This is a genomic window from Aliidiomarina sp. (genome assembly GCF_022565475.1).
Taxonomy (GTDB): domain Bacteria; phylum Pseudomonadota; class Gammaproteobacteria; order Enterobacterales; family Alteromonadaceae; genus Aliidiomarina.
Genome location: NZ_JAIUMR010000001.1, coordinates 346,028 through 403,698, shown reverse-complemented (window position 1 = coordinate 403,698; position 57,671 = coordinate 346,028). Strand labels below are relative to the sequence as shown.

Below are 57,671 nucleotides of genomic sequence, written 5' to 3'. Positions count from 1 at the left end.
GTAAACACCGAGCAACTGCGCATTTGGCCGTGCAGGATTAATCAGTGGCCCGAGCAGATTGAAGATGGTTCGCGTTTTCAGCTCTTGCCGAACCGGCATCGCATAGCGCACGCCAGGGTGATAATGCGGTGCGAAGAGAAAACAAAAACCAAAGTCATCGAGTAACTGTTTGTTTTCATCGGGTGACAGGTCGAGAGGAATCCCTAAAGACTCGAGCACATCCGCAGAGCCTGAACGCGACGACACACTGCGATTGCCGTGTTTGGCAATTTTCAAACCCATACTGGCGCAGACCAGTGCTGCTGCCGTCGAAATATTGATCGTGTTGCTTCCATCGCCGCCAGTACCGCAGGTATCGGCAACGGCGTAATCCAGTTGAGGAAAGCGCTTACTACCGGCCAACAAGGCTTTTGCGGCACCGGTGATTTCTTCGGATGTTTCACCACGAATTTTTAAGGCGACGAGAATTGCGGTGATTTGATTTTGAGTTAACTGACCACGAATGAGGTACTCAAAGAGTTTTTCAGTTTCCTTAACGGACAGCTTTTCTCGATTAAGTAATTGATGTAACTCACGCATGGGTGGCTCCTTGAGTGCTCGCCGGTGCATTAGATACCGGCGTTGTACGCGAATGGTTCATTAAATAGTGAATACTGTTTTTGAGTAACTCGGTGCCGGCAGTGGTCATGATCGACTCGGGATGAAATTGGAACCCAATCACCCCGTCGCGTTCGTGGGCAATGGCCATTGGAATGTCTTCATAATTTGCGATGATATCGAGCTCGGCAGGTACCCGAGTTGCTTGCAACGAATGATAACGGGCGACAGGCAAAGGTTGGTCGAGTCCCGAGAAAATAGGGTGAGGGCGACAGGATATTAAACTTGCTTTGCCATGCAGGGTTTCACGGCAGCGATCGACTTCACCACCATAAAGCTCAACCATGGCTTGAAAACCCAAGCAAATACCTAGCATGGGTAGCCGTCCGCGAGCATAGTTGATCACTGCAGGCATGCAGCCAGCCTGACTGGGGTGGCCCGGTCCCGGCGACAAACAGAGGATGACCGGTCCTTGTGCGGCGAGTTCTTCCAAGCGCCGAATGACTACGTCTGCAGCGATGGTATTGCGGTACACCTCGAGGGCGAAACCAAGCTGCTTAAATTCGTCGACTAGGTTGTAGGTAAAACTGTCGATGTTATCAATGAATACAATGTGTCCGGATTTCATGCCAGTTCCTCCGCCGCTTGGTTTGCTGTGGTGATTGCATGAATCACGGCACTTGCTTTTTGTTCGGTTTCACGCACTTCGGCTTGGGTGTCAGAGTCATAGACTACACCCGCACCTGCCTGCACAATTGCTTGTTGGTTCTTCACATAAGCTGAGCGAATAACAATACACGTGTCCATGTCACCGGTGCCGGTAAAATAGCCTACCGCACCGCCATAACTGCCGCGTCGCGTTTTCTCGGCGTGGCGGATTAACGAAGCAGCGCTCACTTTTGGTGCGCCGACGAGTGTCCCCATATTCATGCAGGCGCGATAGGCGTCAAGTGCATCAAGATCGGAACGCAAGGTCGCGACGACACGCGACACTAAATGCATAACGTGAGAGTAACGGTCAACTTTCAGCAAGTCGGCAACATAGCGCGAGCCAACTTCGGCGATGCGGGCTAAGTCGTTGCGGGCTAAGTCGACCAACATCATGTGCTCGGATAACTCTTTAGTGTCTTGGCGTAAAGCAAGCTCGATGCGTGAGTCTTGATCGGCCAAGATCTTACCGGCTTGGTCACGTGCTCGTGGCCGCGTTCCTGCGATTGGATACAGTTCCACTTGGCGGTTTTCGGCAGAGAACTTTAATGCCGATTCCGGAGAAGCGCCAAACAATTCAAACTGCTGTGTCTTTAAATAGAACATGTACGGGCTGGGGTTACTCAACTTGAGTGCGGAATAACTATTCAATGCGCTGTGACAGGGTAAATGGAACTCCCGTGCCGGCACGACTTGAAAAATATCGCCAGCGCGAATGTGCTCTTTCATGGTTTCGACAATGGCGGCATAGTCTGCTCGGTTTGGTTGACTCTGTATTTGGCTAAAGTCGACGGCTAGTTTTGCTGGCGTTTGGTTCGCTTGTTGCTGCGCGGGTTGTTGCAGTCGAGCCGTTAATTCACCAATTCGTTGGCAGAGCTTTTGATGACGGTTGGCGAAATCCGCACCACCAGCAACGATGCCAAGAATATCGGTTGATTGTTGTTGGTGATCGATAATCACCAATGTTTCCGCAAGGTAGAATTGATAGTCGGGGCAGTCGTTATTGCCTTCGCTGACGTCCGGTAACTGTTCGAACGTCGCCAGTAGATCATAAGCGAAAACACCAGCGAGAAAAATGGCAAAGGGATGATCGGTTAAGTTTACCAATTGCTGTTGCAAGATCCGTAGGGGTGTCAAGTTGCCCGGTTGTTTCAGCCGCTCATCTTCGGCCAGGGTGTCTGCTGCTGCAGCAAACTCGACGAACAGTTGTTCCTTTGTCCGCTGCACGTCGATCACGGAACTAACTTGCTGGAGCTGCGTGGCAAACCATGGCAGTAAAGTCTGACCGTTTGTTGTCAGGGCACAAATCTCGATACGATTCCCACGGCAGATTAACCGCAAAGAGGGGTCGACCATGAGCAAGCTTTTCAAATTTGTCCGTGAGTTGACCTCGGCGGATTCAAGTAACAGGTGCTCGCCCTGATGATCGGCTAAACAGCGCAGTACTTCGACTGGATCGGCTTGATAGCGTGCATTGAGGGAAACGCTATACATCTGCCCCAGTTGTGGGCTTGAGTCCTGATTTTGCGACATTGACTTCATCCTGCTGTACGTATTTGAAATTAATGATTGTGCTAATTCTTCTGCGGGATGAAAAAACAAACCCGCTAATCAGCGGGTTCGTTGTCTTTCTGGTAAACAAAGCGCGTTTTACGCACACAGAAATCCACCTACCCGCAAGGTAAGTGCCACCACCAACGATGAGTTAATGTCTGTGCTGTTCTAAGCGTGGTCATGCTTCGTTATGCCTTTTTTTTAGAGTTTTTTGAGTTGTTACAAACCTTGTTTATTGTCAGACCCCTTGTTCACCGAGTGGCTCGGGAAGAGGTTTATACAACTTAATAATCTTGTATGTCTTTAATAAACAGTTGCACCTTAAAACGACTCAAGAATACTGTCAATAATAATTTGCCATTTTTGTTTGAAGTTAATGATAAACTAACTCATTGGCGACACTTTTAAGTGCTGTGAAGATGCAGGAAGGGATGTGAGTAGATGCAGAAGCGAATTGATTTACATTGTCATACAACGGCCTCAGATGGTGAATTAACACCCGCTGAGATCGTGTTGCGTGCCAGTGTGATGCAACTCGATGTATTGGCGATCACGGACCATGACTCCATTGCGGGTTGGCAACCCGCGCGTGCAGCGCAAGCGAAAGTCGCGCCGAAATTGCAGCTCATCAGTGGGGTTGAAATCAGCACACGTTGGCACGGATTTGAAATTCACATTTTAGGTTGGAATTTTGACCCCGACCATCCGCAGTTGTTGTCTTTGTTGCAAGCCCAGCAGCAGCGTCGACAAGAACGGGCGCAATTGATTCGCGATAAATTGATTCAGCGTGGTTTGCCTGCAGCGCAGTTACCCGAGGTCGACCTTGATAGCGATCGGGTGTTGACGCGCTTGCATTTCGCCGAAGCGTTGGTCACGCATGGCGCAGCCAAAACAGTTCAAGACGCTTTTGATCGCTATTTAGGTAAAGGGCAGTCTGCCTATGTTGCACCTGCTTGGTGTTCCGTTGACGAAGCGATTAGTGCGATTCAAGCCGCCGGCGGGACCACCTCTATTGCCCATCCGCTTGCTTACCCATTGAGTAATAAATGGCTAAGGCGTTTATTAACAGAATTTAAAGCGAGCGGCGGCGATGGCATCGAGATCAGTATGTCACAGCAGGGACTTCATCAACGGCAATGGCTAACGGAGCTTGCGCTCGAATATGACCTTGCCGGTAGCGTTGGTTCAGACTTTCATCGACCCAGTAAATGGCGTGAACTTGGGCGACATTTAAATTTGCCAGAAAGTGTGCGACCCGTCTGGCAAGCTTGGGTAAATATGTAATAATGGTGTCGTTATTTTTTAGGCAACGCGAGAGGTTTTCGCAATGAGTCAGTTTTTTCAAATTCATCCTGATAATCCGCAGGTACGTTTGCTTCAGCAGGCGGCCGATATTGTGCGGAGTGGTGGGGTGATTGTGTATCCAACCGACTCGGGTTATGCGATTGGTTGTCAGTTGCAGAATAAAGACGCAATTGAGCGAATTCTACAAATTCGGCAACTGGGAAAGGAACACAATTTCACCTTGGTCTGTCGCGACTTATCGGAGCTCTCCATTTATGCCAAGGTGGGGAATCAAGCATTCCGACTGTTGAAAAACAACACGCCCGGACCGTACACCTTTGTGTTACGTGGCACCAAAGAAGTGCCGAAACGGCTGTTGAATCCGAAACGCAAAACGATTGGTTTGCGGGTGCCGGACAATAAAATTGCCCAGGGCCTGCTTAGCGAACTCAATGAACCCATGATGTCGACGACCATGATTTTTCCAGGTGAAGAGTTTGCCGAGCCAGATCCGTACGAAATTCGTCTGCGCTTAGAAAAGGTCGTGGATCTTGTCATCGATGGGGGCCATCTGATGGAGCATCCAACCACGGTGGTCGATATGGTCGACGATGAGATTCAGGTGATTCGTGTGGGTGAGGGCGATCCGGAACCTTTTAGTTGATGATCAAGACTCATGAAAAAGGTCGGTTGATTTGAGTGAAATCGAGCAGTCAGCAACGTCCACATTGATTTCTGCCCAGCAGTCGTTACCGCTGGGCTTTGTCCGTGGTGAGCCGATCTTCGAGCAACCGGAAGACCTTTATATTCCGCCTGAAGCCCTTGAGTTAATGCTGGACTTGTTTTCTGGGCCGATGGACTTGCTGTTGTATCTGATTCGCCGGCAAAAAATGGATATTCTTGATCTGCCGATTCTGAGAATCACCGAACAGTATATGACTTACGTCGATATGATGCGTGAGCTGAAATTAGAACTCGCGGCTGAATATCTACTCATGGCGGCCATGCTGGCTGAGATTAAAAGTCGCATGTTATTGCCGCAAACGCCCGACGACGAAGATGATGAGTCGGATCCGCGAGCGGAGTTAGTGCGACGCTTGCAGGAATACGAAATTGTTCGTGAAGGTGCGCAGCAACTCGATGAGCAACCGCAGCAAGAGCGTGATTACTTTATTGCGACTGCGGAAACTGATGCACGTGAATTGGCTGGGCAAGCCCCCCCGGACGTCAGTTTGGCGGAATTAGGCTTAGCGTTGGCGAAAGTGATGCAGTTAGTTGATGCGCAAGCGCATCATCAGATTAAACGTGAGCACCTGTCGACTCGGGAACGCATGTCGTCGATTTTGAGTCAACTCGAATCGTCTGGGCAATTGCAGTTTCAACAGCTTTTTGTCTTGAAAGAAGGGCGCGCAGGGGTCATTGTCAGTTTTTTGGCCATTTTAGAATTAAATAAAGAAGGCTTAATTGTATTAACCCAGGCGGAGAATTTTTCGCAGTTATATGTCCGCAAAGCGAGCGAAAAGGATTTCGACGTGTATCAGAGGGGCGGCTAAGATGATCTCAGATCAACAATTAAAGCAATTGATTGAAGCGGCTATATTTGCGGCGGAGCAACCCGTCACGGTTGAGCAATTATTAGGTGGTGTGCTCGCCAACTTTTCACTGAATCGACCTCGCGTACGCCAAGTCTTAGAGGCGCTGCAGCATGATTACCAAGACCGTGGCATTGAATTAGTCGAAGTCGCTTCAGGTTATCGATTTCAAACTCGACCTGAACTTGGCCCTGCGCTGGTGCATATGTGGCCAGAGCGCGCACCGCGTTATTCTGCGGCATTATTGGAAACGCTGGCACTAATCGCTTGGCGTCAACCCGTGACTCGCGGTGAAATTGAGGCTGTACGTGGTGTGTCCGTCAGCACTCAGATTATGAAAACATTACAAGAACGTGGCTGGGTGAAAGTGGTTGGCCATAAAGAAGTACCCGGTCGCCCAGCGTTATACGCGACTACGAAAGCATTTTTAGATTATTTTTCATTAACATCCATTAGTGATTTACCGGCGCTGACACAAGAGCGTCCGGCATTAGTTGAGCTCGATACAGTCAACGAGCAAGCTGATTTATTGACAGACACGCGGGAGCGTGACGCAGAAGAGGAAAACGAAGCGTGAAAGACACCGAAAAACTACAGAAAGTGTTGGCACGGTCAGGGCATGGCTCTCGACGTGAAATAGAAAGCATGATTAGCGAGGGACGTATTCGCGTCAATGATCATGTCGCCACACTGGGTGAACGAGTCGCGCCAGACGCAGTGATTCGTGTCGATGGGCACAAAGTTCAATTGCGTGACCCTGAAGAACAGCATTGCCGCGTTTTGCTCTATCACAAGCCGGAAGGTGAATTAGTGACCCGCAAAGACCCAGAAGGTCGTGCAACGGTCTATGAGCGCTTGCCACCGATGAAGAATGCTCGTTGGATTGCAATTGGTCGGCTCGATATCAACACCTCCGGGTTGTTGCTGATGACCACCGATGGTGAGTTAGCGAATCGGATGATGCATCCAAGCTATGAGGTCGAACGCGAATACGCCGTGCGCGTCTTCGGTGAAGTCACGGAAAGTCAGATTCAGAAGCTGTTGCGTGGCGTCGAACTTGAAGACGGTATGGCGCGCTTTAAGAAAATCCGCCGCCGCGGTGGCGAAGGGTTAAACCAATGGTTTCATGTCATTCTGACCGAAGGCCGCAATCGCGAAGTTCGCCGTTTGTGGGCGTCTCAGGGACTGACGGTCAGTCGTTTGATTCGCGTGCGTATGGGCGAGCTGACTTTACCGAAAGGTTTGGTCGCAGGCGGTTGGATGGAACTGCCACTCACTGATGTCAACTATTTGCGTAAGTTGGTGGAATTAGACACGATTGATTCCGCACCGGTGATTTCGCGAGAAGATCAAGAGCGAGCCATTAAACAGGCGCGTCGCGCGCAACGACGCCGTCAACCAGCCAGTAAGTCGCGGACGAGCACTGCTGCGCCGGATCGAAATGCGAAGCAGCCTGCTGAGCGACGTTCACCGAAAACTGCAGGAAAACGGCAGCCAACGGGCAACAAAGGGAAATTAAGAACGACGAAGAAACCGTCACGTGAAGGCAGTGGGCGTTCGCCAGATCAAGGTAAAGGTCAAGGTTCAGGAAAGGATCGCAAGTAATGTACGTGACTGAATGGCAAGAAACAAAAAGTGTTTGGCTACGCTGGCCTAGCCGCGAAGATATTTGGCCTGAGCAAGGGCGCGCAGTGCAAGCTGAACTCTTGGCGCTGATTGCGGCACTGACGACGCGTCAAGTTCCGGTGAATTTGCAATTTGGGGCAGCTGACGAAGCGCGCCTCAAGGATCAGCTCGGTATTGACTCGTCGATCGAACAGCGATTTTTGACTCTTCAGTGTGTCGAATTCGGTGAAGTTTGGTTGCGCGATTGTGCGCCGTTTATCGTTCGTTCTGACGGCGGTCAAGCCGCCGCATACGCTTATGACTTTGATGGTTGGGGCGGTATTGATGATCATGTGGCAGCTGATTTAAGTGCGCGTGACTGGCTCATTCAACAGCTGAACCTGCCCACGATGCAGCGTGACATGGTGTTGGAAGGCGGTGCTGTCCATCATGATGGTGAAGGTACCGCGCTAATCTGCACCGGCAGTATTTTGTATCGGCAGGCGAACCATGGGCTTACTGCAGCAGAACTTGCCACTGAATTGCAAGTAGCGTTGGGAATTGACAAGGTTTTAACCTTGCCGGGACGTCTAAATGCGGATGAAACTGGCGGCCATATCGATAACCTCGCTTGTTTTATTGCACCAGCGACCGTCGTCGTTGCCGCCACGCAAGATCCAAGTCACCCTGATTACGCGACCTGCCGTCGTGTCGTTGACTTTTTGCAACATGCGCGCGATGCCAAAGGTCGAGCGCTGACGGTGCATACGCTACCGTTGCCGCGTTCACCACGATTATCAGCCGCAGAAAGTGCTGCGATTGCACACCGGCCAGGCATTCGTAAACGTATTGCAGGCATGGCATTGATGGCGAGTTACGTGAACTTTTTACGCATCGAACGGCCTGATAAGAAGCTTATTGTATTGCCGAGTTTTGGTTTACCCACGGATGCGCAAGCACAGCATCAAATGCAAACCTTGCTACCGGAACATGAGGTATTACTGATTCCCGCGCGTTCGTTGCTCGTAGGGGGCGGTGCTTGGCATTGTGCCAGTTTCGTAGAACCTGCTTAAGTATTTAATTGCGTGTCGAGCGCAAGAGAGGTTGGTATGAAGTTACGTCTAATCGCAGTAGTTGGTTGTACCCTTCCTTGGTTGTTAGCGTGTCAGCCGGCTGCCGTTAATGAACAAGACTATATCGAAGTGCAGGGGAGCGGCGTCGCCGTTGCCGTACCAGATCGCGTGTCGATGGTGTTTGCCATTGAAGCTGAAGGCCAAGACTTAACCCAGTTGAAACAACGTGTCGACGCGACGACAGTGAACATGCTCGATTTGTTTACGGAAATGAATATACCGCGACAACAAATTCGTTCATGGAATGTGAGTGTGCAGCCGATCTATAACTATCGAGACGGCAACCGCGAATTCCAAGGGTATCAAGTCTCCCGTGATTTACAGGTCACTTTTGACGAGTTGGAACGGTTCGATGAAATCCTCGATAATGCACTGCAGGCTGGAATTGGTAATTTAAGCCGAGTGAATTTCACCGTTGCAGATCCTTCGCCGTACTATGAGCAAGCACGCGCTGCTGCCGTCGAGCATGCGCATGCAAAGGCCAAACAAATGGCTGAGCTGAGCGGTCGCTGGCTAGGAAATGCTATACAGATTAGAGAGCAGGGTGGCCATCAAGAACGTATCTTAGTCACGGGCTCACGAATGATGGCGTCCGATAGCAGTGCAACTGAAGCTGGCGAACAAGAAATCCGCGCCCAAGTGTTTATTCGCTATGCACTTGAGGACTAAAGCTCAGCAATGGCGAAACCCCCGAAAGACCCGAATGACGAACAGGTGATTGAGCAACGCGCAGTGCAGTTGCTCAGCCGCCGTGAACAAAGTGAATTCGAGTTGGTGCAAAAGCTCTGCCAACGTGGCTTTAACCGTCCCGCTGTCCTTCAAGTTGTCGAACGTTTGCAAGCGCGGCGTTGGCAGTCTGACGAACGTTTCGCTGAAATGTTTTATCGCAGTCGCGTCGAACAAGGTTATGGGCCGTTAAAAATTAAAGCCGAAATGCAGCAACGCGGCATCAATTCGGTCTTGATCGAAACCATCTTTACTAACTACGCGACTGACTGGCGCGCGCTCGCTGTGGAGCGCTACCGACGCAAGTACGGTTGTGGTATTCCAGCACACCTGGATGCGAAAGAGCGTAGCAAACGCCAGCGTTTTTTAGCCCAACGCGGCTTTTCGATCGAACAGGTGTATGCGGCTGAACGGGCAGCGCAGGAATCCGATGAGAATGCGGGTTAAGCGTCTGTTTTCTGTTCGTCCCCTATGCTAATCTTAGCCACATGTTTCACGCGCTCGTGCAAGCCGGTATCGCCTTAGTGCTTCTGCACGAGAATCCACTATAGGATTTTCCTTGAAGAATTCGCGACGCGTGCCCATGTATCAGTTTTAATTCATCGTAACGATTGCTAACCGAGCGCAGGATAGAAGCTTTATGAGTATGAGTAGTGCCGAAATTCGCACGGCGTTTTTAAATTTTTTCGCAGAGCGTGGCCATCAAGTGGTACAAAGCTCGTCTTTAATTCCCGGTAACGACGCGACTTTGCTCTTTACAAATGCCGGTATGGTGCCGTTCAAGGATGTCTTCCTCGGCACTGACAAGCGCGACTATACGCGGGCAACTAGTTCGCAGCGCTGTGTGCGCGCGGGTGGTAAGCACAATGACCTCGAGAACGTTGGTTATACCGCCCGTCACCACACTTTTTTCGAAATGCTCGGTAATTTCAGTTTTGGTGATTACTTCAAACGCGAAGCAATTCAATACGCGTGGACATTTTTGACCGACACGTTAGCGTTACCAAAAGAAAAGCTTTGGGTGACTGTTTTTGAAGAAGACGATGAAGCTTATGCAATTTGGGCCAAAGAAATTGGCGTACCGGAAGATCGCATTAGTCGCATCGGCGCAAAAGATAACTTCTGGCAAATGGGTGACACTGGACCTTGCGGCCCATGCTCTGAAATTTTCTATGACCACGGTGAAGAGGTGTGGGGCGGACCGCCGGGTACTCCAGAGGAAGACGGCGACCGTTACATCGAGATTTGGAACTTGGTCTTCATGCAGTACAACCGTCAAGCTGACGGCACCTTGGAACCCTTGCCAAAACCGTCCGTTGATACGGGAATGGGCCTAGAGCGTATCGCCGCTGTTCTGCAACATGTGCACTCGAACTATGAAACGGATACCTTTGTTGCGCTCATCAAAGCCGCTGCGCAAGCTGTCGGAACTGATGATTTGTCAGCACAGTCGTTACGCGTGATTGCCGATCATATTCGTTCTTGCTCATTCTTAATTGCTGACGGCGTTCTGCCGTCGAATGAAGGCCGTGGTTACGTTCTGCGTCGGATTATTCGTCGTGCCGTACGTCATGGCTCGAAATTGGGCGCCGAAGGTCCGTTTTTCCATCAATTGGTGCAAGAGCTCGTCAACTTAATGGGCGAAGCCTACCCAGAGCTAGTCAGCGCACAAAGCCGAATTGAAAAAGCCTTGTTACAGGAAGAGCAGCAATTTGCGCGTACCCTGCAGCGTGGCTTGAGCTTATTAGAAAGTGCCGTGGCCGAACTACCAGAGCAGGGTGTGCTTGCCGGTGATGTCGTGTTTAAGCTCTACGACACTTACGGTTTCCCTTACGACTTAACTGCGGATATTCTTCGTGAACGCGGTTACGGCTTAGATGAAGCTGGCTTTGAGTCAGCGATGGCTGAACAGCGAGCGCGGGCGCAGCAAGCGTCACAATTTGGTGAAGATTATAATGCACGTCTGAGTGCAGAAACGACCAGTTCCTTCTCGGGTTATAGTGACTACGAAGGCCAAGCGACGATTACTGAGATTTTCCGTGACGGCGAGGCGGTGAATGCGTTAGCGCCGGGCGAAGCCGGTATTGTCGTGCTCGATCAAACGCCTTTCTATGCAGAAAGCGGCGGGCAGGTTGGCGACGTTGGGGTGTTTGAAGTCGACGGAGAGCCAGTCTTTACCGTCACTGACACTCAGTACATTGGTAAAGCAATTGCGCACCATGGCGTGAGTGACGTTGAACTTTCCGTCGGCCAGTCGCTGACTGCGGTGGTTGACGATGAGCGCCGCTGGGCGATTCGCCGCAACCATTCAGCCACGCATTTGATTCATGCGGCGTTACGCAACGTCCTTGGTGACCATGTGGCGCAGAAGGGCTCATTGGTCGACGATCAACGTTTGCGTTTCGACTTCGCTCATCCGCAAGCAGTAACGGCGGAAGAGTTACAAGCGATTGAAACGCAAGTGAATGAACAAATTCGCTTGAATACGCCGTTAACCACCGACGTCTTGCCGATTGAAGAAGCAAAAGCGCGTGGCGCGATGGCCTTGTTCGGTGAAAAATATGACGACCAGGTTCGAGTCGTGCAAATGGGCGACTATTCACTTGAGTTGTGTGGTGGAACCCACGTGCAGCGGACCGGTGATATTGGTAGTTTCCGCGTGTCCTCGGAAGCAGGTATCGCATCCGGTGTGCGCCGAATTGAAGCAGTGACAGGAGCAGGTGCGGTCGCCTATACCCAAGCGCAGCAGCAGCAGTTGCAAAAGGTTGCTAGCCTGTTTAAAGCTGACCCAGCCGCAGTCGGTGAGCGTATTGAGCAGCTTATCGGCCGTCAAAAGCAGTTAGAGAAGGAACTGGCAGAACTGCAACGTCAGTTGTCGCAACAAGCGGGTGCTTCGTTGCTGGATAGCGCGAAAGAAATTCACGGCGTTAAAGCAATTATTGCTGAAGTGACGAACACGGAAGCTAAAGCGCTGCGTGAGATGGTCGATGATCTTAAGAATCGATTAGGTTCAGGCATCGTCTTCCTGGGTCTGCGCCAGGGTGACAAGGTGAGTTTAATAGCCGGTGTTACTAAAGACCTGACAGGCCGTGTGAAAGCGGGTGAACTAGTTAATTTTGTTGCTAGTCAAGTCGGTGGCAAGGGCGGCGGACGGCCAGATATGGCTCAGGCCGGTGGTACCGACGGTAGTAAACTCGATGAAGCTTTAGCAAGTGTGTCAAGCTGGCTGGAAGAACAGTTAGCTTAGCGTCAATACAAGGCTGATATGAACCGAAATATCAGCCTTTTTCTTAAGTAAAGAGTCAACAACTAAGAAACAGCACAGTCAGTGAACTTTCTGAGGCGATTAGGCGTTCTTGAGGTGCAAATTGGTTGGAAAACACTATCGCCAATTTTCATTAGTTGATAGACTATCGTGCCCACTTGGAAATGTGGTTGGTATGGATAAGGGACGAATCGTAAGGAGCGGGTAATGCTAATTTTAACAAGACGTGTTGGTGAGACACTTATGATTGGTGACGATGTCACAGTGACGGTGCTTGGTGTTAAAGGTAACCAAGTCCGTATTGGTGTCAACGCTCCGAAAGATGTGTCAGTTCACCGAGAAGAAATTTATATGCGGATTCAAGCCGAGAAAGACAACAAGTCTGACGGTGAAGCATAGGTCGAAGGAACGGTTTTGCCGTAAAAAGCGGCAGAGTGATTAAATAAAACGCATTTAAACCAAGAGTTTTAAAAAAGCGTTTGACATGCTCGCTCAAATCGCTATCATTCGTGCCCATCAAGACGCGGTGAGGTGGCCGAGAGGCTGAAGGCGCTCCCCTGCTAAGGGAGTATAGGGTTTGTAGCCCTATCGAGGGTTCGAATCCCTCCCTCACCGCCAGTTTTTGCAGTCATGTAAAAACAAAAAGTTTAGGTTAACGACGCGCTCGTAGCTCAGCTGGATAGAGTACCTGGCTACGAACCAGGCGGGCGGAGGTTCGAATCCTCCCGAGCGCGCCATTTCTTCTTACCTCTGAAATTCTTCCTTAACCTTGACTTACTATCGCTGTTCAGCGATTCCTTGTGTGCTTATTGCCCTTGCTCAGTTCGAGGCTTGCGCGACACCATCATTGCAATACCGAATTCTTTTCCTTAATCGGACCGATCAGTGGATTAAGCACTGTAAACTAGAAAGCATCTATACCCACTATAAATAAAGCCGATACCCTGATAACTTTCCTTTCCCCCGTAGTTTATTTACAATCATCTAACAATTCTAACTTTACGTACAGGCAAGGAAGGGTATGTCGGACTTATTTTTGCAGGCTGCGGAAATGATGCTTGCTGGTATGGGCGTGGTGTTTGTCTTCCTGATATTACTCACCGGCGCGGTCACCTTGTTAACCAAACTATGTCCTGAGGCGAGCATCGACTCAGAGGCGTCTAATGCGTCATCTTCAGGCGCTGTCAACGAAGACTCGGATGCAAAAAAATTAGCTGCAATTGCTGTCGCCGTGAAGCGCTATCGCGCAAGTAAATCAGACAATCCAGCCTCAGACGCTTAGGGAGTCATTTTATGTCCAAACCATTATTACTGACCGAATTGGTCCTGCGCGACGCACATCAGTCGCTCCTAGCGACTCGTTTGCGCCTCGACGATATGCTGCCGATCGCAGAGAAGCTCGATCAAGCAGGTTTTTGGTCGCTTGAAACCTGGGGTGGGGCAACATTCGATGCCTGTATTCGTTATTTAGGTGAGGATCCGTGGGAACGCCTACGTGAACTAAAAAAGGCGATGCCAAATACTCGCCAGCAAATGCTCCTGCGCGGCCAGAACCTGCTGGGTTACCGTCATTACGCTGATGACGTGGTCAAACGCTTTGTCGAGCGAGCGCGGACAAATGGCGTCGATGTTTTTCGTATTTTTGATGCCATGAATGACGTACGTAATTTAAAGACGGCAATTGAAGCAACGATCGCGAATGATGGCCATGCGCAAGGCACTATGTCGTATACCGTCAGCCCAGTGCACACTCGGGAAAAATGGGTGGCGATGGCGAAAGAGTTAGAAGATATGGGCTGCCATTCGATTTGTATTAAAGACATGGCCGGACTACTGCGCCCCTACGAGGCTGAAGGGCTGATTACTGAACTGAAAGCGAACGTGTCGGTGCCGATTGCGATGCAATGTCATGCAACGACGGGGTTAAGTACGGCTACCTATCAAAAGGCGATAGACGCCGGCATTGATATGCTCGACACCGCGATTTCGTCGATGAGTATGACCTACGGTCACAGTGCCACCGAAACTCTAGTGGCGATGGTCGAAGGAACCGAGCGAGACACCGGACTTAATTTGGCAGAGCTTGAAGAAATTGCTTCCTATTTTCGTCAGGTCCGGAAGAAATACGCCCGATTTGAAGGTTCACTGAAAGGCGTCGATGCTCGCATTCTGTTGGCGCAAGTGCCGGGTGGCATGTTGACCAACATGGAAAATCAGTTACGTGAGCAGAAAGCATTGGATAAATTTGATCAAGTGCTGGAAGAAATTCCACGTGTGCGTGAGGATTTAGGCTTTATTCCATTGGTGACACCAACGTCGCAAATTGTCGGTACCCAAGCGGTACTCAACGTTCTAACCGGTGAACGTTACAAGTCGGTTTCAAAAGAAACGGTCGGTGTCTTAAAAGGTGAATATGGTGCGACCGCAGCCCCTGTGAATGCAGAACTACAGAAGAAAGTGTTGGCTGGCGCTGAGGCAATTACGTGTCGACCTGCGGATCTGATTGACGATGAGTTAGAAGCGCTGACGATAGAGTTACAAGAAAAAGCAAAATCTGACAACATTCGCCTCGCAGAGGCAATTGTCGATGACGTACTCACTTACGCTTTGTTCCCGCAAATTGGTCTTAAATTTTTACAGAATCGTGACAACCCAGACGCGTTCGAGCCGGTGCCGAGTGTTGAAAATGCAACACCAGTTCGTAAAGCCGAGACCGGCGACAATAGTATTGAACGCTATGACGTTTGTATTTCTGGCGAGTGTTTTTCAGTTGAAGTTGGCCCAGATGGTAGCTTAAAGGCGGAGTCGAGTCGTTCCTCGAATACCACAACTGAATCGCAACCGAAACCGGCAGCGGCGCCACAAGCGAGCGCCAATGCGCACGCGTTGCACGCGCCTTTGTCAGGCAACTTATGGAAGTATCAAGTGAAGCCGGGTGACGCTGTGAAGTCAGGTGATGTTGTCGTTATTCTGGAAGCGATGAAAATGGAAACAGAAGTCCGTGCCGACCGCGATGGTGTGATTGTTGAATTGAAGGCTCGTGAAGGCGATAGTGTGATTTCCGGTGACATCTTGTTGACCATTGAAGGGAACGCCTAAGCGCTATGGAAACTTTATTAACATTGTGGAACACCACTGGTTTTGCAGGGCTGTCACTCGGTGCCATCGTCATGATCGGGGTCGGCTTGTTGCTGGTCTATTTAGCCATCGTGCATAAATTCGAACCGTTGTTGTTATTGCCAATTGGTTTCGGTGCCGTGCTCGCGAATATCCCACTCGCTGGCATGAATGAGCCTGGTGGGATTCTCTATTTACTCTATGAACTTGGTATTGCCACGGGGTTATTCCCGCTGCTAATTTTTCTCGGTGTTGGGGCGATGACGGACTTCGGTGCTTTGCTCGCGAATCCGCGTATGCTTTTGCTCGGCGCCGCGGCACAGTTTGGCATATTTGCCACCTTACTGGGTGCGATCGCGCTAAACTGGGTTCCCGGTGTTGAATTTACCCTGCAGCAAGCGGCAGCAATTGCCATTATCGGCGGCGCTGATGGTCCGACAGCGATTTATTTAGCGTCGCAGTTGGCACCTGAACTACTTGGTGCTATTGCTGTTGCGGCATATTCCTATATGGCGCTAGTACCGGTATTACAGCCGCCGGTGATGCGTCTACTCACCACGGAAAAAGAACGAAAAATTCGCATGACACAGTTAAAACCAGTGTCGAAGCGTGCGAAGATCCTGTTTCCCTTGATGGTGTTGGTCATGACTTTACTGCTGTTACCAACAGCTGCGCCGTTAGTCGGGATGTTTTGTCTCGGGAATCTAATGCGCGAAAGCGGCGTGGTGGATCGTCTTAGTAAGACCGCTCAAAATGAATTAATTAACCTCGTCACCATTTTTCTCGGTTTAGCGGTTGGTGCCCAATTAACAGCGGCTTCGTTCTTATCGGCGCAGACTATTGGTATTCTACTGCTTGGTGCTGTGGCCTTTACGATTGGTACTGCGGCTGGCGTTTTGATGGCAAAGCTAATGAATCTTGTCAGTAAGCAAGAAATTAATCCACTGATCGGCGCCGCAGGTGTTTCGGCAGTGCCGATGGCAGCGCGGGTCGTCAATAAAGAGGGATTAAAAGCGGACCAGCATAACTTCTTGTTAATGCACGCTATGGGCCCCAACGTAGCTGGTGTATTGGGCTCTGCGGTTGCCGCAGGGGTTCTGCTCGCGTTAGCGGGTTAACCAGCAGGTTGGATATACACTTGAAAGCCCTGTACAGCGAGTGTAGGGCTTTTTTGATCAGCGTGTAAGCCAGAGCATTAAGCTATAAAAAGCCGCGATGACGGCGCTTACAATCAATATATATAGATAACCCTGCTTACCTTGGCGCAAACTGTAGCCGTTCATTTGCAGGTAAATCGTCCATAACAAACAGAGCAGAAACGGGATTAAAAATAAAAATCGAATCATTGTGAGTTATCCGTTGTTGTTTCATCCGCGAGACTTGTTAAATCTTGAGCCGCCTGTTCAGCATGGTCAAGCAGTCCTTCTAAACCGCTGATTTGGTCTGCCACAGCGCCGACATTGCGCTCGTTGACCGCAGCTTCTAAACCTGCGGCTTTGTCTGCGAGTGCAACGAGACCAAGATTAGCTGCAGCACCTTTTAGCGAGTGGAAATAACGACGCGCTTCTTCATTCTGACCGCGGGTGATGAATTCAGAAACGGTCATCGCTGAACCTCGATAACTCGCGACTAAATGGTTTAATAACTTAATATACAACTCATGATTATGATTCAAGCGTTGCAGTGCTTGCTCCAGCTGAATACCTTTCATTTGTGGATATTTGGGCTTTCCAACCGGCGCCTGTGGTTCACTAGGTTGTTCGAATTCAGTGTTCGCCTGATAGGGGCCAGGTAGTGCCCATTTTTCAATTTGACTGAGCAGCAAGGATTCATCGATTGGCTTAGGAATATGGCCTTGCATGCCGGCAGCAAGAGATTTCTCGGCATCACCGCTCATCGCATTTGCGGTCATGGCAAGAATTGGCAATTGTTGATAACTGTAAAATTGGCGAATGGTTTCGGCCGCTCGATAACCATCCATGACTGGCATTTGGATGTCCATCAGGACCAGCGCGTATTTGTTTTTTTGCACTTTTTCGACGGCAACTTCACCGTTTTCCGCAAGGTCAATACGGAAGCCGTGACCGCTGAGCATTTCTCTCGCGACGTGCTGATTAATTTCATTATCTTCGACCACGAGAATCGGCGCACCAACTAAGCTGGCATTGACGGTACTCGCCTGAACTTCTTGGCCTTGCGGATCTACTTTTTGACCACTCAAAGCGCCGTTCATCGCGCGTGCCAGTGTCGCTGTAGTGTAAGGTTTGGTAATAAAGTCATGAGTGCCGGCAGCGCGAGCTTTTTCAGCTAACTCCTCGGCGTAATAGCCGGTGGCTAAAATCATTTTTGGTCGTTGTTCAGGGCTGAGTTTCTTCTGTAATCGCTCGACCAGCTCTAATCCATCGATGCCCGGTAGACGCCAATCGATAATCAGAATTTGGAACGGCTTACCTTCGGAGATAGCTTGTTTCACCAGTTGTATTGCTTGTTCACCACTGTGGCAGGTATGTGCTTCCATTCCATATGAGCGCAAGGTTTCTTTGAGCATTTCACGGGTACTGGTGTTGTCATCAATGGCCAGTACTTTTGTACCTGCGAGACGACTCATCAAGAGTTGATGATGCGAACTGTCTTGGCTCTCCTGCACCGGCAAGGTTAATTCAATGAAGAAATTTGAACCTTGGTTCAAGGCACTTTGCACGGCCATATCCCCATTCATGAGCTTGGTCAGGCGGTGTGAGATAGCGAGGCCAAGGCCAGTACCACCGTATTTGCGTGTGGTTGAACTGTCGGCTTGAGTAAAGGCGTTAAAGAGCATGGCGCGCTGTTCTTCTGTCATACCAATGCCGGTGTCACGAACCTCAATGCGTAACCATATTTTATCTGGGGCGCGATCAAGTAGGGTACATGACACACTAATCTCGCCGTCGTCGGTGAACTTGATGGCATTACTGACTAAATTGATGAGGACTTGCTGCAAACGGAGAGGATCGCCGATTAACATGGTGGGTATGTTGGCCGGCAAGTTAATAATAAACTCAAGGCCTTTGTCATAGGCTTTGTAGGCAAACATATCCGCCAGCGTGCTCAGCACTTCATCGAGGTCAAACGGGATTTTTTCGATGACGAGCTTGTTGGCTTCGATTTTCGAGAAGTCGAGAATGTCATTGATCACGCCGAGCAGAGCCTGTGAAGACGAGTCAATGACTTTCAGATAACGTTTCTGCTTATCGTTTAATTCCGTCTTTAACGCGAGGTTGGCCATGCCGACGATCGCATTAATTGGCGTTCGGATCTCATGCGACATATTTGCTAAGAATTCACTTTTCGCTTGGTTTGCCGACTCCGCAGCCTCTCGTGCTTGTTCGGCATTCTCGCGCGCGCGCGACATTTCCTCAGCGGCACGCTTAATGGTGGATATGTCGTAATAGCTGCCAAGAATTCCACTGATATTGCCTTGATCGTCGTACAAAGGGACGCTGGAATGTTCAATCCAGCGAATACCATCATGATCGCCGACGGTCTTGACCGCCAGTTGCATTTCTTGATTGCAGGCCGGCATCCTCGCGGCAAAGGTGGCGCGATCGCGTTCAAGAAGCTCTAGATTGTCTTTTAATACATCGAGTTCAGTGTCTTTTTTACCAAATAACTCATGTGTCGCTTGCAGGCCAAAGTCCTTGAGAAACCCGGGGTTTGCGCCAACAAAACGTAACTCGTGATCACGCCAATACACGCGATTGGGTAAGTCATTGAAAATTTGCTGGAGTAGGCGCGTACTCGTGCTGGAAAAGAAATCTGAATTGGCGGATGCGGTCACGACTTCAATTTGCTTCTTTTGCAGCCACAACCGCACGCCGACTAATACATTAAACAAAAACAAGAAGACGGCAATGAGTGATGCAAGCCAATTCGGCAGGACTAGAATGGCGAGAAAACCAATGGCATTGACGAGCCACAACAACGTTGCTGGAACTGACCATTGAGAGGGACTACTATTGATCATAGAAACTCACTTCCTATCGCTGCAATTTCGAAAATATTGTGGCACACTTATACGCATCATATCAGACAATTTCAGGATGTTGCTTTGTCAATTCAATTCTCTGACCGATTAGCGCACTTTCGGGCTTGTGACCGTGCGCAGCGAGAAGCCGTAACGAAAATTAATCGTGGCATTGAACGTGAAACCCTGCGCATTACCCCAAGCGGTGAACTGGCAACCTCCATGCATCCCGAAAGCCTTGGTTCGACGCTAACACATCCGCTGATTACCACCGATTATGCCGAGGCTTTGCTTGAATTCATTACGCCAGTCGAAACCTCAATAGAAACAACGTTAGCGCAATTGCGCGACATCCACCGTTTTACCTATCAGAATATTGGTAACGAATTATTGTGGCCGCTGAGCATGCCGTGTTACGTGAATGACACCAGTGATATTCGGCTTGCACACTATGGTGACTCGCACATCGGTAAAATGAAAACGACGTATCGGCAGGGGCTGACACATCGTTATGGTGCGGTTATGCAAACCATTGCTGGTGTGCATTTCAATTGGTCAGTAAGCGACGCCATGTGGGCTGAGTTAGCGAAACAAGACCAAGTTAAGGATTCCTCTGCGTATCGTTCGGATCGTTATTTTGGTTTGATTCGTAATTTCAAACGCTGGGCTTGGGTGATTCCGTACTTTTTCGGCGCGTCACCTGTTCTATGTAAGTCATTCCTCAAACATAGTTATGCCGAACTTGATTTCCATGAGCTCGGCGGTGGTATGGTGTATGTGCCGTATGCGACTTCGTTGCGGATGAGTGATCTTGGCTATACCAACAAAGAGCAAGCGGCTTTAAAGATTAGCTACAACTCAATTGAAGACTACGTTGCTGGCTTGCGCCGTGCGGTGTTTACGCGTTCAGAAAGCTTTGCAGATTTTGGCGTGCGTAATGGCGAGCAGTGGAACCAGTTGAATGCCAATATACTTCAGATTGAGAACGAATTTTATTCGCCGATTCGGCCAAAGCGCGTCGCTGAGCCGAGCGAAACGCCGACGCAAGCCCTCGAGCGCGGAGGGGTTCAGTATATTGAAGTTCGTGCGATTGACGTGAACCCATTTAGTTCGGTTGGAATTACAGCTGAGCAAATGCGCTTCCTCGACCTGTTTTTGCTCTACTGTCTTTGGTCCGACAGTCCAGCGTTGTCGCTCGAACAACAACGGCTTACCGAGAGCAATGTAAACCGCGTGGTTTTAAAGGGACGTGAACCTGGACTGACCTTAAATGATGAGGGCGGTGAGGTTTCGATTCAATCGCGATTACGTCAGTTGTTTGACGAGTTGGCGAAAATAGCCACATGGTTGGACACTGACGACAATACGGATTATCAGCAAGCACTTGCAGCGCTTGTGCCTGCAATTGAGAATCCGGAATTGACCTTGTCGGCGAAACTGTTAGGGCATTATCGACAAGCGGTAGAAGAATATCGCCAAGTCGGCTTAGGGCTCGCAGTAAAGTACAAACAAGAACTCGAGAGCAGCGATCTCGAGTACTACAGCGCTGCTGATTTTAAAGCCATGGCGGTGCAGTCACTTGAAGAACAGAAAGCGATTGAAGCAGCAGACCGAGGTACCTTTGCGGAATTTTTAGAGAACTATTTCCTGCGGGCGCTAGACAAAAAAAACGCGCCTTAGCAAGGCGCGTAATCTTAAATCCAGGGGATAAAACATGAAAACTCTACACATAAACTCTGAGCCTTTATTACGTAAGAAGTTCCGAAGGTGTTCAAATAAAAACCACAAGATCTGGTTACTTTCTGTTTTATCAGTGCTTTTTATTTCTGGTTGTAGTACCTCACCACCGCGTGATGCGGAAAACATCTGTAATATCTTCGAGGAACGCCGGGACTGGTGGCGCGCGGCCAACGCGATGAAGAAAGAATGGGACGCACCTATTCACGTACCCATGGCGATCATGTACCAAGAAAGTTCGTTTCGGCACAATGCAGCACCACCGCGGCGGTATATTCTAGGTTTTATTCCTTGGAAACGAGCGAGTGATGCTTATGGTTATGCGCAAGCGAAAACAGGCACCTGGGATGATTATATTCGTGAAACCGGAAATCGTCGTGCCCGCCGCGATAACTTTGCCGACGCGATTGATTTCATCGGTTGGTACATGGATAAGACGTACCGGATTAACGGAGTTTCGAAATGGGACGCGTACGCCCAGTATCTCAATTATCACGAAGGTTGGGGTGGGTATCAGCGGCAAACCTTTTTGCAAAAACAATGGCTTATTCAAGTGTCACGCAACGTCGACACACGCGCTAGTCGTTATGCGCAACAGCTGAATCAATGTGAAGCAAAGCTCAATCGAGGTTGGTTCCGACGCTTGTTCAGTTAATCGAACAAAGAGGCCGCTCACTGAGCGGCCTCTTTGTTTAACGTGCTTTCCGTTTCCGTTTAGGTTGAATACGAACTTGTTCTACCCGGTTATCCGTCACCGCGAGTATTTCAATAATATACCCAGCGATTTTGAGGCACATAGGATGTTCAGGAATATCGCCGAACTCTTCAACGATGAGACCATTTAAGGTTTTGGGTCCGTCGGTCGGAAGATTCACCTTCAGCTCTTTGTTAAGGTCGCGTAAGTTCATCGTTCCTTCAACCAAGTAGGTTCCATCTGCTTGTCGATGCACTGGTTCTTGCGCTTGTCCGGTTATCGACGTGGTAAAGTCCCCAACAATTTCCTCGAGCAAGTCTTCCAAGGTCACCATCCCTTGAATATCACCGTATTCGTCGACCACTAAACCAATCCGCTCTTTGTTATGCTGAAATTTGACTAGCTGGACTGACAGTGGCGTGCCTTCGGGGATGAAGTAGATGTCGCGCGCCCCACGAACAATGGATGCTTTGTCCGGTTCGTGGGTGCGTGTGAGCAGGCGCAACATGTCGCGAGCATGAAGGAAGCCAATTGCATCATCGATTTCTCCGCGATAAAGGAGCACCAAGGTATGCGGCATATTATTGAGCTGGCGAATAATACTGGTTAATTCGTCATTGATGTCGATCGCGGTAATTTCATTGCGCGGTATCATGATGTCATCGACTGTGACTTTCTCTAAATCAAGGATACTCAGCAGCATTTCTTGATGTCGTGAGGGAATCAGTGAGCCTGCTTCATGAACAATCGTTCTTAACTCTTCTGCACTCAGCGTGTCTTTGCCAGCAGCATTGGGGTTAATGCCCATGAGTCGCATCATATTGTTGGTGATAAAATTTACGGCGGCGACGAGCGGATAGAAAATTCGCATCAAGGGTGAAAGTAACATCGAGCTCGGGTAGGCAACGCGCTCAGGATGTAGGGCCGCGATTGTTTTTGGCGTGACTTCAGCAAAAATAAGAATAATCAGGGTCAGCACAACGGTGGCAATCGCAATACCGTAGTCGCCGTAAAGTCGCATGCCAATAATGGTGGCGATGGCCGATGCAGCGATATTGACCAAGTTGTTGCCAATTAGAATAAGACCAATTAGGCGATCTGGCCGGTCGAGTAAACGCGTGACTCGACGTGCGGACTTATTGCCGCTTTGTGCTAAATGACGAAGTTTGTAACGGTTAACCGTCATCATGCCGGTTTCAGATCCGGAGAAATACCCAGAAATCAGAATGAGAACCGCGAGAGCAAGAAATAACGTACCGGTAGATATGTCGTCCAAGTTGGTTTCCTGTTAATGATGTCTATGGTCTTAATGTAGGGGCGTCCGTAGGCAAGTCAAGTGCTTTTTAAAACGAAGCTTTGCTCAGGTGAGCAGGATGTCGCGGACAAAGCGGCTGCCAAAGTAACCAATAATCAGCAGGCTGCTTGCCAACAGCGTATAATAGACGGCAATTCGACCACGTAACCCACGCCAATAGTGAATCGTAAGTACACTTCCAAACGCAATCAGCGCTGCCAATGAAAAAATAGTCTTGTGCAACTGCCCACGAGCAAATAGGTCGTCCATGTAAATAAAGCCGACGGTGACCGCAATCAAGAGAACGATAGTTCCGGTTGTTAATAAACGGAAAAAATATTGTTCAATCGACAGCAATGGTGGCATCCGTTCGGAAACCGCTTTCGCGCTTTTTTGTTTGAGCAGTCGGTTGACATATAAAAGTTGAACCCCATAAAAGGTAGCTAGGGTTAATAATGCAGATGCAATTAAGGCCAGACTCATATGCAAAGCAAAGATTGGACTCATATGGATAGGTCGCCCAACTTCTGCGGGAATAATAAGTACCAGTACCAGGCTCAGCGCTGCTAATCCATAAATAGCGGGGCGAATGAGCAGGCTCGCCGGGTGGTCACCACGAACCGAGTTGAGAAAACTTAAAATCAAGGTAATGATGGCGAGCGAAATGAATAGATTAATTTTGACCCAAGAGGTTTCGGTAAAGACGCCAAATAAGGCGAATGCGTGAGTAGCAAGTGCGATGATACTGAAAATCAAAGCACGGCGGCGCATACGATGCGGTGCGCCGAGGCGCGCACTGAGAATAAACGCACTGATCACATAGGCAAGAATGCTGATACTGGCCAACGTTGTATGCATGATTACCGCTTTCCTTAGGAATCTGAGTTAAATGAATTTATTCACTTTCTAGGAAGAGTATAAGCGTGTGCATCGCCAAACCCAACCTCATTCCGTATAATACCTGAAACTGAGCTGACAGGAAGAGAGTATGTTTGAAAACCTGAGCGAACGATTATCCCAGAGTCTGCGCAATATTAGCGGGCGTGGGCGGTTAACCGAAGACAATATTAAAGACACCTTACGTGAAGTACGTATGGCTTTGCTCGAGGCGGATGTCGCCTTACCCGTAGTCAAAGACTTTATTGCTAAAGTCAAAGAGCGGGCATTGGGCACTGAGGTCAATAAAAATCTCAATCCAGGGCAAGTGTTTGTCAAAATCGTTCGGACTGAACTTGAAGCGGCCATGGGCGAAGCCAATGCACCGCTGAATCTAGCCACTCAGCCGCCAGCTGTCATGATGATGGCCGGTTTGCAAGGTGCGGGTAAAACCACAAGTGTAGGCAAACTCGCGCGCTTCCTGAAAGAAAAGCAGAAGAAAAAAGTTCTTGTGGTTAGTGCGGACGTTTATCGTCCGGCGGCAATTGCCCAGCTCGAGCGGTTAGCGGCCGATGTTGATGTTGAATTCTTTCCATCGAACATCGAGCAAAAGCCAATTGATATCGCGAATGCGGCAATTGACCACGCGCGCAGAAAATTTCTTGATGTGGTGCTGGTCGATACAGCCGGTCGGTTGGCGATTGATACCGCCATGATGGAAGAAATTAAAGCGTTGCATGAGGCGATTAAACCGATCGAGACCCTCTTTGTGGTTGACGCGATGACTGGTCAAGACGCTGCAAATACCGCGAAAGCATTTAATGAAGCCTTGCCGCTGACCGGTGTTATCTTGACGAAGGTGGATGGTGATGCACGTGGCGGTGCGGCGCTTTCTATTCGTCACATCACCGGCAAGCCGATCAAGTTTTTGGGTGTCGGTGAGAAAAATGATGCACTCGAGCCGTTCCACCCTGATCGCATTGCCTCGCGCATTCTTGGTATGGGCGATGTGTTGTCGCTGATCGAGCAAGTGGAGTCGAAGGTCGACCGGGCTAAAGCCGAAAAGGTCGCGAAGAAGGTCATGACCAGCGGTAAATTCAGTTTAGAAGACTTCCGCGAGCAATTGCAGCAAATGAAAAGCATGGGCGGTATGATGGGGCTCATGGATAAATTACCAGGAATGGGACAAATGGCCGGCAAGCTGCAAGGCCAAATGGATGATAAAGTTACCATTCGAATGGAAGCGATTATCAGCTCAATGACACCTCAGGAGCGCGAGCATCCGGATATCATCAAGGGCTCTCGCAAGCGCCGAATTGCCGCTGGGTCAGGTGTTCAGGTTCAAGACGTGAACAAGTTACTCAAGCAATTTAGTCAAATGCAAAAGATGATGAAAAAAATGAAAGGTGGTGGAATGGCCAAGATGATGCGGCAACTGGGCGGCAAAATGCCCCCTGGAATGTTCCCCGGGCGCTAACAAACCCCGATATTACTTGCATTTGCAGATAAATTCCGTAGAATATTGCGACCCTTCCGGCTGTCCGTCGGAAGGGGTTCTTTAACCTTTGAAAACATTGAAAAACATAGGATAACGGTAATGGTAACCATTCGTTTACAACGGGGTGGCGCTAAGAAGCGTCCATTCTACCAAATGGTAGTTACCGACAGCCGGAACGCCCGTGATGGTCGTTTCATCGAAAATGTCGGTTTCTTTAACCCGGTAGCTCGTGGTCAAGAAGAGAAAGTTCGTATCGATCTGGATCGGATTGAACACTGGGTCGGCCAAGGCGCGCAAGTGTCTGACCGCGTAGCTAAGTTAATTAAAGACGCGCGTAAAGCAGCTTAATTAACCCGGTTAAAAAGTACTAAGTCAAATTTGGAAGAAGCTTAACGTATGCAAAAAGACGCCCATAAAAATGCTGAAGCTGTCGTATTAGGTAACATTGGAGCCGTATACGGGATCAAAGGCTGGGTTCGAATTAATGCATTTACCGATGAGCAAGAAGGCATTTTTGACTATCGTCCGTGGCTGATTGGCCGTAACGGACAATGGCGTGAGATCGAAGTCAGCCAATGGCGCTGGCATAATAAAGATCTTGTCGCCAAGCTTGCTGATATTGAAGATCGTGATGCTGCACAGCAGCTGACCGGACTTGATATCGCAGTTCCGGCAACAGAGTTACCGGAACTGCCTGAAGATGAATTTTACTGGCGTGACTTGGTTGGCCTCGATGTTGTTAATTCTGAGAATTACAACATGGGGAAAGTCAGTCACTTGCTTTCAACCGTAGCGAACGATGTGTTGGTGGTGAAAGCAAATAGTAACGATGCGTTTGGTAAACGCGAACGTCTGATTCCTTTTATTCAGTCACAATATATTGTGTCAGTTGATGAGGAAGCAGGCCGGATAACGGTAGATTGGCCAGCTGATTTCTAATGGCTGAACAATTGCACGTTGGGGTTGTGACCCTATTTCCGGAAATGTTCACAGCGATTACCGAGTATGGCGTAACGCGCCGGGCGGTCAAGGATGAACGATTATTCGTTCAGCTTTGGAACCCTCGCGATTATGCCACCGACCGACATCGCACGGTGGATGACCGTCCTTATGGCGGAGGTCCAGGAATGTTGATGATGGTTGCTCCTTTGCGCGCGGCAATCCGCGATGCGAAAGCGGGTATCCAGCAACAGTCAGGTCAGGAACCGAAAGTGATTTATTTGTCGCCGCAAGGTCGCAAATTGGATCAACACGGTGTTCGCGAACTGGCACAGCATTCGGCTTTGGTATTGGTTGCGGGTCGTTACGAAGGAATTGACGAACGAGTCATTGAGTCTGACATTGATGAAGAGTGGTCGATTGGGGACTTTGTTCTCAGCGGCGGTGAACTCCCAGCCATGGTCATGATTGATACGCTCGCTCGTGAAGTTCCCGGAGTATTGGGTCATCAAGATTCAGCCGTGGAAGACTCTTTCGCGAATGGATTATTGGATTGTCCCCATTACACTCGGCCAGAAATCTTGGACGGCAAGCAAGTTCCACCAGTGTTACTGAGTGGAAATCACGAAGAAATTAGGCGGTGGCGGTTACAGCAAGCTCTAGGGCGAACCTGGCAACGGCGACCTGAATTACTTGACAACCTAGCTCTGACTGACGAGCAACAAAGTTTGTTGGCTGCGTACATCGCTCAACAAAAGCAGTAGCTTGGGTAGTATATTCTAGGCGGAGAAAATCATGGCTAAAGTTAATAAAAACATCTTGAAGCAGCTTGAAGACGAGCAGCTGAAGCAAGATCTCCCGGCATTTGCACCGGGTGACACTGTTATCATCAATGTTAAGGTTAAAGAAGGTGAGCGTGAGCGTGTGCAGGCCTTTGAAGGCGTTGTAATTCGTAAGCGTAACCGTGGACTTCACAGCGCATTTACTGTTCGTAAAATCTCGAATGGTGAAGGTGTTGAGCGTACGTTCCAGACTCACAGCCCACTGATCGCTGGTATTACTGTGAAGCGTCGTGGTGCGGTTCGTCGCGCGAAACTTTACTATCTACGTGAGCGTAGTGGTAAATCTGCACGTATCAAAGAGAAGCTCGGCTAAGCAACGCTTACCGCGCACCTCGCTACGAGCTAAAAAAGGGTTCCTTCATTGGAACCCTTTTTTTTTGTGTTTGGCGCGTAGGAAGCACGGCGTTGAGGCGTGCCAGTTCCTTTGACGATACTTTGACCTCGATATCAACGCATGCGAAATCGCGTGCAGCTACCGAATGACTGCTTCATACTCGAACTCTAGCGCTACAAAATGGCAGCTTAGGCGACTATATTGTTAAATATGCCATTCATTGAATGGCGTAAAGGTCACAACTAACAATAAATCAGTGTCTTACATGATTGGCATTAACATTGCATAATTTTAATGGCATTCTAATTATAAACGAGGAGAAGGATTCAATGGGACCATTCGAAATTGGGGCTATCGCGATTATTGGCGGTCTAGCCTTTGCAGCGTATGAAGTACACATGAAAAATAAACACCGCGCTAGCGCTACCGACGTTGATGCTTTGAGAGCTGAGATTCAGCAGTTAAAAGAGCGGGTTATAACCCTAGAGAGTATTGTTACCGACCAGTCCTATCAGCTAAAAGATCAAATTAGCCGTTTGTAATAGGGCTGATTTTCATTGAGACCATGGCGCCGGCTAGGTACTATCAAACTTCAAAGTTCTAACTCAGATTGAAGTTGAGGTGTTGACGTGGATGAACGGTTGCAGGTACTGCGCGATAAAATTGATCAAGCTGACACGGCGTTGGTAAAGCTATTAGCTGAGCGAATGGAATTATCGCGGAAAATAGGTGAGGTTAAGCAGGAGCTTGGTCAGCCATTGTATGTACCTGAACGTGAAGCTGCATTAATCTCCGCCCGTCGGGAGCAAGCTGAACAAGCAGGTCTGAGTGGTGATCTGGTCGAAGATGTCTTGCGGCGGACGATGCGTGAGTCTTATTTAAGGCAACGTAATCAAGGTTTTCAACGGACTGGGGAAGCATTGCGGCCAGTTGTCGTGGTCGGTGGTAAGGGACAACTTGGCTCATTATTTGTCCGTTGGCTGGAATTATCGAGTTATACGGTGATCGTGATTGATCGTGATAACCAAGACGCTCTGCATGACGCCGTAAAAGACGCACAACTCGTGTTAATCAGCGTGCCAGTGGCACAAACAGAAGAGGTTATTCGTCACTTACCTAATTTACCTGACGATTGTATTCTTGCTGATTTAACCAGTGTGAAAGTGACACCGTTAAGCGCGATGCTCGCTCAACACAGTGGTCCCGTTTTAGGTCTACACCCGATGTTTGGGCCTGGCGTACCGACGTTTGCAAAGCAAACCGTATTGGTGACACCAGGACGCGATTCGCAGGCTTGTCAGTGGCTGCTACGCCAATTCGAAATTTGGGGTGTGCGCTTGCATGAACTGGACGCTGAACGCCATGATCGGGCAATGTCGGTGATTCAGGTAATGCGCCATTTGTCGACGTTTGTGTATGGTTACCATCTCGTTCATGAAGATGTCGAAATTGATGAGCTTCTTGCGCTGAGTTCACCCATTTATCGTTTGGAACTCATGATGGTCGGACGTTTGTTCGCGCAAAGCCCTGAGTTATATGCAGATATCATTCTTTCTGATCGCGATCAGCACCGTATGATTCGCCGTTACTTACAACGATTCCAAGATTTACTGACCTTACTTGAGACTGAAGGACGCGACGCGTTCGTTCGCGAGTTTCAGCACGTTGCCCAATGGTTTGGTCCTTATGCAAGACAATTTTTACAAGAGTCAGCGAGTATGTTGCAGCATGCGGATGATGTTAAAGCGGGCTAGGTGATAATGTGATGGCCACGCAGTAGCTGCTCGATGGCATCCGGAGCGACTGGTTTATGCAGCGTTTGATTCATTCCAGCATTTCTGCATGCTTCCAGTTCGTTTGGACTTTGATGACTGGTTAAGGCAACGATCGGTGTCGTTGCAAACATTGCGTTTTGCCGCAACTTGATACAAAGATCAGCTCCGGTAAAGTCAGGCATTTCATAGTCTAAAATCAATAACGCTGGCTGTTGGTCGAGTGCTTGTTGGAGCGCATCCGCACCTGTCATCGCCGTGAGGATTTCGACGGGGTAGCGACTTAACATCGCTTTTAGAACTTCGAGACTGATAAAGTCATCGTCTGCGATTAATATGCGTTTCATAGCAACTTTTTGCATTGAAAATTCAGTGTTAAGACTGCCATGGACCGACGGGTAAAGTCAACCAAAGGCACTGAAAGCAAGCGGTTCAATTACTTTCAGTGCCATTCATCGGCTAACTCAGCCAGCCGAAAATCCATGTTATATTGATGCCTAGCAGCACCAAACCGAACGCGCCATGACGCTGTTTGGGTTGGTTAACTTGAGCGTTTTCCGGATAAGCTTTGCGACCGGTAATCATCGGTCCAACAAGTCGTTTCTTCATCACTGTGTAGACGAAGATAGCCACAAGATGGAGTGCGATAGCGATCAAAATATAGTCAAATGCCTGTTTATGGTAACGGGTCAAACTCCGTACCATGTCATTACTGACTAGATGGGCCAACGGTCCACGAAAGAAAATGGCGTCGTCGGTAAACAGGCCGCTGATCGCTTGGCTGAGCAGCAATGCCAGCATGATGATCACCATATAGGCGCCAGCCGGATTATGGGTGACGTATTCATGCTTGAATGGCGCTTTAAAATATTGCCAAACTGCAATGGGTGAGCGCATAAAATAGCTAAACCGAGCTGACTGGCTGCCGACTATCCCCCACATGATCCGTGTCAGGAGAAGGGCGAGCATCACCAAACCCAGTTGATGATGCAAGTCGATATAGTCGATGTCTCCGCCGGTATACCAAAGACCTGCAAGAACAACGACAAGCAACCAGTGAAAGCTACGAATGAAGCCGTCCCACAGCTTAATCGTCAGCGTATTCATCATGGTTTAGTCCGCTCGATAGCCTTCGTGGCATTGCTGACATGTCCGCGCAGTTGCCATAAATGCCGGACGAATCGTCCGCATATTCTCGCTATCTGCCGCTTCCACCAGTTCTTTTACCGCTTGTTGAAAGGCTTCAGCCTTGGCATCAAAGTCGCTACGATTCTGCCAAATGGCAGGCAATGCATCACTGTTGTCGGTGGCATTTTCGCCAGCCCCAGAAAATGCGTCAAATGGGATGTTACTGAGGTGATAAAGTGCTTGGCTGCGCTGTTTGAATTGTTCAGCATCAAAGTCGATTTCGCCACGTACCATGCCGGACATGTAGCCAAAGTTTTCACGAATGAGCTGAAATGCACCTTGCCGATATTTGACTGCGTCTTCAGCCTGAGTAAATGCACTCGCTTGCACTGGGTTCGATGTGGCGGCAAGCGCTGCGATACCAATTGAAACGGTTAAAGCAGAGAAGGTTGTTAGCAAACGCATAGTGAACTCCTTGTTTTGCTTATTGGTGGAATAACGATGTGGTTTGACACTCAATATAGAGAATACGTCATAGAATGAGGTTCAGGTTCACTGGTTTCTGTGTTTACCCCTGAATCAAGGTCATTCATCGCGCTTCTCATTGTTTGTCAGTGCAATAACAGCTTTAATAACAAACATTACAACAATATAACATACAGCGAAACGTCGCAGGCATTTTTGTCGCGAGTGAATGGCGAGAGAAAATGCCACGGGCGAATTAACGTCGATGTTGTCAACAAGGGAAACACTAGGGAAACACTTATGATGCGAATATCCACCAAGCAATCACTATTGCTGGCTGGAACAAGTTTGCTTGCCTTTTCGGTAGCTGCCGGAGCGCCGCAAGATCAAACGACGCCAGTCCAAGGTCTACATCACCATAATCCAAACCTCATTGCGTTCACTAATGCGACTTTAATTACCGAGCCAGGCACTCAGATTGAGAACGCTACCTTGGTGATTGAAAATGGTGCGATTCGGTCGATTGAACGAAACAACCGTGCTCCCTCAGGTGCTCGCGTAATTGATGCGTCGGGCTACACGATTTACCCGGGTTTTATCGACCCGTACAGCAATTATGGTGTTGAACAGCCAGGTCGAGCGACGAACCGTGGTCGGTCATCTGCTCCGGTCTACAGTAATCAACGTGAAGGTGGCAACGCTTCAAATGCTGCGATTCATGCTGAGAAAAATTGGGTCGATACATTCAAGCCGGACTCGAGTCAGGCCCGCAACTATTTGCAGCAAGGTTTCACGACCGTACAAAGTGCTCGTTTGGATGGTATTTTCCGTGGCCGCGCGACAACAGTCTCGCTCGCCGATACATTACCAAATACCGCGGTTTACCAAACCCGCACACAACATTTTGGTTCGTTTGATAAAGGTAGTTCGCCGCAACAGTACCCGCAGTCATTGATGGGCAGTATTGCCTTAATTCGGCAAACCTTAGCGGATGCGTCTTGGTATCAAGACGCAGCGGGCAAGCAAGCGAGCAATGGACAGGTCGAGTTTAATGCGGCACTTGCGGCACTTCAGAACCTGCAGCGCAGCGGTATGGTTTTCCACACCACCAACGAACAAAACTTGCTGCGCGCGCATCAAGTCTTTAGCCAATTTGAAATCCCAGTGACTTACGTCGGTTCAGGTTTCGAATATGCCCGTCTCGATGACGTGAAGGCGACTGGAGCAGCGCTGATTTTACCGATGTCATTTCCGGCTGCGCCTGAGTTAAGTGATCAGTTTGCAGAGCTGGATGTGTCGTTGGCGAATTTACGCCATTGGGAGCGCGCGCCGGGAAATCCAGCGGCCTTGGCCAACGCCAATGTTCGGTTTGCATTCACGATGAATGGTTTAGAGAAGCCCCAAGATTTCTGGCCAAATGTTCGTAAGGCGGTACAGCACGGTTTATCAAAAGATCGCGCGCTTGCGGCGCTAACGACGCAAGCTGCTGAAATCGCAGGCGTTGCAGAGCAAAGTGGAAAGCTGGCAGCCGGCTACCGTGCGGATCTCGTGATCAGTCGAGGCGACCTGTTCGCGGACGGTGAGATTGTTTCGGTCTGGACGCAAGGTCATGAGAATAGCTTTAAGCCGATGCATCCCGTTGACTTTAACGGTAACTGGACAGTGAGTGGATTTGCCCCAGCACAAGGTGAGGCTGCCTTCTCAGTGAAAGTGACGGCGAGTAATCGCCTACAAGTCGAGTTGAGTGCAGATGATAAAAAGGTACGTGCAAGCAATGCTCGTCAAGACGACGAACAATTACGTTTTGCTGTTAACCTCGAAGAGTTTGGTCATCAAGGGGTTTATCGCTTTAGCTTCAAGCATCAGTCTCAGGGGCAGTTAAGTGGCACCGTACAAACAGCCGCAGGCGAGGTTGTCACGATCACGGCTTTGGCGAATGACGACAACGAATCAAGCAGCGCACCAAGTACGGCTAATGATCGTCAAGCAGTGTCCTATATTAGTGATTTGACATACCCCAATGTGGCCTTCGGTCGTGATGCGTTGCCGGAGCAAAAGAACCTACATATTCGTAATGCGACGGTGTGGACCGCAGATGACCAAGGCGTACTTGAGAACACAGATATTATCGTCCGCAACGGCTTAATCCACCGGATTGGTGAAAACCTGTCAACACCACGTGGATACGAAGTGATTGATGCGTCGGGTATGCATATTACGCCGGGTATTATTGATGAACACTCGCATATCGCAATCTCCCAAGGCGTCAACGAGGGCACCGAAGCAATTACCGCGGAAGTGCGGATTGGCGATGTCGTTAATCCCGATGATATTCACATCTACCGTTCACTCGCGGGTGGGACAACCATCGCCCATCTTTTGCACGGCTCGGCAAACCCGATCGGTGGCCAAGGCCAAGCGATTAAGCTGCGCTGGGGTGCGAATGCTGAAGGCCTGAAGTTTAAAGAGACACCACCAACGATCAAAATGGCGCTTGGTGAAAACGTCAAGCAAAGTAACTGGGGTGAACTCTACACGGTTCGTTATCCGCAAACACGCATGGGTGTTGCCAAGCTGATTCAAGACGCATTCCAACAAGCGCGTGAATATGAAGCTGAGCATCAGGCTTACGAGCGCATGAGTCGTGCGGAGAAGCGCAGAATGGCACCGCCACGCCGTGATTATCGGATGGAAACTTTGCTGCAAATCCTGAAGAGCGAACGTCATACTCATGTCCACTCTTATGTGGCTTCGGAAGTACTGGCACTGATGGATGTGGTTGAGCAACAGGGCTTCCGAATTCATACCTTCACGCACATTCTCGAAGGCTATAAAGTGGCTAAAGAGATTGCCGAACATGGCGCACGGGCGTCATCGTTTGCTGATTGGTGGGCGTTCAAAATTGAAGCATTTGATGCAATTCCACAAAATGCATGTTTAATGATGGAGCAGGGCGTGCATACCAGCATTAACTCAGACAGCAATGACTTGCAGCGTCGCTTGAATACGGAAGCCGCTAAGTCAGTCCGTTATTGCGGAATGAGTGAAAACGATGCATTGAAAATGATCACTTTGCATCCTGCGGAGCAGCTTGAAATTGCAGATTATGTCGGCAGCATTACGGTCGGAAAGCATGCCGACTTAGTGTTCTGGAACCATCACCCTTTGTCGGCCTACGCACAAGTGCAACAAACTTGGATTGAAGGTCGCAAATACTTTGATCGACAAGATGATTTGGCCATGCGTGAACGTGTTGCCGCGGAGCGTACTGCCCTTATTCAGAAAGTACTTGGTGCGGGTGAAGAGGCGCAACAAGGTCATCGTAACGGCTTCCGTGAAGAGCAGCCAACGTGGCACTGTGAAGATCAGTTTGACGTTTGGAACCAGTGGTATAGTGCAGAACATGCTCATGGCCACAGCCATCATGGATTTGGAGGAGCGCACTAATGAAACTTAAAGCACTTTTAATTGGCCTTGGTTTGGTCGCATCGGCTGCACACGCGCACAACCTTGTCCCAGGCGCACCTCAAAGTGGCCCAATTCTGTTGCAAGGCGGAACCATCCATACGGTGACGCAAGGTCGTTTAGACAGCGCAGACTTACTGTTTGTCGACGGTAAAATTGTTGCTGTCGGTGAAAACTTACAGATTCCGGAAGGTACGACCGTTATCGATATTCAAGGACAACATGTTTATCCGGGAATTATAGCGTTAGATACGACTTTGGGGATTATTGAAATTCCGGCAATTCGGGCAACGGTTGATACCAATGAAGTGGGTAATTTCACGCCGGAAGTGATGGCGCATCATGCCTTCAATGCGGACTCGGAAATTATCCCGACGATTCGCTATAACGGTGTGACGCACGCACAAGTTGTTCCGCAAGGGCCTCTGGTGCGTGGTCAATCAAGCTTGATGAAATTAGATAGCTGGAATTGGCGTGATGGTATTGAAGCGAGTCCTAATGGCATGCATGTTACTTGGCCTCGGACTGGCTTAAATACGTCGCCGTGGGAGCGGCGAACGCCAGAACAGCAGCGCAATACCCAACAAGAGCAGCGCGAACAACTACAACAGTTGTTTGCTACAGCGAAGGTCTATCACGAAGCTCGCGAAAGTGGCGCTCAAACGCGTGTCGACCAGCGTTGGGAAGCTATGCGGTCGTTGTTTAAAGGTGAACAGAAGCTGTTTGTGCATGCTGATGATCGCCGTCAGATTGAGCAAATCTTGGCGTTCAACGAAGCGTATGGTTTTGAGCTGGTCATTATGGGCGGTCGCGATGCGTGGATGATGGCTGACGAGCTTGCCGCAGCGGATGTTTCAGTGGTATTCGGTGCCGCTTACGGCTTGCCGTCGCGGGTTGATGAAGCCTATGATAGCGCGTTTAGCACACCAAAATTACTCGCTGACGCAGGGGTTAATTTTGCAATTGCTTACCCAGGCTTTTGGGATGTTCGAAATCTCGCGTTTGCCGCCGGTAATGCAGTTGCTTATGGACTCGATTATGATCAAGCAATCGCAGCGATCACTTATGGACCAGCCCAGATTCTAGGTGTTGCGGACCGACTGGGCAGTATTGAAGCTGGAAAACAAGCGACATTCATTGTTTCAAGTGGCGATGTTCTCGATCATCTTGGTCAAGACATTCAACACATGTTTATTGACGGTCGCGCAATTGACTTGAGTAACCGACACTGGCAACTGTACCAAAAGTATCAAGAACGCATCGTTGAATAATAAAATTGCACTGATGTTCTAAGGGAAATCCCCGGCGTTGCTGGGGATTTTTATTCGTGCCGACGAATCACGCAGTATGCATTGTATATTGAATCATTGCTGCTTATTCTAGGGGAAACATGCATGTGCACAGGGAGTAATTTATATGTCACTCGTAACCGAGTATGCCAATGACGGTAAGCAGTTTATTATCTATATCTCGGGTCATTTTGATTTTTCACGGGTACAAGAATTCCGCAATGCCTACGAAGGAATGGCACCGAGTGTACGTCAGGTAATTATTGACTTTCGGGCAACCGACCACATCGATAGTTCAGGTTTGGGCATGTTACTCAACATGCGTAAATCGTTGATGCCAGAGCAACGTCGTTTTCACTTGGTCAATTGCAGACCAAACGTACGTAAAGTTTTTGATATATCGCGCTTCGATAAACTGTTTGTGATTGATTAGTCGCCATGGCAGCCATTATTTTTTGTAAAGACTGCAAATTAACCGCTGAATTGAGTCAGTCTTTGCAGGATTTGGGCGTCGAATCGCAGACCAGCAACACGCTGTCAACGTTCGTTTCGGCATTGCAAAACCCAGCAATCACATTCGCTTGTGTTGCTCTTGTTGCAACCTCCAAGCATGAACGAGCGGAACTTTTAAGAGCACTGAAAGGGAGCGATACCCGAGTTCTCTTAGTGGTTGTTGATGTTACTGACGAGCATGGTGTTCTCCAAGCTGAGGCTATGAGTCCAGCCGCATTACTGACCGTCCCATTTCATCGTATCGTACTTAATCACAAGTTAAGTAACCTTTTAAACTTGCTTGAAAATGACCAACAGCAAGTGAAGGCAAAAGAAAAAGCAGCGCAAGAACACCGTATCGTTGAGAATATTTTTGCCAATGCGTTGAGCAGAAATCTTCAAAATTACCCGCACATTGACACGATTCTCTTGCCGTTTACCACGTTCAATGGTGACTTGTATTTATTTGCACGCGGTCCTTTAGGTAGCATTTATTTACTTTTAGGCGATTTTACCGGGCATGGTTTACCAGCTGCAATTGGCACCTTACCGACCGCACAAACATTTTTTGCGATGGCAAAGCGCGGCGCGCCGGTCAGTAAAATCGTTTATGAAGTCAATCAGCAACTGAATAAATTATTACCCACGAGTTTGTTTTTTTGTGCGACGGTGGTTGAACTCTCCGCATCGGGCAGGCATTTGACCTGGTGGAGCGGGGGCATGCCTCCTGCGTTTATTGTCGATGAGAGCGGTAACGTCAGCGAAGAGCTAACGCCACAACATCTTCCTCTTGGTGTTTTGAGTGCCGATGAGTTTGATTCAGCGTTAACCTTTACCTATGTCGCCGAAGGTGCGCGACTCATTCTGTATACCGATGGCGTAATTGAGTTGGGTGTCCAACATAATCGTCCATTAGGGTATCAAGGCTTTCAGCAACTTGGCAGAGACGTGAATTGGGACATCCATGCATTAGAGGATGCATTATTAGCGGAGCGGGAAGTCCGTGGTGCGAATGACGATATGTCATTGGTTAAGTTGCTGTGTGTGCCAACTGGGCTAAACCCTTCGACGCGTTCGCAGAAGTTAACCCCATTGCCATTTCAAATTAACTTGCGGTTAACCTCGGATGTGATGCGGCGGATGGATCCGGTCGAGGAGCTGCTGACAGGTATCGGCCAATTACGCGGCTTTGAAGAATTTAAAGCGGGCCTTTATACCGTGATTACCGAAGCTTACAATAATGCTTTGGAATACGGCATTCTAAAACTGTCGTCTAAATTAAAGCAGCAAGAAAATGGTTTCGAACGGTATTATCGAGAACGTACTTATCGCTTAAGCCGATTGCGTCGTGGATTAATTTTAATAGAACTTGATTATCGACCCGCAGAAAACAAAATGCGAGTTGCGGTTGAAGATGATGGCGACGGCTTTGATTTTGAAGAACTGAAAGCACAATCGATGCAGCACGTATCCGGTCGAGGATTGATGCTTATTCGCGAACTAACGAATCAGGTTCAATGGTCAAAAGGCGGCCGTCGAATCGAGTTCGCCTACCCATTGCAGCAAGAACGGCAACGGTCTTTTTAACCTCCCGCTAACTTAACCCGGTAACCGGCTTCTTCTAGAAACTTTTTACAGGCTTCGCGTTGATCACCTTGGATTTCAATGACGAAGTCTTTTACGCTTCCGCCAACACCACAGCGTTGTTTCAGTTGTTTCGCCAGTGTCTTCATGTCTTCCAGTGAAAGTTCCAAGCCTTTGATGAGCGTGACGCCTTTACCTTTTCGACCTTTGGTTTCGCGATGAATGCGCACAATACCGTCGCCCTTAGGAGGCTCTACAACTTCCTTTTCAGGATTCACTCTACCCGTTTCGGTGCTGTAAACTAAACTCGATAGCTGATCTCGCAATGACATCGATCACTCCTCTGGTTTGAACTTTAGCTCTATTCGCAGACGTTTTGTTTGACAGTTGATATAGATACTGACAATCTTAGTCGATTAAAGAATATAAATCGTCGGCAAAAATCTTACCATTATGAAACTACAGCAGCTGCGTTATATCGTTGAAGTATTGAATAATAAGTTAAATGTTTCAGCGACCGCTGAGGCACTTTATACCTCGCAACCGGGTATTAGTAAACAGGTGCGGATGCTTGAGGATGAGCTCGGTATTCAGATTTTTGGTCGTAGTGGTAAACATCTTACCCACGTGACGCCGGCTGGCGAAGAAGTGATTCACATAGCGCGCGATATTCTAACTCGAGTTGAGGGTATAAAATCTGTTGCAGCTGAGCATACTCAGCCGAATCAGGGGCATTTGAATATCGCAACCACGCATACACAGGCACGCTACGCACTACCCCATGTGATTCGTGGTTTCATGGAGAAATACCCAAACGTTTCTCTGCACATGCATCAAGGTTCGCCAGAACAAATTAGTGCCTTCGCAGCGTCAGGTAAAGCGGACTTCGCCATAGCGACTGAAGCCTTACATCTCTATCAAGACCTCATCATGTTGCCGTGTTATCACTGGAATCGGAGTATTCTGGTGCCGCCGGGACATCCACTGGCGCAACATACGAAAGTCACGATTGAGCAGCTAGCAGAGTATCCTTTAGTGACTTACGTGCATGGGTTCACGGGCCGTTCTCGTTTGGATCAGGCGTTCAATCAAGCGGGTTTGCAACCTAAAATTGTATTCACTGCCACCGATGCGGACGTGATTAAAACCTACGTGCGGATGGGCTTAGGCATCGGTGTGATCGCAACCATGGCCTATGAAGAGCAAAAAGACAGTGATCTTGTTGCGCTGCCGGCCGATCATTTATTTAAACCGAGCACAACGAAAATTGGTTTTCGTCGTGGCGTCTTTTTGCGTAGTTATATGTATGATTTTATGGAACGATTTGCACCGCATTTAGAGCGCCGCGTGGTCGACGAAGCCGTGGCGTTGCGCAGTAATGATGCGATTGAAAACTACTTTCAAAGCTTAGCATTACCGACTTATTAATTAGAGCGTAGTAAAAAGCCGCAGTGAAGCAATTCAGCTGCGGCTCATTCTCGGTTATGTTGCGCTGGTTAACACTCGATAATATTGACCGCCAAACCACCGCGAGCAGTTTCTTTGTACTTGCTCTTCATGTCGTTACCCGTATCCCACATTGTCTTGATCACTTTGTCTAACGAGACTTTGTGTTCGCCACTGCCGCGTAGGGCTAAGCGAGCGGCATTGATGGCTTTGACGGCACCCATGGCGTTACGTTCAATGCAGGGCACTTGCACTAAGCCACCGACAGGGTCGCAGGTTAAACCCAGGTTGTGCTCCATACCGATTTCTGCAGCATTCTCGACTTGACCGATATCTCCGCCCATCAATTCAGCTAGTGCGCCCGCAGCCATCGAGCAGGCCACGCCAACTTCACCCTGACAGCCAACTTCAGCACCGGATATCGAAGCATTTTTCTTGTACAAAATACCAATTGCCGCTGACGTTAATAAGAAACGCGTCACAGCGTCTTCATCGAGGGGTTGAATAAACTTATCGGCATACTTCATAACTGCCGGGATTATGCCCGCTGCGCCGTTGGTTGGGGCTGTGACTACGCGTCCGCCGGCCGCATTTTCTTCATTCACGGCTAAAGCAAAAAGACTTACCCAATCCATAACCTGCATGGGATCGGACGACTTCTCGGTTTTCAGCCGTTGATAAAGGTCGGGGGCACGACGGCGAACTTTAAGACCGCCCGGTAAAATACCCTCGGTATGGATACCATTGGTAATGCACGCATCCATGGTATTCCAAATGTGCATTAAGCCTTTGCAAATCTCTGATTTATTTCGAAAAACCAACTCATTGTTGAGCATCAGCGTGCTGATACGCATGCCGTGCTCTTTACATTGGGCTAATAACTCTTTGGCACTGTCAAAAGGATAGGGAATTGGCTTTGAGCTCTGCTCAATGGCTTCTTCTAAGCTTTCATCGAAGTCTGCATCGCGAACGATAAAACCACCACCAATTGAATAATAGAGGTCTTTAAATAGTAATTTATCGTCGCTGTAGACGCGCAGCTCCATCGCGTTTGCATGTTTCGGCATGGTCTTGCGGCGATGAAAGGTGATCGCGCCCGCAGAAGGGAATGCTACTTCATGCTCACCGAGCAGCTTCAGTGTTTGTGTTTTTTCAACGGTCGCTAGAAATTCGTCAACTTTATGGGTGTCGACGTGCTCAGGTGATTCACCAGCAAGTCCGAGAATAACTGCCTTACCTGTTCCATGGCCTTTACCGGTCTGGCCTAAAGAACCAAACAGCTCCACTTCAACTTTGCTAATTTGCGCCAATCCAAATTCGCCTTTGACATGTTCTAAAAACTCTTTTGCCGCCCGCATAGGGCCAACGGTATGAGAACTGGATGGGCCGATACCGACCTTATAGATGTCAAACACGCTAATCATTTTTACTGCACTCCTTGGACTGTGTTGAGCGTTAGTGTGGTGATAAATTCTGACTTGTGCAAGTCAAAGTCAACTGGTCGGGCTATCTTGATTGATTGCGCGCCTATAAATCAGGCAGCTTCCGAACCATTTGGGAGCGATGAGGGTAAAGTTGGTCAGCTAAGCGACGTATGATCGCTGCTGTTGCTCCCCAAATCAACTGACCTTGGTGAGGAATAAAGACAAGTTCGTGGTAGAGCAAGCGTTTGACGCGCTGAACGTAATAGGTTTCGTGATCCAATAACCTCAGTACAGGTATTTTAACGATTTCTTCGACTTCTCCTGGGTCAGGGTAAAAGTTTAACCCGTGTGGAATGAATCCGACATAGGGATGAATCATCGACCGCGATAAGACCGGTTGTGAAGGCAGTTCACCAATGATGTCAACGATCGCTGGATCAATACCTAATTCTTCTTCCGCTTCGCGCAGTGCAGTGGCTAACAGCGACTCATCAGCATATTCGTGACGGCCTCCAGCAAAACAGATCTGGTGCGCATGTTGGCGCATATGCCCTGGACGACGGGTAAGAACAAATTCAAGTCCATGCGCGGACTCCTGCAGTGCGACCAAAACGGCTGAAGGCTTGAGCGGATAATCTGGCCATGCAACTTGTGGTGTGCATGAAAACGAAAAGGCTTGTAAAAACTCAGCTCGATTCATTGTCACCCCTTACTTTCGTCGACCGTGACAGTGTTGACTACATCGCCGCAGGTTTGCAGCACAGGAAGAATCTTTGCCACTTTGTCGAAAGTCTCCTGATACTCGGAAGCTGCATCGGAATCATGAACGATTCCGCCACCAGCCCAGCAGTATATGGAATCCTGATAGGTGCATAACGTGCGAATGGTGATGCTGGTATCACTCTGACCATGTACGCTAAAGTAGCCAATACTGCCGCAATAAACGGACCGGCGATGTGGCTCGAGACTATCAATAATCTCCATTGCTCGAATTTTCGGTGCGCCCGTAATGGAGCCGCCCGGAAAAGCTGCGGCAAGCAAAGCAAGTGGTTGTACGTCAGCAGGAAGCCGGCCTTCAACGGTACTGACCAAGTGATGAACGGCATTGAAACTCTCGATAGCAAAGAGTGAAGAAACCTGGACACTGCCCGGTTGGCAAACGCGGCTTAAGTCATTGCGTAGGAGATCGACAATCATCAAATTTTCAGCTTGATCTTTACGCGAATCTTTCAGCCGTTGCACTTGCTCAGCGTCACGATTCGGGTCATTGAGGCGAGGTAATGTGCCTTTAATCGGTTTAGTTTCGACATGACCATCGGGGGCAACGCGTAAAAAACGTTCTGGCGACAGGCTGAGTACACAGCCTTGAGGTAGGTTCAACCAAGCGGAAAACGGTGCACGATTCGCATTTCGCAGCGCAATATAGGCCTGCCATGGATCACCCTGAAAGGTTGCCTGAAAACGTTGCGCAAGGTTAATTTGATAACAATCACCGGCTCGCAGGTACTCATGAATTTGGTCGATACGTCGGTGATATTCCGTTGCGCTGAGATTACTGTGCCACGCACTGGTCAACTGAAAAGCGCTATTGTTAGCCTTGCTATTGGACTGCCAGAATTCATCCGCAGCAACCGTAAAATCGGCTGGTTGCAACGCGTAAGTCCGTTTTTCTTGATGATCAATGATCAGTGCATGGTGATAAAAGCCGACGGCTAGATCGGGTAGGTCGATATCTTGTTGTGCAAGCTCCGGTAAGACTTCGAGCGTGCGGCCAAGATCATAGCCAAACAGACCGACGAGACCGCCTTGAAATGGCAAATCTTGATAGGGCGCAGGTAAAGGTGCAATGGGCGAGCGCGTTAATTCGTCTTGGAGTTGCTGAAATGGGTTGCGTTGTGTTTGCGCATTTGGCCACGTAAACGTCTTACAAGGCTGGCGCAAGAGCATGTCATAGCGGCTATTGGGATGGTTCGCTGCTGCTGAGTCGAGCAAAAGTGCCCATGGTTCTGCAGCAAAAGGCGTAAAAATAGCGACCGTATCGTGCCAGTCTTGGTAGTTGAGCTCTGTAACCTGAAGGGAAGGCTGCGAAAACGCCATGAAGCAGACATACTCCGAATATAAAGTGATTAAGGTGATTCGATTTAGCAGCGCTGAAGGGCACTTATCCACTGGCAGCACTTTCGAGAAGAGAGTATCATAAGTTGGTTTATTCAGCATCGTATATCACCGCCGAAAAGAGGTTAGGCATGGCACTTATTCGACAACAAGACTTTATTGATAGCATCGAAGATGCACTGCAGTTTATCTCCTATTACCACCCACTCGATTTCGTTAACGCGCTCGCCGAAGCTCACGAGAAAGAACAAAGTGAAGCTGCGAAAAGTGCAATTGCACAAATGCTGGTTAACTCGCGGATGTCAGCACAAGGTCATCGACCATTGTGTCAGGACACGGGTATCGTGACGTGCTTTGTTAAAGTGGGCATGGACGTGCAGTGGGATAAAACCGACATGACTGTGCAAGAGATGGTTGATGAAGGAACGCGTCGAGCCTACTTAAATCCAGATAATCCGCTGCGCGCTTCAATCGTTGCGGATCCAGCAGGCGGTCGCAAAAACACCAAAGACAACACACCGGCGGTTGTTCACATTGATATGATTCCGGGCGGCGAAATCGAAGTTGCGATTGCGGCGAAAGGCGGCGGTTCTGAGAACAAAACCAAAATGGTGATGTTAAACCCGAGTGACTCCATTGCAGATTGGGTCGTGGAAACATTGCCGAAGATGGGCGCAGGTTGGTGTCCGCCGGGAATGCTTGGCATTGGTATTGGCGGAACTGCAGAGAAGTCAGCGGTTTTAGCTAAAGAGTCGCTCATGGATCCGGTGGATATCCAAGAATTGATTGCGCGTGGTCCGGAAAACGCTGAGGAAGCTCTGCGTTTAGAAATTTATAATCGAGTGAATCAATTGGGTATTGGCGCTCAAGGGCTTGGCGGTTTAACCACCGTGGTTGACGTGAAGATCAAGTCGATGCCAACGCATGCTGCGTCGAAACCGGTGACCATGATTCCAAACTGTGCAGCGACACGCCATGTCCATTTTCACTTAGACGGCAGTGGTCTGGCTAAGTTACAACCACCGAAGTTAGAGGATTGGCCAGATATCACGTTTGAAGTTGGCGACAATGCACGTCGGGTGAACCTCGATACCTTGACGGCCGCAGATGTACGCGACTGGAAAATGGGCGAAACCGTGCTCTTGTCCGGCAAACTTTTAACCGGTCGTGATGCCGCGCATAAACGGATTAAAGACATGCTCGACAAAGGCGAAGAATTGCCGGTCGATTTCAATAATAAATTTATTTACTACGTTGGGCCGGTTGATCCAGTTGGCGATGAAGTGGTTGGCCCCGCTGGACCCACAACAGCAACGCGGATGGATAAATTTACCGATCTCATGCTTGAGCAAACCGGTATTATCGGCATGATTGGCAAGGCAGAGCGCGGTGCACAAACGGTCGCAAGTATTGCCAAACATCAGGCAGTGTATCTCATGGCGGTTGGCGGTGCGGCTTATTTAGTGGCGAAAGCAATTAAGCAAGCGAAAGTCGTCGCCTTTGAAGACCTCGGTATGGAAGCAATTTACGAATTTGAGGTTGAAGACATGCCGGTGACGGTCGCGGTTGACAGTCAAGGAAATAACGCCCACCAAGCGGGCCCTGCGGTATGGGCAGTGAAGATTCAGGAAATGACGTCAGCTTAGAACCTTGTTTTGCTAAATCGAAAAGCGCGGAGGCAGAAGTTGCTGTCACTGCGCTTTTTTTATGCCAAACTTCGAGAAATTATCTTGTCAAAAAGGAAGTTTTGTCGCTATGGAGATAACCAACGACGGTCTCATGTTATTCGCAATTGGTCTGTTCCTTGGGGTAGTTCTAGTCGGACTATTTGCTGGGTTCTCGGCACGTCGCATCGCGGCAAGTAGAGAAGAGGAGATAGCCCGGTTCCTCGCTGAGAAACAAGTCCTTCAAGAACGTTTCGAACAGGAGCAGAAAGAAGCACAACATTGGTATACCGAGCATGAAAAACTGCAGGTTGCGAGTCAGCGAGAGCAGCAACATTTGGCGGAAAAAATTGAGTTGCTGCAGCAAAGTGAAGTGCGCTTGCAGAAGGAGTTTGAGAACCTGGCGAATCGGATCTTTGAACAAAAGACTGCGGCATTAGAGCAACGCCAAGAAAAGTCACTGGCAAGCACGCTAAACCCGTTACAGAAACAGCTTGAAGGTTTTCGTCAGCAAATTGCTCAGCAGTTTAGTGACGAAACGAAACAGCGAGCAGGCTTGCAGCAACAAATTTCCAGTTTGCGTGAACTTAATCAACAGATGAGCGCTGAAGCTGAAGCACTTACCCGAGCTTTGAAAGGTGACACGCGCCAGCAAGGCGCGTGGGGCGAGGTCATTCTTGAGCGTATTCTGCAACAGTCAGGGTTGCATGAAGGGCGTGAATATACGACGCAATCACAACATCGTCAGGACGACGGTAAACGTTATCGCCCTGATGTGATTGTTCATCTGCCGAAAGACAAGGACGTGATCATTGACTCGAAAGTCTCGCTTGCTGCGTATGAGCGCTATTTTAATAGCGAAAACGATGCTGATCGAGAGCAGGCTCTCAACGATCATATTCAATCGCTGCGTAATCATATTCGTGAGCTCGGTAAAAAGAATTATCAACAGTTAGAGGGAGTTCGCACGCTAGACTACGTGTTGTTGTTTATTCCCATCGAACCGGCTTTCTTGCTTGCGGTCGACCGCGATCCTGACCTCGTTAAATTGGCCTTAGAGCAACATATCATGTTGGTAAGCCCAACCAATTTGTTGGTGGCGTTACGGACTGTGAACAATATCTGGCAGTATGAGCAGCAGAATCAAAATGCGCAACGCATTGCCCAAGACGCCGCTCGTCTGTACGACAAGTTTGCCAATTTCGTCGAGGATTTGCAGAAAATTGGTCAAGCATTGGACGGCACACGCAAGCATTGGGATGCTGCCATGAATAAACTGAGTAGTGGCCGCGGCAATTTACTGGGAAGGGTCGAAAAGTTTCGTCAGCTCGGTGTTCAACCTAGTAAAAAGTTAGACAGCCGATTACTTGATGAGGACGACGAACGTCAAGATTAGAACGTTAGTCCAAGCGTGAGCATGATACCGGAAGCGCCAAAGAGAGTGAGTTCGCTACTGACTTGTTTGTATTGCACGCCAAACATGGGAATCACCGCAGGCGCGATACCGATATGATTAAACGGAATTTTATGTTGGTACTCACCGCGATAGCCATGAATAAGGCCACCAGTGACTTTAATATAAGTTTGTAACTGCTGACCAGCGACTAAATTTTGACGAATGCCGCCATACAGGTAGGTGGTATTTTGATGAAACGAGTTTCGGAAAAATGCTACGCCAACTAAGGGCCTAGCGTAGTCAAACTGGTCATGAAATCGTTGCGTGGTTTCTGGCGGCAAGCGCCGACCATAGACTTCAAAACCAACTAAATTTTGATGATTGTTGTGTTCTGGCTTCGGATTAAAATGGGTGGTCCACAGGGACGTTTGAATTTTGTAGTAAAAGTCCTCACTGCCATCGTTGCTAAAATCCAATAACGATGATGCCGAGCTCTGCGCATGGGCGCCGGAGCTGACAAAGGCAACGAAACAGATGAGAATATTCAGTTTTTTAGCCATTTAACTTCTCTACAACGAATCATCCGACCAGATCATACGTAACTGCCATGGTTTGACGCAAGAAATTAACTGTAAGTATTTGTTCAATTGTTGCTGCTCGTGTCAGTTCGCTTTACACTGAATTATTGCGACAACAAAAGTATAACCTATAACAATAACTTTACTGTGGCGCCATGCGATTAAAACACATCAAGCTAGCAGGCTTTAAGTCATTCGTTGACCCTACCAAGGTTGCCTTCCCTGAGCAAATGACCTGTATTGTGGGGCCTAATGGCTGTGGAAAATCGAACGTTATCGATGCAGTACGTTGGGTTCTCGGTGAAAGTTCAGCGAAAAACCTACGTGGTGATGCGATGACCGACGTTATTTTTAACGGTTCGCAGTCGCGTAAACCAGTCTCACAAGCAAGTGTTGAGCTTGTGTTTGACAATAGTTCAGGGCGAATTCAAGGCGAATTTGCTGCGTTTAATGAAATCTCTGTTAAGCGTGTGGTCACTCGTGACGCGCAGTCGACCTATCTACTAAACGGCGCAAAATGTCGTCGCCGCGATATCACCGATCTCTTTTTAGGGACTGGGTTAGGCCCTCGAAGTTACGCAATTATTGAACAAGGAATGATTTCCCGGCTTATTGAGTCGCGGCCGCAAGAGTTGCGGGTGTTTATCGAAGAAGCAGCCGGAATTTCAAAATACAAAGAGCGCAGGAAAGAAACCGAAAGCCGGATGAGTCGCACTCGCGATAATCTCGACCGGCTAACCGATGTGCGTGAAGAGTTAGGCCAACAATTAGCTAAATTACAACGGCAGGCTGCGGCTGCCCAGCGTTATAAAACCCTGAAGGCAGAAGAGCGTGAGCTCAAGGCGCAGTTGCAGGCTATTCGCTGGATGCATTATCAAGAGCAATGCGATCACCTAGAACATCAAGTAAATAGTGAGGAAGCCGAACTGCAACGTTGGGTCGCAGAGCAACGCGGAAGTGAGCGCGGTCAAACCGAGCTGCGTGAGCAAGAATCGGATTGGAAACAGAAAGTCGATGATATCCAACAGCAATTCTACCGTTTAAATACGGAAACAACCCGGCTTGAACAGCAGATTCAGCATGGCCGAAACCTGAATCAACAGCGTCAGCAACAAATTGAGCAACAGCGTCGGCAACTCATGCAACTTGCCGAGAGCTTAACTGCTGATCAACACGAATACGAACAACTCAGTGCTGAACAAGAAGAACTCGGTGAGCGCTTACAACTTGCCGCTGAGCAGCGACAAATGGCGGAACTAGGTGCTGAAGAAGCTGAAAGCGAATTGCAAGCATGGCAGGAGCAGTGGCAATCTTGGCAACAGCGGCATGGTGATGCGAGCCGTGAAAAGGCATTGCAAGTGGCAGAAGTGCAGTCTGCTCGACAGTTAATGCAACAGTTCCAACAACGCCTAGAAAACATCGCAACCGAGATTGCAGAGCTACCAACGGTTGATGAGCATGCACAACAAGCTTTGTTGCAGCAGATGGCAAAAACAGAAGACGAGTTGCAAGTTAAACTTGAGCAGCTTGAACAATGCCAACAGGACAAAAGCGCGGCGCAAGAACAGCTGGAATCGTGTCAGTCGGCTTATGCCACCGAACAAGATAAGCAGCAAAAACTACGTGGGAAAATCAGTTCCCTGCAGACGTTATTGAGCAGCCGAGAGGAACCGGGGCAGGTGTATGCAGAGCATCTTGGTCTTCTGCGCGAACTGCTGACGGTTCCCGACATGTATCAGCAAGCGGCTGAACAAATTTTGGCCCCTTGGTTATCGTTACCTGTTTTTGACGCATATGTATCCTTTGAGGGTTTTGGCTTGCAGTTGGAAGCTACAAGTTCTCATCACAGCGCAAGTTTGGCTCAGTTCCAGACCGAGCAATTACAGCATTTACCTCTTTTGACCCACTTTGCTGTCGCTGAAAGCTTAGCTCAGGCACAAGGTTTGTTAGCGAGTAACGCGGGGCTCTTTGCTGTACTCATGCCTGCCGGGCAGGTGTGCGGCCGGTCATGGTACCTGCACGCGGAGGATGAAGCAGGCCCATTGCGCTGGCAGCAGGAACTTATCGAAAGCGAGGAGCAATTACACAGCCTAGAGGAAAGCTGCCAACAATTGACTCTGCAACAAACAAGCTTGAAAGAACAGATTGAGCGATTCGAAAGCCAGCGCGAACAGTTACGCAACGAATATAGTGAAAGTGCTTTGCTGCTTGCTCAGTTGCAGGAACGGGAACGCGCACAGGTCAGTCAACAAGAGGACTTGTTACGTCGACGTCAGCGCTTAGAACAAGAACAAAATGAGCTAGACATTAGCCTGCAAGGTCAAGAAGAACGTATTGAACAAGCCGAACTTCAGCTATTCGAATTGGAACAGATTGAGCGCGAGCGTGAGCCTGAACGGGAACGGCTCATTGGCGAAGGAGAGCGCCTTAAACAGGTGGTTGCGGCGAATAAATCGACCTTGCAGCGTGAACAAAATGAGTATCATCAGGTGCAATTGCAGCACTCACAGGTGAAGTCTCGTGCCGAACATCTGCAGCAATCCATGTTGCGTGCTGAAGCGCAGCAAGCAACGCTGCACGAACATATTGCTGAGCTCGAAGCTGCGCTACAGACTGATGATGAGCTTCAGTTTGTCGCCGAGGAGCTGGCGATGAAACTTGTCGAGCGTGAAGAAGTCGAAGCAGAGTTACATGCAGCGCGCGAACAATTGGCGACCGTTAGCGAAGAAATTCGAATTCTGAACCAAGGACAAAGTGCTGTTGTTGAACGGATTGCCCGTCAACAAGAGCGTGTGCAGGCGGGCAAACTTGAGTTGGCTGCTGCACGGGAACGCGGACACGCGTTACTCGATAGCCTTAAGGAAATGAATGTTGCGTTAAAGACGGTTCTCGAGACGATGCCCGAGGAAACTAATGAAAAAGAGTGGCAACAACGTTTAGAAACGACCAGTCGCAAGATCCAGCAGCTCGGAGCGATCAATTTAGCGGCACTGGAAGAGGTCGAAGTGCAGGCAGAGCGCAAGGCCTATTTGGATGCTCAGCACGAAGATTTGAGTGCATCGTTAACCACCTTAGAAGACGCAATTAAGAAGATTGATCGAGAAACACGGCAGCGTTTTAAGGTGACGTTTGATCAGGTTAACCAAGATTTACAACGTTTGTTTCCGAAAGTTTTTGGGGGTGGTCAGGCGTATTTAGATTTAACCGAAGATGATTTACTTGAGACGGGCGTGACCATTATGGCGCGGCCTCCGGGGAAGAAAAACTCGACCATTCACCTGCTTTCCGGCGGCGAGAAAGCATTGACCGCGTTGGCACTTGTGTTCGCAATCTTTCGGTTAAATCCAGCACCTTTTTGTCTTTTAGATGAAGTCGATGCCCCGCTGGATGATGTGAATGTCGGTCGTTTCTGCCGCTTGGTTCAGGAAATGTCAGAAACAGTGCAGTTTATTTATATTAGCCATAACAAGATTGCGATGGAAATGGCGTTACACCTCGCTGGGGTGACCATGCAAGAACCTGGCGTGTCTCGTTTAGTTGCTGTCGATGTAGAAGAAGCATTGGCGCTTGCTGAGGCGTGAGTTAAGGGATGCTTTCCGTCGTCAATTTATGCGATACTCGAACGCTATAAAATAACAACAGCCTTATGGGCTTATCATGCAAAGCATAAAATAGGTAAAGGCAACAATGGACAATTTACGGGTCGTTCTTATTCTCGCTGGCGTTGCAATCATAATTGGGCTTGTCGTTCATGGTTTATGGACCTTGCAAAAGAATAATCGCAACGGCAAAGCAAGCCGTGAGTCACTGCAGCGCAAGCGTCAAAGTTATGATGCTGAGCAGGTAGACCTATTAGAGTCTTCGGAGCATGATCAGAACAACCCTGTTCGAGACTTTGATGAGCTTGGCGTTGGTCGGGTTAAAACACGTAAACGCGGCGAGCGACAAATGGCAGAGCAGGTCGACGTTGATGTTGAAAACTCAGAGATTCATGCCGAGGAAACGCAGAAGGTGGAAACGACCTCGGCTGCTGCGACTGATGCTGATGACATCACCCTGAAAGCGTCGGCGGAAAAGTCGCAACCCGAGGAGATTCCATCGATGCGCGCCCAGCGTGATGATTCTGCAGTTGAACAATTAGCCATTGGCTTGCCGGAAACTGATGACAGTGACGAAATTCCAGAGCCACCTAAAGAAGAAGTGATTACTTTGTTTGTATCGGGTGATATCAAAGGACAAGTGTTGCTGGAAACTGTCACTGAATTGGGCATGAAATTTGGTGATTTGGATATTTTCCATCGTTATGAACAGCCGTCAGGTCGAGGGCCATTACTGTTTCGTATGGCGAATATGTACAATCCAGGAACGTTCGATCTCGATAACTTAGAGAATTTCACCGCCCGCGGTGTGGTTCTGTTCATGACCCTGCCAATTAAGTATGACGGTCATAAAGCTTTTACCATGATGTATAATGCTGCAAACAAAATTGCTGAGGCGATGCCTCGTGCTGCGGTGTTAGATGCGAACCGCAATCCGATGACAAAGCAGTCAGTGCAACATACCTATCAACGTATCCGCGAATTCGAGCGCCGTCAGCGACTGGCTGAATTGCGTCAGTCATAATGGCACAGGGCCTCTCATTTGCTGAGGCCTTTCTTTATCATTGAGTAAGTGAACGAGATTTTTTGATGACAACCAAGCCGACTGAGAGTAATGCCGAACAACGTGTCAACGAGCTCTGTAGCTTGTTAGAGCAATACAATTTTGAGTACTACGTCGACGATAACCCTTCGGTACCGGATGCTGAATATGATCGGCTGTTTCGTGAGCTGCAGCAGCTCGAAGCAGAATTTCCTCAGCTACGCAGCTCATCATCACCAACACAACGGGTTGGTGCACCGCCATCAGGTGCTTTTGCTGAAGTCACCCATGAAGTTCCAATGTTGTCACTTGACAATGCTTTTGACGAAGAAGAAATGTCGAACTTCATTCGTCGGGTCGGCGATCGAGTGAACAGCGCCGAGCCATTAGCGTGGTGCGCTGAGCCTAAGTTAGACGGCTTAGCAGTCAGTTTACTCTATGAACAAGGGCGCTTGATTCGTGCTGCCACGCGCGGCGATGGGTATGCGGGCGAAGACATTACCAGTAATGTTAAAACGATTCGGGCAATCCCATTACAGCTGCGCGGGGACTTTCCTGATCGCGTTGAAGTGCGCGGTGAAGTGTATATGACGCGGGCGGGTTTCGAGCAATTGAATGCGGCAGCGTTAGCACGTGGCGACAAGTTATTTGCCAATCCTAGAAATGCTGCGGCAGGAAGTCTGCGCCAACTTGATTCACGAATTACTGCCACGCGTCCCTTAGCATTTTATGCTTATGCGATGGGTACGGTAGAGCCACAACGGCAACTCGATGATGATAGCCATTACCAGCGATTGCAGCAGTTGAAAGCTTGGGGTTTGCCAGTCTCGCCAGAAACGAAACGCTTAACCACCAGTCAGGCATGTTTCGTCTATTACGCGGATGTTCTTGCTCGTCGCGATGCGTTGCCCTATGAAATTGATGGTGTTGTATTCAAACTCGACCGAATTGACCAACAAGAAGCGCTTGGATTTGTTTCGCGCGCGCCACGTTGGGCGATTGCGTATAAGTTTCCGGCTCAAGAGAAAATCACGACATTACTCGATGTCGATTTTCAAGTTGGGCGCACCGGTGCAATTACTCCCGTTGCTCGTTTACAACCGGTCGAAGTGGCCGGTGTCATTGTTTCCAATGCCACTTTGCATAACGCCGATGAAATTGAGCGTTTAGGGGTAAAAATAGGTGACCAAGTGATTGTTCGCCGTGCCGGTGACGTGATTCCACAAATTATTGGCGTCATGACCGAACAGCGTCCGGAATCCGCCAAAGCCGTCGTTTTCCCAGAGTCCTGTCCAGTTTGCGATTCTGCGATTGAGCGTGTTGAAGGTGAAGCCGTTGCGCGCTGCACTGCCGGTTTGTTCTGTGCCGCTCAACGGAAAGAGGCGATTAAGCATTTCGCTTCACGCAAAGCACTGGATATCGATGGGCTTGGCGACAAATTGGTGGAAATACTGGTTGAGCGTGACTGGATTAAAGATCCTGCTGATTTATTTACCTTAACGGTTAGGGATTTAGCCTCATTACCACGCATGGGGGAGAAATCCGCTGAAAATTTGGTCAATGCGCTGGACAAGAGCCGACAAACCACATTACCTCGATTTCTCTATAGCCTCGGTATTCGTGAAGTCGGCGAAGCAACCGCGCAGAACTTAGCTAATCACTTTGGTGATCTTGAGAGCATCATGCAAGCTGACGAAGCTGCACTTATGGAAGTCGCCGATGTTGGCCATGTGGTTGCGTCTCATGTTTACCATTTTTTCCGTGAAGCGCATAATCGCAAAGTGATCGAACGCTTAACCCATGGGGACCGTGCCGTGTCGTGGCCAGCGATCACGGCAAAACCTGCAGCTGAGCTACCCTTGGCCGGTATGACCTATGTTCTGACGGGCACATTAACCCAGATGACCCGCGACGAAGCCAAGCAACGCCTGATCGCTCTGGGTGCTAAAGTGAGTGGTAGTGTCTCGGCAAAAACCTCAGCGGTTTTTGCTGGTGAAGCTGCTGGCTCGAAATTAACCAAGGCAGAAAGTCTCGGCGTTGCTGTGCATAACGAAGACGAGCTGTTGGCTACTTTGGCTAAATTTGAATAAACAAAAGGGCGCATTGAGCGCCCTTTGTGCGTTTAAAAGTCGCGTTATAGCGACACTTTGGTGACGTCCACGTGTAAGGTTAAGCGTTGACCGGGCTGTAAAAACCGGTCACGTGAGATTGAATTCCATTGCTCAATATCTGCCACGGTCACGCGAAAACGACTGGCGATTCGCGCCAACGAATCACCACTACGGACATTGTACTGTATGGTTCTCATGACGGGCGTTGTGCCGGCAGTTTGAGTACTGCTTGCGCTACTGGTGTTGTTCTGCCAGATCACTAAGGTTTGTCCAATGCGCAGCGTGTCTCGCGGTGCCATATTATTCCAACGTGCGATATTCGCCACGGAAACGCGGTATTTTCGTGCAATATCCCAGAGCGTATCGCCGCGCCGGACCGAGTGCTCAAGCCGCTGTTGTCCTTGACTACGGTTCTGCGTGGTTGCTAAGCGCTGCTCAGCAGACAGCGTATATTGTTCCAGCTCTTGGCTCGCGACCGGAATCAAAAGATGATCACCTTGGCGAATCATGGTGCCGCTTAGATTATTAAACTGCTGAATCGAACGCACGGTGGTGTTGTATCGTTGCGCAATCGTACTCAAACTTTCACCTGGGCGAACTTGATGGCGCTGCCAGCTCAGCCAATCGTTCGGGTTTGAATCTGCCATGGCCAGTTTAAACTGTTGTGCTCGTTCAATAGGCAGTAATAATTTGTGCGGGCCGTTTGGCGCGGTAGCCCAACGATTATAGCCTGAGTTGAAACGATGCAAATCCTCCAGACTCATGCCTGCCATCGACGCGGCAAGTGCCAAATCGATTTGATGACCGACGTCGACAATTTCGGTTACAGGTTGATTAGGAATGTGAGTCCAGCTGACGTTCCAATGCTCGCTATCACGCAACAACTCGGCAAGGGCAAGAATTTTTGGGACATAGTTGCGGGTCTCACGTGGCAATTGCAAATTCCAAAAATCGGTTGGCTTGCCTTCACGCTCGTTGCGTCGAATCGCGCCGAGTACGCGGCCTTGTCCGCCGTTATAGGCGGCCATAGCTAATAGCCAGTCGCCGTCAAAAGTTTTTGCCAGCCGATCAAAGTAATCAAGTGCTGTGTGCGTTGCGGCCATCACATCGCGACGACCATCGTACCACCAGTCAATTTCCAGCCCATAATGACGCGCAGTACTCGGGATGAACTGCCAAATACCGCTGGCGCGGCCATGAGAATAGGCGAACGTGTCGTAGGCACTTTCAACCACAGGTACTAAGACGAGCTCGAGCGGGAGATTTCGTTTTTCGATTTCTTGCACGATTAAATGTAAGAACGGCGCCGCACGTTGTGCGACTCGGTCAATGTAGGATGGATGGCGTAAATACCAATCACGGTGCGTATCGATAAGAGCATGCTCTGGAATCTCAATCGACATCTGCATACGGATTCGATCCCAAAGGTCAGCTTGCATCTGCGCTGGCAATTGTCGGTCGATTTGTGGTGCGTGCCTACTGCCAGGATGAATCAGTGCATATTGCTGAATGCCCGCTTCACGCTCCATCTGTGGTGCTGGAACGACTTCGTTGTGCCGGGAATCTGCACTCGAGTCGTTTGTCAGTTGGCAACCGCTAAGGGCAAGAACCGTTGCACTGGTAATTATAATTCTTTTCATGTCATGCAGTCTCGTTTGGAACTGGGTGAAATTTAGCCGTATTTGCGTCATCAAAGCAATGTTTAATTTAATAGTTGTCTTTCCAAGCTCGAATCACCGCAAATACTTCAGCGGCCGAGTTTAAGCGCTGACCCGCGCGCTTTTCCGCTGCTGCCGTTACCGACGGTAAATGACAACGCAGAAACGGATTGGTTGCGAACTCGACAGCCAATTCGGATGGAATAGTCGGCAGATTCTGTTGCCGAAGCGCCGCGACTTGTGCTTGGCGCTCTTGAATGGCTAAATTATCAGGCTCAACCGCCGCTGCAAACGCTAAGTTAGCGGCTGTGTATTCGTGCGCACAATAGACCTGACAATCTGCAGGTTGTGCGGTTAACTTCTGTAATGATTGATAGAATTGCTCGGCTTCACCTTCAAACATTCGGCCGCAACCGGCAGCAAAGAGGGTATCACCGACAAACATATATTGTGCGTTGATATAAGCAATATGATCTAAGGTGTGCCCTGGGCATTCAATCACGTTTAATTGCAAGGCACCACCGAGCAGCGTGAGTTCATCACCGCCTTTTACAGGGTGGGTAATCGCCGGTATTTTATCACTTACTGGGCCGTAAACAGGGCAAGCGTATTTTGCCACCAGCTCGTCAATGCCATTGGTGTGGTCCCAGTGATGATGCGTAATCAGAATAGCGTTAAGCTGGCATTCATTTTTCTGCAGCCAAGCAAGCACGGGTTCAGCGTCACCGGGATCAACCACGATACACCCGTTTGTTTGACCATCCGTCTGCTTGCTCGGTCGAATTGTCCAGATATAATTGTCTCGAAATGCAGAGACTGCCTCTATACGCATCATTCCTCTCAACCTGTTATGCTAGAACGACAGTATAAAGGGATCCGCTATGTGGTTTAAACCGGCAATTCGTGATTATTCACAACCTTTACCTCGGCGCTGGCAAGATATTCCGCAGGGGGACTGGCTGCGACAGGCGCTAGAATCTGCGTTAGCGCCGCATTGGGAAACGGTTTTTGGGCATTATTTAGTTAAACTAGGCGGACTTTCTGCCGGTTTAGATACGCCTTGTCGCATTCGTGAGCAGTACATCGTCTCACCGCAACGTGCGTTGGCGAATGACGAGACGTTTATCCGAGCTGATTTGCATGCATTGCCATTTCAAAAGGACAGTGTTGACGCCGTATTTTTACCGTTTGTTTTGCAATATCACGAGAACCCTCACGCTCTGCTGCGCGAAGTAAATCGGGTGTTGAGAGCGGACGGGCACGTTGTCATTGCCATGACAAATCCGTTGAGTCCTGCCCAGTTTGCGCGAATCCTACCGAAATATCGTCAACAAGCATTGTGGGATAGTCGTTTGTTTACACCGCAACGGGTGAAAGATTGGCTGTCTTTACTGCATTATGAAGTCATTGCTTGCGATTATTTTGGTGCCGGCGTCATGTGCCGAGCGGATGGAAATCCTGAAAAAGGTTGGCGCCAAATCATGCAAACATGCACTTGGTTGCAGGCTGGCTATTATCTCGTGGCACGCAAACGCGAATGGCCGTTAACGCCGGTGCGCCTGCGTCAAAGCCATAAAAGACCGGTGCGGGCAGGCGCGGTGGCGGTTGGACGTGGCATGACAAAATCTAGTTGATCTCCGGTTGATAACCTTGGTCTTCGAGCCGATCGTCAGCATTGGCTGCTTCGCGAGCAAGTTCATCACAGCGTTCATTCTCGGGGTGACCTGCATGACCCTTCACCCAGTGCCAACGAACCTCATGACGCGCTTGTGCGGCATCAAGGCGTTGCCATAAATCGACGTTTTTAACGGCTTTTTTCTGACTGGTGCGAAAATTATTGCGTTTCCAACCGGCAAGCCATTTGGTAATGCCTTGGCGGACATATTCACTGTCGGTCCACAGATCAACCGAACATGGGCGCTTTAACGACTCTAAGGCAACCGCAGCAGCTAACAGCTCCATCCGATTATTCGTGGTGAGTTGATAACCCTGCGCGAGCTCTTTGTGATGTTTCCCAGCCTGCAGCACAATGCCATAACCGCCGGGGCCAGGATTACCTAAACAGGATCCGTCTGTGTAAATTGTCACCAATGTTTTTTTTGTCATGAATAAGAATTCGCTGCGGTGGCATCTAAACTTTGTTTTTCGAGGATGAAAGGCTAAGATGCTAGCTAATGGTTAATGCATAAGAGTATAAGTTTTCGTACCGAAGGGCAAAACAACAATGACGCAAGTTCAATCTGCCACCCTTGATCCGTTCGCAGAGCATTTTATCCCGGATAAACGACAAATTATTTTAGACACTGAAACTACAGGTATTAATCCTGCGGAAGGACATAGGGTGATTGAAATCGGCTGTGTGGAAATGGTTGGTCGGAAACTTACGGGGAACCATTTCCATGTTTATTTGAATCCACAACGTTTCGTCGAAGAAGACGCGATTAAAGTCCATGGTATTACCAACGAATTTTTAGCGGACAAGCCGGTTTTTGCGCAAGTGGTCGACGACTTTCTCGAGTTCATTCGCGACTCTGAACTCGTGATTCATAATGCGCCCTTTGACGTTGGCTTTTTGAATCATGAACTCAGCCTGCTCGGCAGTCACAAAGGTAAATTAGAGGACGTTTGTGACGTTTTTGATACCT

The 57,671-nt window shown here is 49.0% G+C and carries 51 protein-coding genes and 2 tRNA genes (2 of these 53 running past the window's edge); 36 read left to right on the top strand and 17 right to left on the bottom strand.

Annotation, left to right across the window (positions count from 1 at the left end; genetic code table 11):
* The 3 genes in view from trpD to LAT77_RS01750 are tightly spaced (each overlapping or abutting the next) and all read right to left on the bottom strand, a layout consistent with a single transcriptional unit that may run on beyond the window.
* On the bottom strand, positions 1–579 hold the 5' portion of the coding sequence (trpD, locus tag LAT77_RS01760) for an anthranilate phosphoribosyltransferase (RefSeq protein WP_290562811.1). 423 nt of this gene lie to the left of the window's left edge; 579 of the gene's 1,002 nt are visible here — the first part of the coding sequence; it begins with the start codon at positions 577–579; the stop codon falls past the left edge of the window.
* Positions 572–1,225 (bottom strand): aminodeoxychorismate/anthranilate synthase component II, encoded by a 654-nt coding sequence (locus LAT77_RS01755; RefSeq protein ID WP_290562810.1) that lies wholly within the window; start codon positions 1,223–1,225, stop codon positions 572–574. Before LAT77_RS01755 ends, trpD begins: the two co-directional genes overlap by 8 nt.
* A complete protein-coding gene (locus tag LAT77_RS01750; RefSeq protein ID WP_290562809.1) occupies positions 1,222–2,838 on the bottom strand; it encodes an anthranilate synthase component 1 in 1,617 nt (538 codons plus the stop codon). Before LAT77_RS01750 ends, LAT77_RS01755 begins: the two co-directional genes overlap by 4 nt.
* A 462-nt stretch (positions 2,839–3,300) precedes the next feature.
* On the opposite strand from LAT77_RS01750, the gene LAT77_RS01745 reads away from it, so the two are divergent.
* The 15 genes from LAT77_RS01745 (at position 3,301) to LAT77_RS01675 (ending at position 16,699) form a co-directional block, all read left to right on the top strand.
* A complete protein-coding gene (locus LAT77_RS01745; protein WP_290562808.1) occupies positions 3,301–4,143 on the top strand; it encodes a PHP domain-containing protein in 843 nt (280 codons plus the stop codon).
* 43 nt (positions 4,144–4,186) lie between these two features.
* Positions 4,187–4,807, top strand: a complete 621-nt coding sequence (locus LAT77_RS01740; protein ID WP_290562807.1) for an L-threonylcarbamoyladenylate synthase — start codon at positions 4,187–4,189, stop codon at positions 4,805–4,807.
* 31 nt (positions 4,808–4,838) lie between these two features.
* Positions 4,839–5,696 (top strand): segregation/condensation protein A, encoded by an 858-nt coding sequence (locus LAT77_RS01735; RefSeq protein ID WP_290562806.1) that lies wholly within the window; start codon positions 4,839–4,841, stop codon positions 5,694–5,696.
* Between the two features lies 1 nt (position 5,697).
* Positions 5,698–6,312 (top strand): SMC-Scp complex subunit ScpB, encoded by a 615-nt coding sequence (scpB, locus tag LAT77_RS01730; RefSeq protein WP_290562805.1) that lies wholly within the window; start codon positions 5,698–5,700, stop codon positions 6,310–6,312.
* The gene (gene rluB, locus LAT77_RS01725; RefSeq protein ID WP_290562804.1) at positions 6,309–7,340 is read left to right on the top strand and encodes a 23S rRNA pseudouridine(2605) synthase RluB; all 1,032 of its coding nucleotides are present in this window, start codon (positions 6,309–6,311) and stop codon (positions 7,338–7,340) included. The genes scpB and rluB overlap by 4 nt, the downstream gene beginning before the upstream one ends.
* Complete coding sequence (locus LAT77_RS01720; protein ID WP_290562803.1) at positions 7,340–8,413, top strand: agmatine/peptidylarginine deiminase; 1,074 nt, start codon at positions 7,340–7,342, stop codon at positions 8,411–8,413. Before rluB ends, LAT77_RS01720 begins: the two co-directional genes overlap by 1 nt.
* Positions 8,414–8,449: 36 nt before the next feature.
* On the top strand, positions 8,450–9,142 hold the full coding sequence (locus LAT77_RS01715) for an SIMPL domain-containing protein (RefSeq protein ID WP_290562802.1): 693 nt from the start codon (positions 8,450–8,452) through the stop codon (positions 9,140–9,142).
* A 9-nt stretch (positions 9,143–9,151) separates the two neighbouring features.
* Positions 9,152–9,646, top strand: coding sequence for a regulatory protein RecX (locus tag LAT77_RS01710; RefSeq protein ID WP_290562801.1), 495 nt, complete (start codon positions 9,152–9,154; stop codon positions 9,644–9,646).
* Positions 9,647–9,839: 193 nt separating this feature from the next.
* A complete protein-coding gene (gene alaS, locus LAT77_RS01705) occupies positions 9,840–12,446 on the top strand; it encodes an alanine--tRNA ligase (RefSeq protein ID WP_290562800.1) in 2,607 nt (868 codons plus the stop codon).
* A gap of 225 nt (positions 12,447–12,671) precedes the next feature.
* Entirely contained in the window at positions 12,672–12,863 is a 192-nt protein-coding gene (csrA, locus tag LAT77_RS01700; RefSeq protein WP_290562799.1) for a carbon storage regulator CsrA, read from the top strand.
* A gap of 126 nt (positions 12,864–12,989) precedes the next feature.
* Positions 12,990–13,082, top strand: a tRNA-Ser gene (locus tag LAT77_RS01695).
* Positions 13,083–13,124: 42 nt separating this feature from the next.
* Positions 13,125–13,201 (top strand) — tRNA-Arg (locus tag LAT77_RS01690).
* 284 nt (positions 13,202–13,485) lie between these two features.
* Positions 13,486–13,746 carry an OadG family transporter subunit gene (locus tag LAT77_RS01685; protein ID WP_290562798.1) on the top strand — a complete coding sequence of 87 codons (261 nt, stop codon included), beginning with the start codon at positions 13,486–13,488 and terminating at the stop codon, positions 13,744–13,746.
* Positions 13,747–13,757: 11 nt separating this feature from the next.
* Positions 13,758–15,563 carry a sodium-extruding oxaloacetate decarboxylase subunit alpha gene (gene oadA, locus LAT77_RS01680; protein ID WP_290562797.1) on the top strand — a complete coding sequence of 602 codons (1,806 nt, stop codon included), beginning with the start codon at positions 13,758–13,760 and terminating at the stop codon, positions 15,561–15,563.
* Between the two features lie 5 nt (positions 15,564–15,568).
* Positions 15,569–16,699, top strand: coding sequence for a sodium ion-translocating decarboxylase subunit beta (locus LAT77_RS01675; protein ID WP_290562796.1), 1,131 nt, complete (start codon positions 15,569–15,571; stop codon positions 16,697–16,699).
* Positions 16,700–16,923: 224 nt separating this feature from the next.
* Here the strand turns inward: LAT77_RS01675 and LAT77_RS01670 are convergent, their stop codons facing one another.
* A complete protein-coding gene (locus tag LAT77_RS01670) occupies positions 16,924–19,584 on the bottom strand; it encodes a response regulator (protein WP_290562795.1) in 2,661 nt (886 codons plus the stop codon).
* Positions 19,585–19,668: 84 nt separating this feature from the next.
* Here LAT77_RS01670 and gshA point away from each other — a divergent pair, with 84 nt between their 5' ends.
* Both gshA and LAT77_RS01660 read left to right on the top strand, forming a co-directional pair.
* A complete protein-coding gene (gene gshA / locus LAT77_RS01665; RefSeq protein ID WP_290562794.1) occupies positions 19,669–21,264 on the top strand; it encodes a glutamate--cysteine ligase in 1,596 nt (531 codons plus the stop codon).
* Between the two features lie 34 nt (positions 21,265–21,298).
* The gene (locus LAT77_RS01660) at positions 21,299–21,976 is read left to right on the top strand and encodes a hypothetical protein (protein WP_290562793.1); all 678 of its coding nucleotides are present in this window, start codon (positions 21,299–21,301) and stop codon (positions 21,974–21,976) included.
* A 37-nt stretch (positions 21,977–22,013) separates the two neighbouring features.
* On the opposite strand, the gene LAT77_RS01655 is transcribed toward LAT77_RS01660, so the two are convergent.
* Complete coding sequence (locus tag LAT77_RS01655) at positions 22,014–23,291, bottom strand: HlyC/CorC family transporter (protein WP_290562792.1); 1,278 nt, start codon at positions 23,289–23,291, stop codon at positions 22,014–22,016.
* Between the two features lie 84 nt (positions 23,292–23,375).
* Positions 23,376–24,167, bottom strand: coding sequence for an inner membrane protein YpjD (locus LAT77_RS01650; RefSeq protein WP_290562791.1), 792 nt, complete (start codon positions 24,165–24,167; stop codon positions 23,376–23,378).
* A gap of 130 nt (positions 24,168–24,297) precedes the next feature.
* Between LAT77_RS01650 and ffh the strand changes: the two genes are divergently transcribed.
* From ffh to tyrA, 7 genes are all read left to right on the top strand, one after another.
* A complete protein-coding gene (gene ffh, locus LAT77_RS01645; protein ID WP_290562790.1) occupies positions 24,298–25,662 on the top strand; it encodes a signal recognition particle protein in 1,365 nt (454 codons plus the stop codon).
* A 120-nt stretch (positions 25,663–25,782) separates the two neighbouring features.
* Complete coding sequence (gene rpsP / locus LAT77_RS01640; RefSeq protein WP_126790390.1) at positions 25,783–26,031, top strand: 30S ribosomal protein S16; 249 nt, start codon at positions 25,783–25,785, stop codon at positions 26,029–26,031.
* Positions 26,032–26,079: 48 nt separating this feature from the next.
* Positions 26,080–26,622: a ribosome maturation factor RimM gene (gene rimM, locus LAT77_RS01635; RefSeq protein ID WP_290562789.1), complete on the top strand. Its 543-nt coding sequence runs from the start codon at positions 26,080–26,082 to the stop codon at positions 26,620–26,622.
* 11 nt (positions 26,623–26,633) lie between these two features.
* A complete protein-coding gene (trmD, locus tag LAT77_RS01630; protein WP_290562837.1) occupies positions 26,634–27,386 on the top strand; it encodes a tRNA (guanosine(37)-N1)-methyltransferase TrmD in 753 nt (250 codons plus the stop codon).
* Between the two features lie 31 nt (positions 27,387–27,417).
* A complete protein-coding gene (gene rplS / locus LAT77_RS01625) occupies positions 27,418–27,777 on the top strand; it encodes a 50S ribosomal protein L19 (RefSeq protein ID WP_290562788.1) in 360 nt (119 codons plus the stop codon).
* A gap of 350 nt (positions 27,778–28,127) precedes the next feature.
* Positions 28,128–28,340, top strand: coding sequence for a hypothetical protein (locus LAT77_RS01620; RefSeq protein ID WP_290562787.1), 213 nt, complete (start codon positions 28,128–28,130; stop codon positions 28,338–28,340).
* An 87-nt stretch (positions 28,341–28,427) separates the two neighbouring features.
* Positions 28,428–29,552 (top strand): bifunctional chorismate mutase/prephenate dehydrogenase, encoded by a 1,125-nt coding sequence (gene tyrA / locus LAT77_RS01615; RefSeq protein WP_290562786.1) that lies wholly within the window; start codon positions 28,428–28,430, stop codon positions 29,550–29,552.
* On the opposite strand, the gene LAT77_RS01610 is transcribed toward tyrA, so the two are convergent.
* The 3 genes from LAT77_RS01610 to LAT77_RS01600 all read right to left on the bottom strand — a co-directional run bounded on the left by LAT77_RS01610 (position 29,549) and on the right by LAT77_RS01600 (position 31,163).
* Positions 29,549–29,917, bottom strand: a complete 369-nt coding sequence (locus LAT77_RS01610) for a response regulator (protein ID WP_290562785.1) — start codon at positions 29,915–29,917, stop codon at positions 29,549–29,551. The genes tyrA and LAT77_RS01610 overlap by 4 nt on opposite strands.
* 112 nt (positions 29,918–30,029) lie before the next feature.
* Positions 30,030–30,680 (bottom strand): cytochrome b/b6 domain-containing protein, encoded by a 651-nt coding sequence (locus tag LAT77_RS01605; RefSeq protein WP_290562784.1) that lies wholly within the window; start codon positions 30,678–30,680, stop codon positions 30,030–30,032.
* Positions 30,681–30,683: 3 nt separating this feature from the next.
* The gene (locus LAT77_RS01600) at positions 30,684–31,163 is read right to left on the bottom strand and encodes a cytochrome c (RefSeq protein ID WP_290562783.1); all 480 of its coding nucleotides are present in this window, start codon (positions 31,161–31,163) and stop codon (positions 30,684–30,686) included.
* A gap of 300 nt (positions 31,164–31,463) precedes the next feature.
* Here LAT77_RS01600 and LAT77_RS01595 point away from each other — a divergent pair, with 300 nt between their 5' ends.
* From LAT77_RS01595 to LAT77_RS01580, 4 genes are all read left to right on the top strand, one after another.
* Positions 31,464–34,610, top strand: a complete 3,147-nt coding sequence (locus tag LAT77_RS01595) for an amidohydrolase family protein (RefSeq protein WP_290562782.1) — start codon at positions 31,464–31,466, stop codon at positions 34,608–34,610.
* On the top strand, positions 34,610–35,899 hold the full coding sequence (locus LAT77_RS01590; RefSeq protein ID WP_290562781.1) for an amidohydrolase family protein: 1,290 nt from the start codon (positions 34,610–34,612) through the stop codon (positions 35,897–35,899). Before LAT77_RS01595 ends, LAT77_RS01590 begins: the two co-directional genes overlap by 1 nt.
* A gap of 145 nt (positions 35,900–36,044) precedes the next feature.
* Positions 36,045–36,350, top strand: coding sequence for an STAS domain-containing protein (locus tag LAT77_RS01585; RefSeq protein ID WP_290562780.1), 306 nt, complete (start codon positions 36,045–36,047; stop codon positions 36,348–36,350).
* Between the two features lie 5 nt (positions 36,351–36,355).
* On the top strand, positions 36,356–37,996 hold the full coding sequence (locus tag LAT77_RS01580) for an ATP-binding SpoIIE family protein phosphatase (RefSeq protein WP_290562779.1): 1,641 nt from the start codon (positions 36,356–36,358) through the stop codon (positions 37,994–37,996).
* Here LAT77_RS01580 and yciH read toward each other — a convergent pair.
* Positions 37,993–38,325, bottom strand: coding sequence for a stress response translation initiation inhibitor YciH (yciH, locus tag LAT77_RS01575; RefSeq protein WP_290562778.1), 333 nt, complete (start codon positions 38,323–38,325; stop codon positions 37,993–37,995). The two genes, LAT77_RS01580 and yciH, sit on opposite strands and share 4 nt — an antisense overlap.
* 121 nt (positions 38,326–38,446) lie before the next feature.
* Here yciH and cysB point away from each other — a divergent pair, with 121 nt between their 5' ends.
* Complete coding sequence (gene cysB / locus LAT77_RS01570; protein ID WP_290562777.1) at positions 38,447–39,421, top strand: HTH-type transcriptional regulator CysB; 975 nt, start codon at positions 38,447–38,449, stop codon at positions 39,419–39,421.
* A 68-nt stretch (positions 39,422–39,489) separates the two neighbouring features.
* Here the strand turns inward: cysB and LAT77_RS01565 are convergent, their stop codons facing one another.
* The 3 genes from LAT77_RS01565 to pabB form a co-directional block, all read right to left on the bottom strand.
* A complete protein-coding gene (locus tag LAT77_RS01565) occupies positions 39,490–40,863 on the bottom strand; it encodes an L-serine ammonia-lyase (RefSeq protein ID WP_290562776.1) in 1,374 nt (457 codons plus the stop codon).
* A gap of 103 nt (positions 40,864–40,966) precedes the next feature.
* The gene (locus LAT77_RS01560; RefSeq protein WP_290562775.1) at positions 40,967–41,563 is read right to left on the bottom strand and encodes a CoA pyrophosphatase; all 597 of its coding nucleotides are present in this window, start codon (positions 41,561–41,563) and stop codon (positions 40,967–40,969) included.
* A 2-nt stretch (positions 41,564–41,565) separates the two neighbouring features.
* The gene (pabB, locus tag LAT77_RS01555; protein ID WP_290562774.1) at positions 41,566–42,960 is read right to left on the bottom strand and encodes an aminodeoxychorismate synthase component I; all 1,395 of its coding nucleotides are present in this window, start codon (positions 42,958–42,960) and stop codon (positions 41,566–41,568) included.
* A gap of 149 nt (positions 42,961–43,109) precedes the next feature.
* Between pabB and LAT77_RS01550 the strand changes: the two genes are divergently transcribed.
* A complete protein-coding gene (locus LAT77_RS01550) occupies positions 43,110–44,624 on the top strand; it encodes a fumarate hydratase (RefSeq protein ID WP_290562773.1) in 1,515 nt (504 codons plus the stop codon).
* Positions 44,625–44,733: 109 nt separating this feature from the next.
* Positions 44,734–46,038 carry a DNA recombination protein RmuC gene (gene rmuC / locus LAT77_RS01545; protein WP_290562772.1) on the top strand — a complete coding sequence of 435 codons (1,305 nt, stop codon included), beginning with the start codon at positions 44,734–44,736 and terminating at the stop codon, positions 46,036–46,038.
* Here the strand turns inward: rmuC and LAT77_RS01540 are convergent.
* Positions 46,035–46,598, bottom strand: coding sequence for a sn-glycerol-3-phosphate transporter (locus LAT77_RS01540; RefSeq protein ID WP_290562771.1), 564 nt, complete (start codon positions 46,596–46,598; stop codon positions 46,035–46,037). The genes rmuC and LAT77_RS01540 overlap by 4 nt on opposite strands.
* Before the next feature lie 173 nt (positions 46,599–46,771).
* Between LAT77_RS01540 and LAT77_RS01535 the strand changes: the two genes are divergently transcribed.
* The 3 genes from LAT77_RS01535 to ligA all read left to right on the top strand — a co-directional run bounded on the left by LAT77_RS01535 (position 46,772) and on the right by ligA (position 53,347).
* Positions 46,772–50,197, top strand: coding sequence for an AAA family ATPase (locus tag LAT77_RS01535; RefSeq protein WP_290562770.1), 3,426 nt, complete (start codon positions 46,772–46,774; stop codon positions 50,195–50,197).
* A gap of 106 nt (positions 50,198–50,303) precedes the next feature.
* The gene (zipA, locus tag LAT77_RS01530) at positions 50,304–51,239 is read left to right on the top strand and encodes a cell division protein ZipA (protein ID WP_290562769.1); all 936 of its coding nucleotides are present in this window, start codon (positions 50,304–50,306) and stop codon (positions 51,237–51,239) included.
* Between the two features lie 65 nt (positions 51,240–51,304).
* Positions 51,305–53,347: an NAD-dependent DNA ligase LigA gene (gene ligA / locus LAT77_RS01525; RefSeq protein ID WP_290562768.1), complete on the top strand. Its 2,043-nt coding sequence runs from the start codon at positions 51,305–51,307 to the stop codon at positions 53,345–53,347.
* 44 nt (positions 53,348–53,391) lie between these two features.
* Here ligA and LAT77_RS01520 read toward each other — a convergent pair whose 3' ends face one another.
* Together LAT77_RS01520 and gloB are read right to left on the bottom strand one after the other, a co-directional pair.
* On the bottom strand, positions 53,392–55,008 hold the full coding sequence (locus tag LAT77_RS01520; RefSeq protein WP_290562767.1) for a LysM peptidoglycan-binding domain-containing protein: 1,617 nt from the start codon (positions 55,006–55,008) through the stop codon (positions 53,392–53,394).
* Between the two features lie 67 nt (positions 55,009–55,075).
* A complete protein-coding gene (gene gloB / locus LAT77_RS01515) occupies positions 55,076–55,861 on the bottom strand; it encodes a hydroxyacylglutathione hydrolase (protein WP_290562766.1) in 786 nt (261 codons plus the stop codon).
* A gap of 46 nt (positions 55,862–55,907) precedes the next feature.
* On the opposite strand from gloB, the gene LAT77_RS01510 reads away from it, so the two are divergent.
* Positions 55,908–56,660, top strand: coding sequence for a class I SAM-dependent methyltransferase (locus LAT77_RS01510; RefSeq protein ID WP_290562765.1), 753 nt, complete (start codon positions 55,908–55,910; stop codon positions 56,658–56,660).
* On the opposite strand, the gene rnhA is transcribed toward LAT77_RS01510, so the two are convergent.
* Positions 56,653–57,132: a ribonuclease HI gene (rnhA, locus tag LAT77_RS01505; protein WP_290562764.1), complete on the bottom strand. Its 480-nt coding sequence runs from the start codon at positions 57,130–57,132 to the stop codon at positions 56,653–56,655. The genes LAT77_RS01510 and rnhA overlap by 8 nt on opposite strands.
* 118 nt (positions 57,133–57,250) lie before the next feature.
* On the opposite strand from rnhA, the gene dnaQ reads away from it, so the two are divergent.
* Positions 57,251–57,671 carry the 5' portion of a DNA polymerase III subunit epsilon gene (gene dnaQ / locus LAT77_RS01500; RefSeq protein WP_290562763.1) on the top strand. It continues 332 nt past the right edge of the window, so the window shows 421 of its 753 coding nt (coding positions 1–421); its start codon is at positions 57,251–57,253; the stop codon falls past the right edge of the window.

Excerpts from the sequence above, each read along its gene's own strand:
- LAT77_RS01755 (WP_290562810.1), bottom strand. The coding sequence starts at position 1,225 with ATGAAATCCGGACACATTGTATTCATTGATAACATCGACAGTTTTACC.
- LAT77_RS01750 (WP_290562809.1), bottom strand. The coding sequence starts at position 2,838 with ATGTCGCAAAATCAGGACTCAAGCCCACAACTGGGGCAGATGTATAGC.
- LAT77_RS01745 (WP_290562808.1), top strand. The coding sequence starts at position 3,301 with ATGCAGAAGCGAATTGATTTACATTGTCATACAACGGCCTCAGATGGT.
- LAT77_RS01740 (WP_290562807.1), top strand. The coding sequence starts at position 4,187 with ATGAGTCAGTTTTTTCAAATTCATCCTGATAATCCGCAGGTACGTTTG.
- scpB (WP_290562805.1), top strand. The coding sequence starts at position 5,698 with ATGATCTCAGATCAACAATTAAAGCAATTGATTGAAGCGGCTATATTT.
- LAT77_RS01720 (WP_290562803.1), top strand. The coding sequence starts at position 7,340 with ATGTACGTGACTGAATGGCAAGAAACAAAAAGTGTTTGGCTACGCTGG.
- LAT77_RS01715 (WP_290562802.1), top strand. The coding sequence starts at position 8,450 with ATGAAGTTACGTCTAATCGCAGTAGTTGGTTGTACCCTTCCTTGGTTG.
- LAT77_RS01710 (WP_290562801.1), top strand. The coding sequence starts at position 9,152 with ATGGCGAAACCCCCGAAAGACCCGAATGACGAACAGGTGATTGAGCAA.
- alaS (WP_290562800.1), top strand. The coding sequence starts at position 9,840 with ATGAGTATGAGTAGTGCCGAAATTCGCACGGCGTTTTTAAATTTTTTC.
- csrA (WP_290562799.1), top strand. The coding sequence starts at position 12,672 with ATGCTAATTTTAACAAGACGTGTTGGTGAGACACTTATGATTGGTGAC.
- LAT77_RS01685 (WP_290562798.1), top strand. The coding sequence starts at position 13,486 with ATGTCGGACTTATTTTTGCAGGCTGCGGAAATGATGCTTGCTGGTATG.
- oadA (WP_290562797.1), top strand. The coding sequence starts at position 13,758 with ATGTCCAAACCATTATTACTGACCGAATTGGTCCTGCGCGACGCACAT.
- LAT77_RS01675 (WP_290562796.1), top strand. The coding sequence starts at position 15,569 with ATGGAAACTTTATTAACATTGTGGAACACCACTGGTTTTGCAGGGCTG.
- LAT77_RS01670 (WP_290562795.1), bottom strand. The coding sequence starts at position 19,584 with ATGATCAATAGTAGTCCCTCTCAATGGTCAGTTCCAGCAACGTTGTTG.
- LAT77_RS01660 (WP_290562793.1), top strand. The coding sequence starts at position 21,299 with ATGAAAACTCTACACATAAACTCTGAGCCTTTATTACGTAAGAAGTTC.
- LAT77_RS01650 (WP_290562791.1), bottom strand. The coding sequence starts at position 24,167 with ATGCATACAACGTTGGCCAGTATCAGCATTCTTGCCTATGTGATCAGT.
- ffh (WP_290562790.1), top strand. The coding sequence starts at position 24,298 with ATGTTTGAAAACCTGAGCGAACGATTATCCCAGAGTCTGCGCAATATT.
- rpsP (WP_126790390.1), top strand. The coding sequence starts at position 25,783 with ATGGTAACCATTCGTTTACAACGGGGTGGCGCTAAGAAGCGTCCATTC.
- rimM (WP_290562789.1), top strand. The coding sequence starts at position 26,080 with ATGCAAAAAGACGCCCATAAAAATGCTGAAGCTGTCGTATTAGGTAAC.
- rplS (WP_290562788.1), top strand. The coding sequence starts at position 27,418 with ATGGCTAAAGTTAATAAAAACATCTTGAAGCAGCTTGAAGACGAGCAG.
- LAT77_RS01620 (WP_290562787.1), top strand. The coding sequence starts at position 28,128 with ATGGGACCATTCGAAATTGGGGCTATCGCGATTATTGGCGGTCTAGCC.
- LAT77_RS01610 (WP_290562785.1), bottom strand. The coding sequence starts at position 29,917 with ATGAAACGCATATTAATCGCAGACGATGACTTTATCAGTCTCGAAGTT.
- LAT77_RS01605 (WP_290562784.1), bottom strand. The coding sequence starts at position 30,680 with ATGATGAATACGCTGACGATTAAGCTGTGGGACGGCTTCATTCGTAGC.
- LAT77_RS01600 (WP_290562783.1), bottom strand. The coding sequence starts at position 31,163 with ATGCGTTTGCTAACAACCTTCTCTGCTTTAACCGTTTCAATTGGTATC.
- LAT77_RS01595 (WP_290562782.1), top strand. The coding sequence starts at position 31,464 with ATGATGCGAATATCCACCAAGCAATCACTATTGCTGGCTGGAACAAGT.
- LAT77_RS01590 (WP_290562781.1), top strand. The coding sequence starts at position 34,610 with ATGAAACTTAAAGCACTTTTAATTGGCCTTGGTTTGGTCGCATCGGCT.
- LAT77_RS01585 (WP_290562780.1), top strand. The coding sequence starts at position 36,045 with ATGTCACTCGTAACCGAGTATGCCAATGACGGTAAGCAGTTTATTATC.
- LAT77_RS01580 (WP_290562779.1), top strand. The coding sequence starts at position 36,356 with ATGGCAGCCATTATTTTTTGTAAAGACTGCAAATTAACCGCTGAATTG.
- yciH (WP_290562778.1), bottom strand. The coding sequence starts at position 38,325 with ATGTCATTGCGAGATCAGCTATCGAGTTTAGTTTACAGCACCGAAACG.
- cysB (WP_290562777.1), top strand. The coding sequence starts at position 38,447 with ATGAAACTACAGCAGCTGCGTTATATCGTTGAAGTATTGAATAATAAG.
- LAT77_RS01565 (WP_290562776.1), bottom strand. The coding sequence starts at position 40,863 with ATGATTAGCGTGTTTGACATCTATAAGGTCGGTATCGGCCCATCCAGT.
- LAT77_RS01560 (WP_290562775.1), bottom strand. The coding sequence starts at position 41,563 with ATGAATCGAGCTGAGTTTTTACAAGCCTTTTCGTTTTCATGCACACCA.
- pabB (WP_290562774.1), bottom strand. The coding sequence starts at position 42,960 with ATGGCGTTTTCGCAGCCTTCCCTTCAGGTTACAGAGCTCAACTACCAA.
- LAT77_RS01550 (WP_290562773.1), top strand. The coding sequence starts at position 43,110 with ATGGCACTTATTCGACAACAAGACTTTATTGATAGCATCGAAGATGCA.
- rmuC (WP_290562772.1), top strand. The coding sequence starts at position 44,734 with ATGGAGATAACCAACGACGGTCTCATGTTATTCGCAATTGGTCTGTTC.
- LAT77_RS01540 (WP_290562771.1), bottom strand. The coding sequence starts at position 46,598 with ATGGCTAAAAAACTGAATATTCTCATCTGTTTCGTTGCCTTTGTCAGC.
- LAT77_RS01535 (WP_290562770.1), top strand. The coding sequence starts at position 46,772 with ATGCGATTAAAACACATCAAGCTAGCAGGCTTTAAGTCATTCGTTGAC.
- zipA (WP_290562769.1), top strand. The coding sequence starts at position 50,304 with ATGGACAATTTACGGGTCGTTCTTATTCTCGCTGGCGTTGCAATCATA.
- ligA (WP_290562768.1), top strand. The coding sequence starts at position 51,305 with ATGACAACCAAGCCGACTGAGAGTAATGCCGAACAACGTGTCAACGAG.
- LAT77_RS01520 (WP_290562767.1), bottom strand. The coding sequence starts at position 55,008 with ATGAAAAGAATTATAATTACCAGTGCAACGGTTCTTGCCCTTAGCGGT.
- gloB (WP_290562766.1), bottom strand. The coding sequence starts at position 55,861 with ATGATGCGTATAGAGGCAGTCTCTGCATTTCGAGACAATTATATCTGG.
- LAT77_RS01510 (WP_290562765.1), top strand. The coding sequence starts at position 55,908 with ATGTGGTTTAAACCGGCAATTCGTGATTATTCACAACCTTTACCTCGG.
- rnhA (WP_290562764.1), bottom strand. The coding sequence starts at position 57,132 with ATGACAAAAAAAACATTGGTGACAATTTACACAGACGGATCCTGTTTA.